The following is a 54599-nucleotide window of genomic DNA, read 5'->3' as shown; positions in this document are numbered from 1 at the left end:
CGCTGTACCTGCTTGATCCCGAAGGCATCGTCTGCAGCTGGAACCCGGGCGCGGAGCGCATCAAGGGCTATTCAGCCGATGAAGTGGTGGGTACGCACTTCGGTCGTTTCTACCTGGCCACCGACCGCGAGGCCGGCGAACCGCAACGCTTGCTCCGCCTCGCGGCGCAGCAGGGCCACGTTGCCAGCGAAGGCTGGCGGGTACGCCGTGATGGCTCGTCGTTCCGTGCCAGCGTGGTCATCGAGCCGGTCGTCGAAGCCGGCGAGCTGCTTGGCTTCGTCAAGATCACCCGCGACATCACCGAGCAATGGCAGGCACAGCGACTGCTGCGGGATGCCCAGCGCGCGCTGCGCAACACCCAGCAGTTCGAGACGGTTGGCCGGCTCAGCCGCGGCCTGTCGCACGAGTTCAACAACCTGCTGACCACCATCGGCAACGCACTGGACCTGCTGTCGCTGCGCGTCAGCGGTGACGATGTCCGCGCCGCCGAGCTGCTGGACGCTGCGCAGGCGGCCACCGACCGCGGCGCCCTGCTCACCCGCCAGCTGCTGGCCTTCAGCACGGGCCAGACCTTGATCCGCGAACCGCTGGACATCAACACGCTGGTACGGCAATGGCTGCCGGGCCTGCAGCGCGCCTGCCCGCCGACGGTGACGCTGGACGCCTGCCTCACGCCGGGCCTGCCGCAGGTGTGCACCGACGCGATGCAGCTGCAGGCTGCCCTGGCCAACCTGGTGGCAAATGCCGTGGAGGCCACCATCGATGGCGGGCGCATCCTGATCGGCACCGCGCTGGAACATCGGCTCGACCCGGATGCGGACACGACGCTGCAACGCGGCTATGTCACCCTCAGCGTCTGTGACGAGGGCCATGGCATGGCCGCTGACATCGCCGAGCGCGCCAGCGAGCCCTTCTTCACCACCAAGGACATCGGCAAGGGCAGCGGCCTGGGCCTGAGCCAGGTGTTCGGATTCACTACCCAGAGCGGCGGCTTCGTCGATGTGTCCACCACGCCCGGTGTCGGCACCACGGTCAGCCTGCTGCTACCCGCAACGGAGGACCCAGCCCATGACCGATGAACCGATCCGCGTACTGATGGTGGAGGACCAGAACGATCTGCGCGAGATGATCGGCTTGGCCCTGCGCGATTTCGGCATCGAGGTGGCCACCACCGCCGATGGCCACGAGGCGGCGGAACTGCTCAAGGGCGAAGCGCGCTTCGATGTGGTGTTCAGCGATATCAGCATGCCCAACGGCATGTCCGGCATCGAACTGAGCGAGCACGTCGCCCGCGAACAGCCGCAGGCACGCATGATCCTGTCCTCCGGCTATGCACGCTCACAGCTGCCACCGCTGCCGGAGCAGGTGGAGTTCCTGCCCAAGCCCTATCGCCTGCGCCAGCTGGTCGAGCTGTTGAAGCAGGACTGACGGCCTGCAGGACCAGACCGCTATTTCGCCGAGGCCTTCATCGCCCCATGACGGAACGACGCCAGCAACGTTGATGCCGCCATCGCCGGTGCCAGCCGACCGCGCGCCAGTGACCAGGTGATGCCGTAGAAACAGGTCCAGTAGAAGTCCGCCAACCACACTGCACTGAATCCGACGCTGAACACGCCGGCGTGCTGGCCGCGCAGGAAAAACGCCTCGAAACGCTCGCCGATCGGCGCCCAGCGCTCGGGCAGCAGGTGCAGGTCGCCCTGCCGCTGCTGCTCTTCCATCATGCGCGCGAACAGCAGCGTCACCAGTTCCCAGTCCGCCAGCAGGGCGTGGGTGACCTGCTCCAGCACCTGCATGGCATCGGCATCCCCGTCGAACCACGTGGCTGCGGCTTCCAGGCGCTCGAAGCCCGCAGCAAACAACGCCTCGTCGATCGCTTCGCGGGTGGGTGCGAAGCGGTACAGCGTGGCCCGGCTGATACCGGCGCCACTGGCCAGCTCGCTGAGTGTGCAGCGCGGATGGCTGACCAGAGTGGCAGCAAGGGCATGGTGCAGGTCGCGGCGTGTACGTGCTGCGGCAGGTCGCATGGAGGGGCCTGGAGGCGGGGTCCACTCACGCTAGCATGAATCATCAATTAATAGACTGAATCACAAATGATTCATCCGAATCATGGATGCGCTACAACGAAGGCGCGTCCGGTGCACCCGGGTCGGTGCATGGCAGGGAACGCGTCACAGGCATCGAAGGAGACAACGCCATGCTGCATCCGCTACGCGACATCGCTGTGCTGTTCGATGCCAGCGACACCGGGGACCGCGTATTGAACATCGCCGCCCATCTGGCGCAGGCCCAGCAGGCGCACCTGGTTGCGGTATCCACCGCCCAGCACCCCACCGACATCGCCAACGGTTTCGCCCGTGGCGCAGGCATCGCCGCCGCACTCGACCACGAAGCACGCACCGACGCCGCCTGCACCGCGCAGCTCATGCAGAACCTGCGCGCGGCCTGCGAGCCACTGCAGATCAGCACCGAACTGCGCATCGTTTCGGACTATCTCGGTGGCGCCGATCTGGCCCTGCAATCGCTGTACTGCGACCTGATCATCGCCGGCTATCCGCACACGCCCGGCGCGCCCTCCGGCTGGCGTCCGCTGGGCACGCTGCGCCAGACCGGCGTGCCGATGCTGCTGGTGCCGCCGCACTGGCAAGGCGAACAGGTCGGCCGGCGCATCGTGGTGGCCTGGAATGCCAGCAAACAGGCCCGTCGCGCCGTAGCCGATGCACTGCCGTTGCTGGCCCGCGCGCAGGCGGTGCACCTGCTGATGGTCGACACGCCCAAGGCCGAGGCCACACCCGGTGCCGAGATGGCCCAGCACCTGGCCCGGCACGGTGTCGAGGTCGAGATCCAGGCGATCAGTTCAACACAGGGCGGTGTTGCCGCAACCATCCGCCAGCATGTCCTCGATGCCGAGGCCGACCTGCTGGTGCTGGGCCCTTACAGCCGCAGCCGGGTGGTCGAGCGCGTGCTCGGTGGGGTTACCGAGGATCTGCTGTCCGAAGTTCCGGCACCGCTGTTCGTATCCCACTAGCACCGCCCTGCCCCGCACGGCGGTAGCCGGTCAGCGACTGCCCGGTGTGCCGCCGGAAGTAGCGGCACAGGTAGGACGCATCTTCGAAGCACAACCGCTCGGCGATGCGCCCGATCGGCAGCTCGCTGTAGCTCAGCAACGCCTTGATCTCCAATACCACCTGGCGGTCGATCAACGCCTTGGGCGTTTCATCGAAGCACTCGCGGGTGAGCTGGGAAAGATAGAACGGCGTGATGCACAATGCGTCGGCGTAGGACTGCACGTCGCGCTGGCGGGTACTGCGCTGGCCGACCAGCTCCCAGAAATTCCAGGCCAGGCGCTCGCGCCGGCTGACCGGCGCTGCCGCCACTTTCTGCACTGGCAGCAGCGTGGCGCACTTCAGGAAAAACGTCTGCAACAGGTTGCGCAGCATCACGTGCCGATAGCGGCCACCCGTGTGCTGCGCGTCCATCAGCTGCTGCAGCCAGCCCTGCAGCAGCGGCACCTCCAGCGGCGACGGCACGCAATGCGGATGCTCGTGCAGGAACTTGAACAGTGCGTTGGGCAGCACATAGGCCACCTCCGACGCCAGCGCCTTCGGCATCAGGCAGACCACCGCCAGGAAGCCGCGCGATCGCTGCCGCAGCAGCGCCAGCGTGTCCCCGGCCAGCACCAGCACATCGTGCCGCTGCACCGCCACCTCACGGAAGTTCAACGCGAAACGCGCACGCCCGGACACGCACACCAGAACCGCCAGATACGCGTGCCCGAATGACAGCGGAACGCCCTGCCCCTCGGCCAGCGTGCTGACCTCCAGGCGCATCGATTCGTCCTGATCCAGAAGCTGGGGTATGCGGTCCATGGGCCGATCCGGCTGGATTCCGGGACGCAGCATACCCGCGCCAACGAGGCAGTTGTGAAAAGTACCGAAACCATCAATGTCCCGCCCTGTGCCCTTCGCCCGGCGCGGCCTAGCCTGTGCGCTCTCTTCCTGCCCCTGAACGGCCATGCCCCTGCACACCGAACGCCTGATCCTGTGCCCCTGGCGCGACACCGATGCCGCCGACCTGTACGAATATGCCCGCGACCCACGCGTGGGCCCCATCGCCGGCTGGCCGGTACACACCAGCGTGGAGGAAAGTACCGACATCATCCGCACCGTCTTCAACCGGCCCGAAGTCTACGCACTGCAGAGCCGCGAGGACGGCCACGCCATCGGCTGCGTCGGCATCCTGATCGGTGCCGACAGCAACTTCGAGATCGGCGAGCGCGAAGGCGAGATCGCCTACTGGATCGGCGTGCCGTACTGGGGCCGCGGCCTGGTACCCGAAGCGGTGCGCGAAGTGATGCGGCATGCCTTCCTCGACCTGCACCTGGACGCACTGTGGTGCGGCTACTTCGCCGACAACCTGCAATCACTGAGCGCACAGAGCAAATGCGGTTTCCAGCATCACCATACCGAAGTGAACAAGTTCAACAGCTTCCTCGGCGACTACCGCACCGAACACATCAGCCGCATCACCCGCGAGCAATGGCAGGCGCAACAGGCTGCCGTGCTGCGCGCGTGATCAAGACTCAGCCGGCACGGTGCTGCATGAACAGAAGTTCCGGTGTCGAAGCATCTTCCATCGGCTGGAAGCCCAGGTGGCGGTACAGGGTCACCGCCGCGACGTTGTCACGATAGACACGCAGGGTCAGCCGCTCCACCCCGGCCGACTGCAACGCCTGCGCCATCAGCGCCTGCATCAGTACACGTCCCAGTCCACGCCCGCGTGCCTGTGGCGAAACGATGATGCGGCCCAGGTGCAGCGTGCCGGAGGTCGTTGGCCAGTACTGGCCGAAACCAAGGCAGTGGCCATGCGCATCCAGCAGCACCCACCCCGGGCGCTGCTGCAGTTGCAGTGCCTGCGCGAATGCGTCCGGCGCGAGCGGATACGCCACGCCGGGACCGGCCCAGCGCTGGGTTGCGCTGGCCGAATCCAGCCACGCGCCGATGGCGGCGTAGTCCGGAGGCTGCACGGGGCGAAGGTACTCAGTCATGGCGTGCGCGCAAGGAGGGATGGCCGCCATGGTGCGCGATCTTCGCGGCCGAATCACGTTGCAGGGCAGCGCTTGAATTTTGTCCTAGGACAATAAACAATGCCGATCGTGCACGGCCGCCACACCTGGCGACCTCTCCTTTCCTTCTGCCCCCGGGGTTCGCCATGATCCACGGCCTCAGCGCCTTTCCTCTTACGCCGATGACCGAATCGAGCATCGACCTGCGCGCCTTCGCCGGGCTGGTCGAGCGCCTCGCAGCGGCCGGCGTGGACTCCATGGGCGTGCTCGGCTCCACCGGCAGCTACGCCTACCTGGAAAAAGCCGAGCGCATGCGCGTGCTGCGCGAAGCCCTGTCCCATTCGGGCGCCGTCCCGGTCATCGTTGGCATCGGTGCGCTGCGCACCCGCGATGTGCTGGCTCTGGCAAAGGATGCTGAGGATGCCGGTGCGGCCGGACTGCTGCTGGCTCCCGTGTCCTACCAGCCATTGAAGGAACACGAGGTCTACACGCTCTTCGAATCGGTGTGCACGGCAGTGCGCACCCCGATCTGCGTCTACGACAATCCCGGCACCACCCACTTCCGGTTCAGCGATGAACTGCATGGGCGGATTGCCGCCCTGCCCAACATCGCCTCGATCAAGCTTCCACGCCTGTCCGACGATCCTGCCGAAGCCGCAGCGCGCGTCACCGCACTACGCGCCCAACTTCCGGCGCACGTCACGCTGGGCATCAGCGGCGACGCGGCCGCCGTACACGGGCTGGCCGCCGGCTGCGATGGCTGGTATTCGGTAACCGGCGGGCTGTTCCCCGGGGCGGTGCAGCAGATCACCCGCGCGGCCGGCAAAGGCGACATGGCGACGGCCCAGGCCATGTCGGCGAGGCTGGCGCCACTCTGGGCGCTGTACGACCGCTTCGGCGGCATCCGCGTGATGGCGTGCGCAGCGGCGCTGATGGGCATGTGTGCGGAGGACTGCCTGCCACGGCCGCTGCTTGGGCTGCACGGTGAAGAGCGGGCGCGTGTGGCGGAAGTGCTGCGCGGCTTGGAGCTGCTGTAGCCGTCCTGGAGCGGGCAGCCTTTCACGTGGGAAACCCGCGAATGTCCCGGTGTCTTCTGGAACCCACCGGGCCTGAACCCTTCTGGTTCTACCTCGCTCTCCAGTTCAGTAGAGTGGATCCCGGCCAACCGGGCCCAAGTCTGGATGAGCGCAAGATCGCCAAGCAAAGTGTGACCCGGAATGTCCCCACTTTGCGGCGCATTTGAACACGGCCCTTGATCACTGGTCCAAAGGAGGACGCATGGTGTCAATCCTGGGTGTTCTTGCACTTGGCGTGATGGTGCTATGCATCTGCCTCCCCTTCGCCGCGACGGCGATACAGCTCTTCCGCCTCGTCTGGTTCCTGACGGGCGAGAAAAAAGAACGCGACAAGCGGCCGCGCTTTACCGGCCTGGTCCTGGCGATGCTCTTCAGCTCACTCGCTGCGACTGAAATCCTGCACGTCGAGCCATTCCTGTCGTTGCGCTACCTAAATCCAGTGCCGCCCGAGCACAGGGACGCGTTCGTGATTGGCATGCTTGTGCTTGCGCTGGTGGCTTGGATATCGGGCGGATTGCTATGGAAGATTGCGCGCCGTCGGCCTGAAGGCTGAGCTGATCGTGCTTCCAAGCGCAGGCCATCTCCAGTTGTGCAGGCGCTTGTGCGCGAAAGTTGGAGACTGTGCTTGCCTGAGCGGCGCCCCCGCAGGTCACCCTCTCGGTGACGCAACTACTTTCCTGCGGTGCGTCCTCAATGTGCGGACAGCGGTAGGTGGCGGAAATCATGGCCGGGAGCGGGCGGCCAGCCGTCTCAACAACTGCAAACCACCCGAACACCAGCCTTAGCTGCTCAGAATCGGCCACGTGACACACCTTGCGTCACGCCATAGGGCTTCTCCTACAGCCATCTTGGTGGTTTTCCGATTGCATCACTGCAGGACTGTTGCGACCGTGCGCGGGCAGTGCAGCACTACCCTACTCATGGAGAGACGGAAGTGAACTCAATGCAGAACGATTGCAGAACTGCCCGCTCAACCCCTCGCCGCCTGATGTTGGGCATGTCACTTGCTCTGTTGTCAGTCGGCTTCGCCCAGAGCGCGTTCGCCGGCCAATGGGTGCCGACGGGCCGCGTGCTATGGGTGGATTCGGAAACCATCCAGCCTTACCCAGTGGCCTATACCAACTTCTGCCAGGGCGGCGTGGATGGGCCAAGCGGTGTCTACCTGTACGGCGACTGGGGTTCGGAAGGGCTGGGCTCGTGCCCCACCGACGCATACACCGGTTTTCAAGAGATGAAGGGCTCTGGCGGTAACTGCAGACCGGATCCCCAAGGCGTTGGTGGCGGCTATTCCTGCGAGGAGAACCACCACACTTTCAGCGGTCAGACCTACCAGGGCCCAATGCCGGCGACCTGCAGCTCACCAGGCGTGTATGGCGTCAGCCACCTCTACCGTAGAGAGCTGGTGTACTTCGGCTCCGGCCACATGCCCGATGACTTCTACGACCGATTCTACGAAAGCTCTGCTGAGTACGTTTGCCAGTAATCGGCAACCGAATACCAAGTTCTCATGCGCTGGACTTGAAGCGCTTTTGATCCGCACCTCATGACGAGCACGAACGTCCCCGCGCGAGCGGGGACACTACTTCATGTCGCCCCCGGATTCTTTCTGCTCATTGAGGTAGCGGGCCTGGAGCCGTAGCCATGGCGGCGGCGATCTCTTCGCCGCTGCCTTTCAGCAATTTCCATCAGTTCTGACCGAGCAGATCGGCGAAGTCCAGGGACGCCAGACCACTTTGCAGAACCGGCGCGTCGCTGCTCACGCGCCCAGGGTTGAGCTGCCTGCGATCCCGTATCCCGAACGCCACGACGCGCACGGAGACCGAGTAGCGAGCAGGCCGCCCTGCCCGACCTGCTGGTGCAGGCGACTGGTTCAAGGACGATGCAACGTCGGCAGGGCTGGGTGGAAGTCTTCACCGCCTGGGGCGCATGTTCTGCGCCCATCCATGTCATGGCCGGAGTGCTGTTGCGTCAAGTACAGATCCTGGCCGGGCACGCGATTTACGCCACCGCAGAGAAGTTCTACGTCCATCTGACGCCCAAGCGCGACGACGGCGCCCAGGGGGCGGGCTAACTTATTGATTCGCCATTGTGACCACTGTGACCAAAGCATTGAGAAATGCTGAGAAATACAGAAAACCAGTGTGTCGCGATTCGGCGTAAGTATCTGATTTATGGTGACCCCGGCCCGATTCGAACGGGCGACCTTCCCCTTAGGAGGGGGACGCTCTATCCAGCTGAGCTACGGGGCCATGCAGCCGGGAAGTTTACAGGCAACGTGCCCTGCCCTCCAAGCATTCATGTCCGGCCCGGCTCCACTGGCATGTCCGGCCCGGCTCCGCTGGCGCGTTGCACCATGGCCGGACAGGGCGCTCTGCTACCATCGGCGATTCAGTTCATCGCGTCCCCCACCTGCCCGCGATGGCGCCAAACAACGTAACGAAACACAGGAGTCTGCATGTCTTCCGAGCTGCTCAAGTCCCTTGGCCTGGACGCGATCAACGCTGGCACGTACCTGGGCAACGGGGAGTGGTCGAGCGCGACCAGCGGTGAGCTGATCACCCCGGTCAACCCGACCACCGGCGAGCCGATCGCGCAGGTCCGCGCGACCACCGAGGCCGAGTACGAGACCGTCGTCGCCCGCGCCCAGGAAGCCTTCAAGGCCTGGCGCACCACGCCGGCCCCGCGCCGCGGTGAAGCCGTGCGCCTGTGCGGCGAAGCGCTGCGCAAGCACAAGGACGCCTTGGGTTCGCTGGTTGCCCTGGAAATGGGCAAGAGCAAGCCGGAAGGCGATGGCGAAGTGCAGGAGATGATCGACATCGCCGATTTCGCCGTGGGCCAGAGCCGCATGCTGTACGGCTACACCATGCACTCCGAGCGCCCCGGCCACCGCATGTACGAGCAGTACCACCCGCTGGGCCTGGTCGGCATCATCTCGGCCTTCAACTTCCCGGTTGCGGTGTGGAGCTGGAACTCGTTCCTGGCCGCCATCTGCGGCGACGTGTGCATCTGGAAGCCGTCCAACAAGACGCCGCTGACCGCCATCGCCTCGCTGAAGATCTGCAACGACGCGCTGCGCGAGGCCGGCTTCCCGGACATCTTCTTCCTGATCAACGATGCCGGCACCGCGCTGTCGGAGAAGATGGTCGATGACCGTCGCGTGCCGCTGATCAGCTTCACCGGCTCGACCCAGGTCGGCCGCACCGTCAACGAGAAGGTCGCGCGCCGCCTCGGCCGCTGCCTGCTGGAACTCGGCGGCAACAACGCCATCATCCTGGACGAAACCGCCGACCTGAAGCTGGCCGTGCCGGGCATCGTGTTCGGCGCCGTCGGCACCGCCGGCCAGCGCTGCACCACCACCCGCCGCCTGATCGTGCACCGCTCGATCTACGCCGACGTGCTGGCCACCCTGGTCAAGGCCTACAAGCAGGTGGAAGGCAAGATCGGCGACCCGACCGATGCCGCCAACCTGATGGGCCCGCTCAACAGCGACGGCGCCGTGCAGCAGTTCCTCGATGCGATCGCCCAGGCCAAGGCCGCCGGCGGCACCATCGAAACCGGTGGCACCCGCATCGACCGCGCCGGCAACTTCGTGCTGCCGGCGATCGTCTCCGGCCTGAAGAACAGCGACGCCGTGGTCCAGCACGAAACCTTCGCGCCGATCCTGTACGTGATGCCGTACGACAGCATCGACGAAGCCATCGACATGCAGAACGGCGTGCCGCAGGGCCTGTCGTCCTCGATCTTCACCCAGAACCTGAAGACCGCCGAGAAGTTCCTGTCGGCCGCCGGCAGCGACTGCGGCATCGCCAACATCAACATCGGCACGTCCGGTGCGGAGATCGGTGGTGCCTTCGGTGGCGAGAAGGACACCGGCGGTGGCCGCGAGTCCGGCTCGGATGCATGGAAGGTCTACATGCGCCGCCAGACCAACACCATCAACTATTCGGATTCGCTGCCGCTGGCCCAGGGCATCAAGTTCGACCTGTGATGGCAAGCGACGCGGACACGTCCGTGGGTCAGAGCCCCTCCGGGGATCTGACCCCAGCGAAGGGTCGGATCCCCGCAGGGGCTCCGACCCTCGATTTCAGCGGCCGCCGCGTGCTGATCGCCGGCGGCAGCAAGGGCATTGGCCGTGAAATGGCGCTGGCGTTTGCCGGCGCCGGTGCGCAGGTCTCGGTCTGCGCGCGCGGCCAGGCCGGTCTGGATGCCCTGCGCGCCGATGCACGGGCGCAGGGCTTCGAACTCCACGCGTTTTCCGCCGATCTGGCCGACCCCGGCCAGATCCAGGCCTGGCTGCAGGCCGCTGCCGACGCGCTCGGTGGCATCGACGTGCTGGTCAACAACGCCACCGGCTATGGCATGGCCGACGACGAGGACGGCTGGGCCGCCAGCCTGCAGGTCGACCTGATGGCCGCCGTGCGTGCATCGCGTCTGGCACTGCCGTGGCTGCGCGCCTCCAGCGATGCCTGCATCCTCAACCTGTCCTCGATTGCCGCGCAGCAACCGCGTCCCGGTGGCGCGCCCTATGCCGCCGCCAAGGCCGCCCTTTCGCACTACACCACCTCGCAGGCGCTGGCGCTGGCCAAGGACCGGATCCGGGTCAATGCCATCGCGCCGGGCTCGATCGAGTTCGATGACGGCCTCTGGGACCGCCGCCGCACCGAAGACCCCACGCTGTACCACGGCACGCTGGCGAAGATTCCGTTCGGCCGCTTTGGCCACCCGCGCGAGATCGCCGACGCCGCCCTGTTCCTGTGCTCGCCGCTGGCGCGCTGGGTCACCGGCAGCGTGCTCAACGTGGATGGCGGCCAGGTGTTGATGGGCTGACACCGGCACTCCGGTAGCTGCCAACCTTGGTTGGCATGCCTTTCGTCGACCAAGGTCGACGCCTAGCGTGGCTGAAATGCCTTTCGTCGACCCAGGTCGACGCCTGCCATCATGTCCGCCGGGCATGGGATTGCCGGGGCAGACGCACTATCATGTGCACACTGCCAAGGAGGACCCCGATGAGCGTGGCACCCCGACAGACAAGCGCCCTGGCCGTGGTCAGCCTGGTCATGGGCATCGCCAGCTGGACCGTCCTGCCCTTCGTGGCCAGCATCGTCGCCATCATCACCGGCCACATGGCCCGCGCCGAAATCCGCCGCCGCCCGCACGAACTGGAAGGCGATGGCCTGGCCGTCACCGGTCTGGTGCTGGGCTGGGTGATGGTCGGCGCCGTGATCGCAGCCATCCTGGTCTTCATCCTGTTCTTCGGCGGCCTGGCCTGGCTCGCTGCGATGTCGAACTGACTGCCATGACCGCCTCCGACAGCACTGAACGCTTCAGCAGCCGCGTCGCCGACTACGTCCGCTACCGGCCCGATTACCCACCCGCGCTGCTGGAGTGGCTGCACGGCCCGATGGGCGTCAGCCGCAAGGCACTGGTCGCCGACATCGGCGCCGGTACCGGCATTTCCAGCCGCCTGTTTCTGGCCAGCGGCCATCCCGTTGTCGCGGTTGAGCCCAACGCCGCCATGCGGGGCGCGGCCGAGCAATGGCTGGCACCGCAGTACCCGCAGTTCCGTGCGGTGGACGGCCGCGCCGAGGCCACCACACTGGACGATGCCAGCGTCGATCTGGTCAGCGTCGCGCAGGCCTTCCACTGGTTCGACACCGTGGCGGTGCGCGCCGAGTGGCAGCGCATCCTGCGTCCCGGCGGCCAGGCATTGATCTACTGGAATTCGCGCCTGCTCGATGCCAGCCCGTTCCTGATCGGCTACGAACAGCTGCTGCTGGACTACGGTACCGACTACTCCGCCGTGGCCGAGCGCTACCAGGACGACGCCACCATGCAGGCCTGGTTCGGCCCCGGCCTGCGCGGCATGGTGGAGTTGCCCAACGTGCAGCACCTGGACTTCGATGCCCTGCGCGGGCGCCTGCTGTCCTCCTCCTATGCCCCTCAATCCGGTCATCCGCGCCACGCGCCGATGATCGACGCTCTGCAGCACCTGTTCGCCGCCCACGCGGTCGACGGCCAGGTTGCTTTTGAATATCGAACCCGAGCCTTCCTCGGCACGCTGGACTGAACCGACGCATGTATTCGCTTGCCCGCCCCTTCCTGTTCTCGCTCGACGCCGAGCGCGCCCACGGCCTCGGCCTGTCCGCACTGGACCTGGCCTATCGCACCGGTACCACGCCGCTGCTGGCCGCACGCATCGCGCCGATGCCCAGCACGGTGTTCGGGCTGACGTTCCCCAACCCGGTCGGCCTGGCCGCCGGCCTGGACAAGAACGGCGAGCACATCGATGCATTGTTCGCGCTGGGCTTCGGCTTCGTTGAGATCGGCACCATCACCCCGCGCCCGCAGGCCGGCAATCCGCAGCCGCGCCTGTTCCGCCTGCCGGAACACAACGCGATCATCAACCGCATGGGCTTCAACAATGCCGGCGTGGACGCACTGGTGCGCAACGTCGAGCGCGCGCGCAATCGCCGCGGCCTGCTCGGCATCAACATCGGCAAGAACAAGGACACCCCGAACGAACAGGCCGTAGACGATTACATCGCCTGCCTGGACAAGGTGTACCCGCTGGCCGACTACATCACTGTCAACATTTCCTCGCCCAACACCGCCGGCCTGCGTGAACTGCAGGAAGAAACCGCGCTGCGCCAGCTGGTCAGCCAGCTGCGCGACCGTCAGGAAGACCTCGCGGCCCAGCACGGCCGCCGCGTGCCGATGCTGGTGAAGGTGGCGCCGGACCTCAGCGAACGCGACATCGATGCCGCCGCCCGCGTGCTGGGCGAACTGCAGGTGGACGGCGTGATCGCCACCAACACCACCATCGACCACAGCAAGGTGGCCGGCGACCCGCTGGCCAACGAGGCCGGTGGCCTGTCCGGTGCGCCGGTGCTGGAGCAGTCCACGCTGGTGCTGCGCCGCCTGCGTTCGCGACTGCCCGAAGCGGTGCCGCTGATCGGCGTCGGCGGCATCCTGTCCGGCGCCGATGCGGTGGCCAAGATGGCGGCCGGTGCCGCGCTGGTGCAGTGCTACAGCGGCCTGATCTTCCGCGGCCCGGCGCTGGTTTCCGAATGCGTGGAGGCGATCCGTCGCCGCCGCGAAGCGCCCAGCCGCGGCGCGGTGGCCCCGCTGTGAGCGCGCCCATGGATACCGTCGACGGCAACGCCCCGCTGCGCTGGACGCTCACCCGTAATGCGCCGCTGCAGGCACTGAATACCTTCCACGTGCAGGCCAGCGCCGCGCAGCTGCTGGAACTGCACGATCCCGCGCTGCTGCCGGAAGTGCTGGCATTGCCCGAGGTGGCCAACGGCCCGCTGCTGGTACTGGGTGCCGGCAGCAACGTGCTGATCGCCGAGGACCTGCCGGGCACCGTGCTGGTGTTCGGCAACCGTGACATCAGTTTCCTTGAACACCGCGCCGACCACGCGGTGGTCCGCGCCGGTGCCGGCGTGCCGTGGCACGGCCTGGTGATGTGGTCGCTGCAGGAAGGCCTGTCCGGCCTGGAAAACCTGGCCCTGATTCCCGGCACGGCCGGTGCCGCGCCGATCCAGAACATCGGTGCCTATGGCGCGCAGGTCGGCGAGTTCATCCAGGCCGTCGAAGCCTGGGACTGCCAGGAACAGGCCTGGGTGCGGCTGGACAACGAACAGTGTGGCTTCGCCTACCGCGACAGCGTATTCAAGCAACAGCCCGATCGCTACCTGATCACCGCCATCGAACTGAAGCTGCCGCTGCTGCATGACCTGCGCATGGACTACGCCGGCATCCGCGACGAACTTCAAGCGCAGGGCGTGGAGCTGCCCGGTGCGGTGGACGTGGCCAATGCGGTGATCGCAATCCGCCGCCGCAAGCTGCCCGACCCGGATGTACTGGGCAACGCCGGCAGTTTCTTCAAGAATCCGGTGCTGCCGCTGGAACAGGTCGACGTGCTGCTGCAGCACTTCCCCGACCTGCCGGTGTTCCCGGCCGAGCAGGACGACAAGCGCAAGGTCTCGGCGGCCTGGATGATCGAATCCTGTGGCTGGAAGGGCTTCCGCGATGGCGATGCCGGCGTGGCCCCCAGCCATGCACTGGTGCTGGTCAACCATGGCCACGCCACCGGCGCTGAGCTGCTGGCGCTGGCGCGTCGCATCTCGGCCTCAGTGCTGGAGAAGTTCGGCGTGCCGATCGAACCGGAGCCCCGCCTGCTCGGCGCACAGTGGTGAACAGCCCCGCCCTTTCCCCCAGCGCCACCCCGATGCGGGCGGCGCTGCTGATGCTCGGCAGCACGATGGCGTTCGGCCTGATGGCGGTGGCGATCCGCTATGCCACGCGCTACGTGCCAACCCAGGAAGTGGCGTTCTTCCGCAATGCCTTCGGCCTGCTGGCGCTGCTGCCGATGCTGCTGCGGCCCGGTCGTGCGCCCTTGAAGACGCAGCAGCTGCCACGCTATTTCGTGCGCAGTGCGATCGGCCTGGGCTCGATGCTGTGCGCGTTCTGGGCGCTGGGTCATCTACCGTTGGCGCAGGCGGTTTCGCTCTCGTACTCCACGCCGCTGTTCGTCACCATTGCCGCCGTGCTGTGGCTGGGCGAAACCGTGCGCGTGCGCCGCTGGGCCGCGGTCGTGGTCGGCTTCATCGGCGTGCTGGTGATCGTGCGCCCCGGCACGGCCGGCTTCACCGCCGGCAGCCTGGTGGCCGTGGGCGCGGCCGTGCTCAGCTCGTTGGTGGCGATACAGATCAAGCAGCTCACCCGCGTCGACAGTGCCGATACCGTGGTGCTCTATACCTACGTGTTCTGGGTGCCGCTGTCGCTGGTCCCAGCGTTGTTCGTCTGGGTCTGGCCGACCGGATCAGCCTGGCTGTGGCTGCTGGCCACCGGCGTGCTCGGCACCATCGGCCAACTGCTGTGGACCCGCGCGCTACGGCTGGGGGAAGTCTCCGCCCTGACTCCGATCAGCTTCCTGCAGCTGCCGCTGGTGACGCTGTTCGGCTGGCTGCTGTTCAACGAAAGCGTGGACCGCTGGACGATCATGGGTGCCGGCATCATCCTCGCCGCCAACGCCTACATCGCCCACCGCGAAGCCGTGCTGTCGCGCCGCGCCGCGAGCGCGGCCGCCTCTGCAGCGGCCAAGCCCGCCGAGTAGAGCCACGCCCTGCGTGGATGATCCCTGCACCTGATCAACGATGGCGGCCCGAAGAGCCGCCGAGCGCAACTGTAGAGTCGAGCCATGCTCGACTCATCGCGCGCAGCGCGACGCTTCATCGATGGAAGGTGACGAGCATTTACAGCGCGCGATACACCCGCTCTGCCGCGTCGAACACGTTACCCGGTGCGAACTGTTCGCTGAGGAAATGCAGCGACTGCCGGCGCAGCTGCGGCGAACGATCCTCGCCATCGCTGCCCAGCAGGACCTGCTGGAACTCGATCAGGTCCTGCAGGATGCGCCAGTGCCGGTACCAGGCGATCCAGCGCGGGTCGCCATGGTCGCTGCCATAGCCCTCCTCGAAACCCAGCGGATTCTCGCGCCCCCAGCGCCCGCCCACCGCGGCACCGATGAACATCAGGTCGCGCTCGCGCGGTGCCAGCGACAGGCCATCCCAGTCGATCAGGTGCAGGCCGCCGTCGTTGCCCATCAGCAGATTGCCGGCATGCAGGTCGGTATGGCACAGGCGCAACGCCACCGGGACATCCTGCAACGCCGCGTGCAGCTGCACTGCCTGCGCATGCAGCGCCGCGATGCGCGCGTGCTGCTGGTCCCAGACGGAAACGAAGGCACGGCCCAGCCCATCCCTGGCGGCGGCCAGGCCCTCACCGGCCAACCATTGCCCGACCGTATCAAGCGCTGAGGTTTCCAACCGCAGGCTCGGCAGTGCCTCCTGCAGCGCCGGCGGCGGGCGCGCCTCGTGCAGGCGCCGCAGCACCTCGCCCATCCGTTGCCACTGCGCGCGACTCAACGCGGCCTCGAAGCCGGATTGGCCTTCCACGTACGGGAACAGGGTGAACTGCAGGCCCCAGCGCTGCACCGACGCTCCACCGGTCAGGGCCGGCCAGGGCGCGACGATTTCCTCGATGCCCAGCGTGCCGCGCAGCCAATGCAGGGTGTCCCAGACGGCAGGGGCAACCTGGTAACTGCGGCATTTCAACCACCATTGCCCGCGCCGTGCATCGATGCGATACACGCTGGCGTTGGCATCGGCGCCAACCGGGCGTGGCACCACGGCGTTGGCGGTGATGCCATAGGACTGCTGAAGGACTTCGCCGAGATGCTGCGCCGAAGCGGATGACATGGATGCAAGCGGAAAGTATTACCTGCCACCACTATCGCAGATGCGCGGGCCGCGACACAGACATGTCCGTCACAACATCGTGCCTGCGCGACCAATGTGCTAGCCGGCAATGCGCCGCATCACCGCTTCCAGCGGCCCCCGCGCGAACCGCCAGGACCACAGCCACGCTGCGCCCGTGGCCAGCATCAGGAACAACAACGCCCACAACAGCACGGCCGGCAGCGAAGCACTGCCATCGAGCAGGCCCAGCCATTCCAGCGTCCCCATGCCCAGCAGGATGTGGCCGACGTACAGGGTCAGGGTCATGCGCCCTGCCGCAGTGAGCGGCTGCAGCCAGTCCCCCGGATACCGGCGGCTGACCCACAGGCACATGGCAATCGCGCTGCAGGCCGCGCCTGCGCCGGTCAGTACGTAGGCCGGTCCCGGCGGCATCGGCTGCGTTCCCAGCCACCCCTGCCAGGGTGTTCCCTGCGCAACGTGCTGCACACCCTGGCCCGCGCCGAGCAGCAGCACGCCCAGCAGCAACAACGCATGCTGCACCCGCGGCTGCGACAGCTGCAGGCGTGCCAGCAGCATGCCCAGCAGGAAGAAGCACATCCAGGGCAGCAGGGGATGGAAGCCGTTGAACAGCAGGTTGCGCACGGCACCCGGCCAGTGCCAGAGACCGGCGTATTCCAGCGTCTGCCAGTTCCAGCCCTGGCTGTAGTCCCACTGCAGCAGTGCCCAGAACGAACCGGCCGCGAGGCCGGCGATGCTGGCCAGCAACACCTGTGGCGACGCGCGCAACCACAGCACCGCCAGCGCGAAATACACCGCGTAGTAATGCAGGATGTCGGCCGGGAACAGGGTCAGGTTGAGCAGGCCCAGCACAAGCAGGAACAGCGCGCGCCGCCAGGTCTGCAGGCTGGCCTGCATCCAGCCCGAGCGCTGCGTCGCCAGTACCAGGCCAAGTCCGGCCAGGGTGACGAAGGTCGCCGAGGCCTTGCCTTCCAGAAGATGGAAGAAGCCTGCCAACCCACCCGTGCGCTCGGCAGGCACGGCCATCGCCAGGCGGAAATTGACCAGCACCATGCCGGCCAGCGCCAGATACCGCGCCAGATCCAGGCCGTGCAGCCGCCGGTCATCGGCGCTCATGCACGTGATCCCAGCAGCCGTGCCAGCAGCTCGAGGTCCAGTGCGGCGTCCTCTACGCTGCCACCTTCACCCAGGCCCTGGCGCAGCGCATCGCTTTCGATGGCATCCAGCAACACCTGCGCCTGCAGTGCCGGGGCCAGCGCAGGGCGCCGCCGCTCGCGCCGCGCAATGCCCCGCAGCGCATCGCCCAGCACCTGTTGAAGCTGCCTGCGGTTGGCCGCGAAGGCCTCGGCCACGGCGCGGTTGCGTGCACTCTCGGCCAGCACCTCGACCGCGAGCGTTGCCCACTCCGGTTGCCGGCACAACGCGTGGAAGTCCTGCAGGAATGCCAGCACCTGCGCGCGCTCGCCGTCGGCCGCCGCCAGCCGCTGCAGCATCGGGGCCAGTTCCTCGCTTTCGGCCACGGCCACCGCAAGGATGATCGCCTCCTTGCCCGGGAAGTGGTTGTAGAGATTGCCCAGACTGACACCGGCCGCCTGCGCGATGTCGCGCATGCTGGTCTGGTGGAAGCCCTTGGCGAGGAAGCACTGCAGGGCCGCCTGCAGGATCAGGGTCACGCGCTGCTCATTGCGGTCGATTCGGCTCATGGCGCAGATAGTGAACGAACGTTCGTCCATTTTAAAGAATGAAGAGGTCCGCCGGCAGGGCAGCGTTCAGCCCCGCCCTACGCCGCCCTGCGCGGCTTCAGAAGAACTCGTCGAGCAGACGGTAGAACGCCAGCCGTCGTTCGTCGGCCACAACGCCATAGCGGCGGAACAGCGGTGCAACCCAGCGGGTGTCGCCGAAGTTGTCGACCAGGCTGCGCGCGGCCAACGCCAGATCCTGGTAGCGATCGGCCACGCCCAGCCGGCCACAATCGATGAAACCGCTGAAGCGGCCCTCGGCTGCGAGCAGGTTCGGCAGGCAGGCGTCGCCATGGCTGACCACCAGATCCTCGTGATCGGGCCGGGTGGCGCGCAGTTCGGCGAACACCTGCTGCACGCTCTGCCCCAGGCGTTCGTCATCGAAGTCATCGGCGTCGACCAGGTCCGCCTGGACACGTGCCTGTGCGGCCTGCAGGCGCGAGGCCAGCCGCTGGTCGAACGGACAGCTCGCCACTGGCAGGGCATGCAGGCCCCGCAGCGCGTCGGCCAGCAGTTCCACCAGGTGGTGGGGCGCGAGCGTCGGCGACGAGGCCAGGTCGTGGCCGGGCAACGCACTCATCAGCAGCCAGCGGCGCCCCGCCTCCTCGGCGGTAGCGATCACCGTCGGCGCTGGCTGGCCCTGCGCCTGCAGCCAGCGCAGGCGTGCGATCTCGTCGCCCAGCTCACTGAAGGCGTCGATCACTTCCGACTTCAGGAAGGCATCGGCCTGCCCAGGACGATGCACGCGGGCAACGTCCGCACGCGATACACCGATCGACTGCCGTTCAATGCGCGCGTCGGCCAGCGCTTCCTGCCAGGCGTGAGGCAGGGGCATGCCATCCATGCGCGCGTGGGTTGCTTCCATGCCGGGGAACGCCTGTTGCCGATGACTGCACGGATTCTCGCTCATCCGGCATGCCCCCCGTCAACAGCACCAATGATGGAGCTGTGCCTGGCGCGCTGAACATTCCCGTTACGGAACGGCATGCATGGATGGACGAACGGCCACGCGCCGTCCACATTGTCGCCGACTGCCACGGGCCCTGCTGCGTGCTGTCCAACGATGCGCTGGCGATGCTGGACGAGGCCGGACTGGCGGCGCAGCAGCTCCCCGCCGGCTACCCCGAATGGAAGGCGTCCGGCCTGCAGGTGGATCTGCCCCGGCACTGAGCGAGACCACTGTCATGGATGATGCGTTTGCCCCGATGATCGATGCCAGCTGGCGGCGCATCTGCGCGGGTGAGCGCATGCTGCAGGACGATCCCCTGTTGTACCTGGCCTGCAGCGATGATTTCGACGAGGGTGAGGACGGCATGCTGCTGCAACCGCTTGCTGGTCCTGCGCGCGCGGTGCTGCGCCCAGTCCTGGTCGAACGCCTGCAACTGCACGCACGCGCGCATTGGACACTCGCACAGCTGCGGCAGCGGCTGATCGACGTCGGCCAGCGCACGCATGGCGCCGACCGCCTCTTCTATTTCCCTGCTGCAGAACTTGCGGCACTGGCCGAGCACCCTGCACCGCCCCACATCCGCCACCTCGCTCCAGCCGATGCTGCTGTGTTCAGTGCGTTCCAGGCCAGCGCCAGCAAGGAGGATCTCGATGCCGCCTGGGTCGAGCTCGACCACTGGCAGGTGTTCGGTGTCTTCGACGGCGAGCAGCTGGTCGCGGCCGGCAGCCTGTATCCGTGGAGCCTGGATCCGGCACTCGCCGACATGGGCGTGCTGACACTGCCCGAAGCCCGTGGCCGTGGTCATGCACGCCGGCTCGTGCAGACGATGGCCATATCCGCCCAGGCCTCCGGGTTGCAGCCGCTGTACCGATGCCAGCTCGACAACACGGCCTCCATCACCACTGCCGAACGCAGCGGCCTGCGCGCGTTCGGCGACTGGGACCTCATCCTGGCGACACACTGATGCCGCCACTGCACAACCAAGGAAGCAACATGAAATTGATGATCATCGGCGCCAGCAGGGGCCTGGGACGCGCGTTCGTGGAAGGCCTCTGTGCCTCGGGTGACACTGTGATTGGTGTCTCGCGCACCCGCCCGCGCGGCATCGCTTGCCCTGACGGCGTCACCCTGCAATGGATCGAAGCAGACCTGTCCCGGCCCACCGCAGCGGCCGACCACATCGCAGCACAGGCACCGGCCGATATCGATGTGCTGATCCACAACCTGGGTATCTGGGAAGACAAGGCCTTCAGCGACGAGTACGCCTTCCTCGATGAAAGCGATGCGGCACTCACGCAACTGGTCGACGTCAACATCACCGCGACCCTGGTCCTGCTGCAGCGCCTGCTGCCCCGCGTACTGGGCGCAGCACGCCCGCAGCTGGTGCTGACCGGTTCGACCTCGACCCTGCCGCGCAGCGGCCGCCCGGAAGTGGCGTTCGGCGCCTCGAAGTTCGCCCTCAACGGCATCGCCGATGCGCTGCGCGAGGGCTTCCGCGATCACCGGCTGGCGGTGACCAGCCTGCAGCTGGGCTACCTCAACACCGACGACGCCTTGTCGGTGCCGGTGGCCGAGGCCGCAGCGCGCGGCGACGGTGAGCTGGTGCCGGTACATGATGCCGTGGCGATGGTGCGCGCACTGCTGCAGCTGTCGCCGTCCGGCTTCGTGCGCGAACTGGTACTGCCGGCCATTGCCGACCCGCGCTACTGACCCAGGTGGGCGACGCCGGGTAGCATCAGTGGCCGCGCGCGCGGCCGTGGTTTACCCTGCTCGTCACTGGCCGTCGGTCACAGGCGGGAACCTGCTATGGATGCGCTTTCACGGGTCTCGGCCCAGGTCCTGGACAGCGCCCTGCCCAGCCTGCCGCTGTACCTGCTGCAGGCCACGGCGGTGATCGGCATGATCGGCGTGCTGCTGATCGCCACCCGTCGCGCCGGGCACGCCATTGAAGGCCGTCGCCTGTATGTCGGCGTGGCGCTGGGCCTGATCTACCTGTTCAATTCCTGGTTCGTGGCCCGTTACACCCAGGGCGTGGTCAAGCTGCACCTCGGCTTCGACATCCTGCTGGTCAGTGGCCTGCTCGGCGGATGGCGTGGCGGCCTGGCCTGCCTGGCCGCCGCCCTGCTGGCCCGCTACCAGTTCGTCGGCACCCAGTTCTTCCTGCCTGCCAGCCTTGAGGCCGCGTTGCAGATGATGGCCGGCGTCTGGCTGCGCAGGCGCCTGCACCCACGCATGCTCAACGAGCTCTCGCCGCGCATGATCCTGCAGGCGTGGTCCGTGCGCATCGGGATGACCGCTCTGGGCCTGGCACTGGGTGTGGCGATCATTGGCGCCGACCAGCTGCCGGTGGCCGAACTGGCGATCCAGCGCCTGTTGGCACTGCCGGTCTCACTGCTGATGCTCGGCGCAGTGTTCGCGCTGGTCTACAACGATGCCCAGATCGATGCGCAGCGCCAGCGCGAACAGGCCTGGCTGCGCGTCGACCCGATCAGCGGCCTGCCCAACATGCGGGCGCTGGGCGAACGGCTGCAGCATTTCTGGCGCGACAACGACGGCCTCGGCAAGGCCTGCCTGGTGGTGGTCGAAATGGGCAACCAGCGCGACCTGCGCCTGCGCTACGGCCCGCTGCAGGACAACGGACTATGGCACCGCGATACGCCGGCGGAGGTCCACCGGTTGCTGCCATCGCTTCCAGTGGACGATGTGGAGGTCTACCAGTTCGGCGACGCCGCGCTGGCGATCCTGGTACGCGGCATGTCCTTGACCGAGCTGCGCATCCAGGCCCATATCACCGAGCTGGCCTGCAATCTTGCCGACCGCGTCGGCCGCGACTGGCCGGGCTTCCGACCACTGTTCCGCTGCGCGGTGGTCGAGCTGAAACCACCGACCGCCACCGATGAAGGTCACCTGCCGTTCCGGGCGATCACCCTCGCACTGAGCGCGATCGAGTCGGGCGTGGTGTTCTTCGATGACCCGATCCAGCGCGACAGCGAGATCGATGCGCTGATCGAGGTCGCGCTCGAGCGCTGGCTGCAGCAGGGTGACGCCCCGCTGTGCTACCAGCCCAAGCATCGCCTGCACGATCGCCAGCTGGTTGGCGCCGAAGCACTGCTGCGCATGCGCGATGGCGAAGGCCGGCCGATTGCACCCATGCGGGTGATCTCGCTGCTGCGCCGGCAGGGCCGGCTGGCAGACCTGGAATGGGCCACGCTGCAGTCGGCGGTGCACTTCCTGCAGCACTGCCGGCAGGACGGCGCGGCGCTGACCATCGCAGTCAATGTGTCAGCCGAATCCCTGCGCCTGCCCGACTTCGGCCTGCGCCTGCAGGAGCTGCTGCAGCTGCACGACATCCCCGGTGCGATGCTGCGGCTGGAAATCGTCGAATGGACCGAGATCGTCGAGCGCGACGTGGTCGATGCCAACATCGCACAGCTGCTGGCGGCCGGGGTCACCCTGTCACTGGATGATTTCGGCGCGGGTTATTCGACCCTGATCCTGCTTTCGCAGCTGGCCATCGCCGAGGTCAAGATCGAGCAGGCGTTGATCGCCACGCTGTCCGACGCCAAGTCGCAGTCGATCGTGCGCTTCATCGTCGAAGTCGCGCACCGCTGCGGCGCGATCGTGGTGGCCGAGGGCACTGAAACCCTGGCCCAGGAGCAGCAACTACGCGCACTCGGGGTGGATGTCGGCCAAGGTTATCTGTATTCGGCGGCGTTGCCGGCCGACGAGTTCCGCCGCTTCGCCGCCAACTAGACGGCGTAGAAACCCAGGAACATCGCCACCGCCGATTCGGCCACGCGCGTGCGCTCCTGTTCGTTCAGCGGTGGCTGCCCCATCGTCACCTGTGGCCAGAACGCGAAGCTCTTCACCAGCCCATGCAACTGGTGGCCGGCGAATTCCGGATCGACCTTGCGCAGCCGGCCGTCGGCGATCGCTGCGCGAATCCAGGCGCTCTCGCCACTTTCCTTCTCGCCCATGCGGCAGACGATGGCCTGCGCCCGTTCCGGTGAGTGGATGATCTCGGCCATCGCGACCCGCGCCAGGTCGATGAAATTCCCGTCGCTGAGCAGGTCCAGCTTCTGGCCCAGCAACTGCAGCAGCTGCGCCTGCAACGGCTGGTCCGCGCGGTACGGCAGTGCGTCGCTGGCCACGCTGCGCTCCCACAGCTCCTCCAGGATCATCGAGAACAGCGCTTCCTTGCTCGGGAAGTGGTTGTAGACGGTGCGCTTGGAGACCCCCGCCACTTCGGCGATGCGGTCCATGCTGGTCGCCTCGTAGCCCGATGCACGGAACTCCTCCACCGCCGCGCGCACGATGGCTTCGCGTTTGCGGTCGGTCAGGCGTTGCGGGGCACGGGACATGGCGGGAACCGGGTAGCTGAACGGATACCTCGATTTTACACCCGATAGTGTACTTTTGAAAAACACGAAACTACACTGTGCAGTGTACCCAGCGGACGTCACCCATGAAGCGCCTGCTCCTTGTCCTCCTGCTCGGAATCCTCGCCGTGACCGCCTACACCTTCTGCAAGTCCTGGTCCCTCCCCGACTTCCCCGATTCGCCGCAGTACCGCGACGGCAAGTTCCGCAATGCCCTGCCCCGTCCGGCGATGGGCCTGCGCGACGGCGCGGAGATCTGGTGGACGTTCCTGTTCAACAAGCCCAAGGGCACCGTGCCCGCGCACCCGATTCCGGTGAAGCCGCTGGACCGCGCCACCCTCGATGCCGCACCGGATCGCAGCCTGTTCCGGCTGGGGCACTCCACGATCCTGCTGAAGCTGCGCGGCCAATACTGGCTGACCGACCCGGTGTTCTCCGAACGCGCCTCGCCGGTGCAGTGGATGGGCCCGGCGCGCTTCCACGCACCGCCGATCAGCATCGACGAACTGCCGCCGATCGCCGGCGTGATCCTCTCGCACAACCACTACGATCATCTCGACCATGCCGCGGTGATGCAGCTGGCCGGCAAGACCGCGCGCTTCATCGCACCGCTGGGTGTGGGCGATCAGTTGATTGCGTGGGGCGTGGACGCCCGCAAGGTGGAACAGCTGGACTGGTGGCAGTCCACCGAAGCCAGCGGCCTGCGCCTGACCGCCACCCCGGGCCAGCATTTCTCCGGCCGCGGGTTGGGCGACAGTGACCGCAGCCTGTGGGCGTCGTGGGTGATCCAGGACGGCGACTTCCGCATCTTCTTCAGCGGCGACACCGGCTACTTCGATGGCTTCAAGGCCATCGGCGAGAAGTACGGCCCGTTCGACCTGACCATGATCGAAACCGGTGCCTACGATCCACGCTGGGCATTCGTGCACATGCAGCCCGAGCAGACCCTGCAGGCGCACCTGGACCTGCGCGGCAGGTGGCTGCTGCCGATCCACAACGGCACCTTCGACCTGGCCCTGCACGAATGGCAGCAGCCGTTCGAGCGCATCACCGCCCTGGCGGCCGCGAAGAATGTTCCGGTGGCCACGCCGATGATGGGCGAAGCGCTGGACATGCAGGCGCCGCAGGCGGGCACGCGCTGGTGGGAGATGGTGGAGCTGTAACAGCGGGTGCGCGTGACCTGCCGGAAACCATGTAGAGCCGAGCCATGCTCGGCTGCTTCCGAAGAATGTGCCGTGGACGTCAAACAGGCTCAGCTCTTGAGCCACCGCAAGTGGAGGCGCTGGCAGGATTGCTGACATCGACATGCACGGTTATCAATTTGGCTTCCGGTACCGCACTCTGAACCTGCACGCATGCGGCACGCGCGACATCGTCTGCGGCCGTGCCCTCTCGCTGGAATCGCAACGCCAACACGCCCGGCAAACCACTGCCCAGCAGCACATCGTCGCATCCCGCCTCTGCAAGACCTCGCTCAAATGCACTGAGATCTTTTCCGGTATCAGGCACTCGGTACATCAGCGTGAAACTGAATTCCATCATCAATCCATTTCGGATCGGTGGTCGTTGCCAGTCAGGATAGGGGCCAACCGGCAGCCGTCCAGAGCCACATCCGTCAGCCAACCATCGATGGTGATCGCGCCTTGAACCGGTGAACGAGGCTGCCGGCCCAGTATCCGCGACCTATTGCAGTGCGTCATGTAACCGGTTACATCCCTTGCTAGCGTAGCGCTCGCCCGATTCCGGTCGAACCTGCGAGGCTGTCCGTAATGACGTTGCGCGCCGAACGCTCCAAGGTCTCCCGCCCACCAGCCCCATGGCAAACTGCCGCCACCCTGGTGTTCGCCGTCCTGGCCTTCAGCGCACAGGCACAGACGCTCCCCCCGCGCAGCCAATGGCAGGCCAGCGCCTCATCGCAGCAGGTACCGGCGATGGCGATCAGCCACCTGATCGACGGCGACCCCAGGACCGTCACCGGCGGTGCCTTCAGTCCGGGCCACTGGTTCCAGATCGATCTGGGCGCACCGACGATGCTGGCGGGCGCACGGCTTACCTGGGATGTCTCCAATCCAGAGGGCTATTCACTGCAGACCTCGCTGGACGGCACGCAGTGGCAGACCGCCTACACCATGGCCGATTCGCTGGGCGACGTGGAAACGCTGTACTTCGCGCCACGCCAGGCGCGCTACCTGCGGCTGGCCAGCCCGCAGCGCACGTCCGACTGGGGCGTGTCGATCTTCGAGATGGAGCCGCTGGACAGCACGCTCAGCGCACGCATCAGCGGTGTCGATGCAACGCAGGCAGTGGCGCTCTGGCAAGGCGGTGGCACCGTCGCGGTTCCAGCCGGAAAAGGTGGATCCCATACGCTCGAGATCATGCTGCCTCGCGTCCAGTCCACAGCCGGTCTCGCGGTCGACTGGGCCGACGGCGGGCGCGGCGCCGCCCGCTTGCAGGCGCAGGACGCACAGGGCCGCTGGCAGGATCTCGCACACGATGCACAGGCGGCCAGCCATCGGCAGAGTTGGCTGGCCGCTGACACGGCAAAACCTCTACGTGCATTCCGCCTGAGCGTGGACGGCGCAGCCCCGCAGATCGCGCGTCTGCGCCTGCTTGGCCCGAAAGCCGTGATGACACCGATGAAGCGCTACCAGATCGCCGCCAGCGGCGCGCAGCGTACGCTGTTTCCGGCGTCGCTGCAGATGCAGCAGACCTACTGGACCGCCGTTGGCGTGCACGCAGGGCGGCAGAAATCCATCTTCGACGAATACGGCAACCTGGAAGCGTTCAAGGGTGCGCCGCTGGTACAGCCGCTCTGGCGAAGCGCCGACGGGCGTGCTGCAGGTGCCGCCGGTCAGCCCGTACAGCACGCCCTGCGCGATGGCTGGAAGCCTATGCCTTCGGCCACCTGGTCGCCGCAGCCCGGGCTGGAGCTGCGCAGTGAGGTGTTCGCCATCGAGCGCGATGGCCAGCCGGTGACCTTCCTCCGCCATCGACTGCACAACACCGGCAGCACCCGGATCGACGGCACGCTCAGTCTGGTCGTGCGCCCGATGCAGATGAATCCGCCGTGGCAGAACGGCGGACTGTCGCCGATCCGCGAGGTGCGCGTCGACGGACAGGCGGTGCGCATCAATGGCCGTACGCTGCTGCACTCGCTCACGCCTGTGGCTGCGTCCGGCGTGGCGCCGTTCGGCAAGGATGGCACCACGGAAATCACCGCGGACATCGCTGCCGGCGAACTGCCTTCCTCGCAGCAGGCACGTGATGACCAGGGTCTTGCCGCCGCCGCGCTCAACTACCGCGTGTCGCTGGCGCCGGGATCCCGCGATGCCATCGTGGTCGCGTTCCCGCTGGGCACCGCCGCCGCCGATGCCAATGGCCTGCTGCCCGAAGCGCCTGCGCTGGATCTGGCCACGCTGCCCCGTGATGCCAATGCGGCGTTCGAGACGCTGGCCACGCAGGCGTCCGCAGATTGGCAGGCGCGGCTGGGCCAGGTCGGCCTGCGCCTGCCCGATCCCTCGCTGGTCGACATGCTGCGCGCGCAGGCTGCCTACATGCTGATCAACCAGACCGGCCCCGCGATGCAACCCGGCCCACGCAACTACAACCGCTCCTTCATCCGCGATGGCATGGCCACGTCGGCGGTGCTGCTGCGCATGGGTGAAGCGCGCGTCGCGCGTGACTACCTGGCCTGGTACAGCGCGCACGGCGTGCATGCCAATGGCCTGGTTTCGCCGATCCTCAACGACGATGGCAGCGTCAACACCGGCTTCGGTTCGGACATCGAGTACGACAGCCAGGGCCAGTACGTGGCGCTGGTGGCCGATGTCGCCCGCCTCGATGGCGGGCCCGAGTCGGTGCGCGCATACCTGCCGAAAGTGAAAGCCGCACTGCGCTTCCTGCAAGAACTGCGCGAGCGCACGCTGGTGCCCGGTTACAAGGCCGACCAGCCGGCGCCGGAGCGATTCGCGGGCATTCTTGCGCCGTCGATCAGCCATGAAGGCTATCCGTCGCCCACCCACAGCTACTGGGATGACTACTGGGGCCTGAAGGGATGGCACGACGGAGCGTGGCTGGCCGAGTCGCTGGGTGACCACGAGACCGCCGCCTGGGCACGTCAGCAGTACAAAGCGCTGTACGACGCATTGCACGCCTCGATCCGCGCCACGATGGCGTGGAAGGGCATCGACTTCATCCCGTCCTCGGCGGATCTGGGCGATGGCGATCCCACGGGCGTGTCGATCGCACTGGATCCGACCGGCGCGCAGAGCGTGTTGCCGGCAGATGCGTTGCGGACCACCTTCGCCCGCTATCTGGAAGACGTGCGCAAGCGCAGCCAGCCCGGTGCGCTGTACGCCTACACGCCGTACGAGATCCGCAACGTGCTGAGCTATGTGCATCTTGGCCAGCCGGACGTGGCTGACGAGCTGTTGCAGGGCCTGCTTCACGACCGGCGCCCGCTTGAATGGCAGGTGCTGGCCGAAGTAGTGCATTCACGGCTGCGCTTCCCGCGCTACCTCGGCGACATGCCGCATACCTGGATCGGTGCCGAGTACGGCCGCACGCTGTTCGGCATGCTGATGCGCGAGGACGATGACGCACTGTCGCTGCTGCCGGGCACACCGCCCTCTTGGGTGGCGGGGGAAGGGTTGGCGGTGGAGCGCCTGCCGACCGCGTATGGCACGTTGCAGATGCAGGCGCGGCAGCGCGACGGGCTGCTGACGGTGGCGCTTGGCGAGGGGCTGCGCAGTGGAACGGCGGTGAAGGTCTGGTGGCCTGCGCGCACGATGCCGAAGACGGTGCGTGTGGATGGACGTAGCGTTTCCGACTTCGATGCCGAGGGCGTGCGCCTGGCGAAGCCGTTCCGGACCTTGGAGGCGGTCTGGTAATGCAGCCGAGCATGGCTCGGCTCTACAGAAATCAGACTCTGCGAGTAGATCCACGCCATGCGTGGATGCTCTTGTAGAGTCGAGCCATGCTCGACGCATCGCACACCGTGCGAACTGCAGCCGAGCATGGCGCGGCTCTACAAAAGCAGCGGTAGCGCCGGGCCATGCCCGGCGTCAGAGCCTCGGTAACCCTGGCGGGTTGGTCTGCGACTGCGGCACGGCTTCCTCGGCCACGTTCCAGCGCTTCAGCGCCTGCGCATAGGTGCCGCTGCCGATCTGGGTGTTCAGCGCCTGCGTCACCGCATCAGCCAGGCCGCTGCCCTTGCGCGTGGTCACCGAGATCGCTGCGGCGTTCGGCCAGCCTCCGGGGAACAGGCCCACACGCCGCACCTTGCCATCCCGCGCCGAATAGGCACCAGTGGCATTGGGCTCGAACGAGACATCGGCGCGGCCGGTGATCACCGCCAGCCGCCCAACCACGGCGTCATCAAAGTACTGATACTCCACCGGCTTCAAGCCAGCGGCAATGTTCTGCTGGTCCCACTGCCGCAGGATCTGGTCCTGGTTGGTGCTGGCACCGACCACCACCTTCAGTCCGGCCACGTCGGCCGGCGTTTCGATCTTCTGGATCGGCCCATCAGTGCGCGTGTAGATTCCCAGCAGATCGTAACGGTAGCTGGAGAAATCGAACTTCTTCTTGCGCTCCTCGGTAACCGTCACGTTCGACAGCACGGCATCGTACTTGCCTGATTCCAGCCCCAACGGCCAGTCCGCCCACGCCACCGGCACGATCACCAGCTTCAGGCCCAACCCATCGGCAATCAGTCGCGCGATGTCCGGCTCGATGCCGATCACGTCCTTGCTGTCGGCGCCGTAGTCGGCCAGCGGCAGCTGCCCCGGATGGGTGGCTACGGTGAACGTGCCGGGCGTGACGAAGCTGTAGCCGGCGGGAATCAACGCCTGCGCCTTCGGATCGAGCGTGCCCTTCAGGATGGCGGTGTTCGCACCGGCCAGGCTGGTCGCGGCCACGGTGCTCGTGTCCGGTGCCTGCCGCACGCGCGAGTAGACGATGCCGGCGATGCCGATGACCAGCACACCCACGACCAACAGGGTGCTGCGCGAGGGGCGACGCGGTGCTGCAGGGCTCATGGTGTTCCTTTCGCAGTTACAGGGTCTTGGCCAGGAAATCGGCGGTGCGTTGCTGGCGCGGACGTTCGAACAGGGCCTCGGGCGTGCCCTGCTCGATCACCCGCCCCTGGTCCATCATCACCACGTGGTCGGCCACGCGGCGGGCGAAGCTCAGTTCGTGGGTGACGATCACCAGGGTGGTACCGGAGCTGGCCAGCTCCTCGATCACGCTGAGCACCTCGGCCACCAGTTCCGGGTCCAGCGCCGACGTGGGTTCGTCGAACAGCAGTACCTTCGGTTGCAGGGCCAGCGCGCGGGCAATCGCGATGCGCTGCTGCTGGCCGCCGGACAGCTGGCGCGGGAAGGCATCGGCCTTGTCGGCCAGGCCGACCCGTTCCAGCAGCGTGCGCGCCTGCTGCTCGGCCTGCGCGCGCGGCACGCCACGCACTGCGATCGGTGCCTCGATGATGTTCTCCAGCGCGGTCAGGTGCGGGAACAGATTGAAGCCCTGGAACACCATGCCCACCTCGGAACGACGGCGGCGGATCTCGCGTTCGGGCAGCTCGTACAGGGTGTCGCCATCGCGGCGGTAGCCGATCAGCTGGCCGCCGACGGTCACGTAGCCGCTGTCGGCACGTTCCAGGTGGTTGATCAGCCGTAGCAGCGTGGACTTGCCGGCACCGGACGGGCCGATCAGCACCGTCACGCTGCCAGCGCGCAGGTCCAGGTTCACGTCTTCCAGTACAGGCTGGTCGCCGAACACCTTGCCTACGCCATGCAGCGACACCGATGCCCCCTCGCCCGCTTCAACCTGCGCGGCGATGCGCGGGCGATTGACCACGCGCGGTGCAGCCTCACCTGTGGCGCGCGTCGGTGACGAGACACGCGATACCGAGCGCTCGCGCTGTAGCTGGCCGCGCGCGAAGCGCTGCTCCACCCGTCGCTGCAGCAGCGACAGCACGGTCAGGATCACCAGGTACCAGACCGTGGCCACCATCAGCAGCGGCACCACTTCCAGGTTGCGCCGGTAGATCACCTGCACCGTGTAGAACAGCTCCGGCAGCGCCAGCACGTAGACCACCGAGGTGCTCTTGGCCAGGCCGATCACATCGTTGAACGCGGCCGGCAGGATCGAGCGCATCGCCTGCGGCAGGATGATGCGGCGCACCTGGCGGCCACGTGGCAGGCCAAGTGCCGCTGCGGCTTCGTACTGGCCATGGTCCACCGAGAGAATGCCACCGCGGATCACCTCGGCCGAGAACGCGGCCTGGTTCAAGGTGAGGCCCAGCACTGCGGCGGTGAACACGCCGATCAGCTGCGTGGTCGGGTACGAGAACAGGCTGATGCCGGTGAACGGCACGCCCAGCTCGATGGTGCTGTACAGGTAGCCCAGGTTGTTCAGCAGCAGCAACAACACCAACAGCGGGATCGAACGGAACAGCCACACATAGCCCCACGACACCGCCGACAGCAGTGGCGAGCCGGAGACGCGGGCCAACGCCAGCAGGGTACCCAGCGCGAAACCGAGGCCGGTACCGAGTGCGGTCAGCAGCAGCGTACGGCCCAGGCCTTCCAGCACCGGGCGTGCGAAGAACCACTCGGCGAACGTGCCCCAACCCCAGCGCGGGTTGCCCAGCACCGATTGCAGCCCGATCAGGATCAGCGCCAACGCCAGAAGGGTTCCGACCACCTGCAGTGGATGCCGGGCCGGCACGATCTTCAACGCCGGAGCTGGCGCCGGGCGTGCGGCAATGCCATCCAGCGCGGTCGAAGGCGTGCTCATGCGTGGGCTCCGTGCAACACGGCCTGCGATGGCACAACGACCGGCGCCGATACGCCCAGGTGCTTCTCGAACGGCAGATGCGCGATGGTTTCCGGGTCGGCCTGCAGGTCGAACAGCGCGGTGTAGCCGTGGCTGAGGTACAGGCCGACCGCTTCAGGCTGGCGGAAGCCGGTCGTCAGGAACACCCGCCGATACCCTTGCCGCGCCGCCTGGTCTTCCAGCTCCTGCAGCACGCGCCGCGCAATGCCCTGGCGGCGCAGCCCGGGCAGCGTCCAGATGCGCTTGAATTCGGCGGTATCCGGATCGCGGTGCGGCATGAAGGCACCGCCGGAGATCGCCACACCCTCGCGCAGCAGCAACACGAACGCCCCTACCGGCGCCGCGAACGCCTGCGCCGGGTAGCGCTGCAGCTCCTCGCGGGCACTGCCGCCGATGCGGCGGCGCACGTCGGCGTAACGGCTGTCGTACTCCTGTTCCAGGCCGTCGAACAGAGGCCGCGCCAGCGGATCATCCACCGAGGTATAGAGGAAGCGTTCGTTGCTGCTCATGTCGCGTCCTTCACCAGATAGTCTTCGGCCAGCCGCGCCCATAGGCTGGCGGCGGGTGCGATGGCGGCGTCGTTGAACACATAGCGCGGGCTGTGCAACGGTGCGCTGTCGCCGTTGCCGACGAACACGAAACTCCCGGGCCGCGCCTGCAGCAGGAAGGCGAAATCCTCGCTGGCGGTGCGTGGCGCGAACTCCGGCACTACCTGTTCGCTGCCGAAGCCCTGTATGGCCACGTCGCGGATGTAGGCGGTCTGCTGCGGATGGTTGATCACGCTGGGGAAGCCACGCGGAAACTCGATTTCGGCGCGTGCGCCGAACGCGGCAGCAGTCTGCTCGGCAATCTCGGTGACCCGGCGGCGCAGCGTGTCGCGCACTTCCGGCAGGTAGGCGCGCACGGTCAGCTTCAGCTCGACCACGTCCGGAATCACATTGGCGGCCTGCCCGCCGTGGATCGAACCGACGGTGACCACGCCCATCTGCCGCGGATCGACGTTGCGCGACACCACGCTCTGCAGCGCGGTGACGATGTGCGCCGCCGCCAGGATCGGGTCGACGCTGCCCTGTGGCTCGGCACCGTGGCCGCCCTTGCCGATCACCTTCAGCCGCGCCCAGTCCACCGATGCCATCGCCGGACCGTCGACGAAGCCGAAGTGCCCCACCGGCACACCCGGCCAGTTGTGCAGCCCATAGATCGCATCCACCGGGAAGCGCTCGAACAGGCCATCGGCGATCATCTTCGAAGCACCCGAACCGGTTTCCTCAGCGGGCTGGAACACCAGCTGCAGGGTGCCGTCGATGCGGCCGTGATGGGCGAGGTAGTGCGCCGCAGACAGCAGGATGGCGGTGTGTCCATCGTGGCCGCAGGCATGCATCAACCCTTCGGTCTGGCTGGCGTACGCCAATCCGGAATCCTCGTGGATCGGCAGTGCATCGATGTCGGCGCGCAGGCCGAGGCGACGGCTGCCCTGCCCGCGTTGCAGCGTGCCGACCACGCCGGTGCCGCCGAGGCCGGTGGTGACCTCATAGCCCCACTGCTGCAACAGCTCGGCCACGCGTGCGCTGGTGCGGTGTTCCTCGAAGGCCAGCTCCGGGTGCCGGTGCAGGTCATGGCGGATCGCGATGGCCGCCTCTGCGCGTGCCGCGATGTCGGGCAATATGCCCGTCGTCTGGGAATTCCGCTGGGCATGGCCCGGTGCTGTCGCGCTTTCTCCGCTCATCGCCTTACCCTGCCTTCCGCGCCGGCTCGGCGTCGGTCGAGTGGCGGCTGGCCTTGTACGGCAGGCCCAGATGCGCGCGCAGCGTCTGCCCTTCCAGCTCACGCTGGTGGTAGCCGCGCGCCTGCAGGATCGGCAGCACCTGGGTCACGAAATCGTCCAGGCCTTCGCGCTGTGCCGCGAAACCGAGGATGAAGCCGTCGCTGGCACCGGCATCGAACCACCGGATCAACTCGTCGGCCACATGTTCCGGCGTGCCGATGAAATTCGGTCGCGGGCTCACCGCTTCCAGTGCCACCTGGCGCAGGCTCAGGCCCTTCTCGCGCGCGTCCTGCTTGATGCGGTCGGTGGTGGAACGGAACGAGTTGCTGCCGATGTCACCCAGCTCCGGGAACGGTGCGTCCGGATCGTACTGGCTGAAATCGTGGTGGTCGAAGAAGCGCCCCAGGTACGCCAGCGCATCCTCCAGCGTGGCCAGCGCGGCGATCGCCTGGTACTTGGCTTCAGCCTCCTCGGCGGTGCGGCCGACGATGGGGCCGATGCCCGGGAAGATCTTCACGTCGTTGCCGCTGCGGCCATGCGCGATCGCCGAGTTCTTCACCTTCTGGGTGAACGCGCGGGTTTCTTCCAGCGACGGCGAATGGGTGAACACCGCATCGGCATACTTGCCGGCCAGCGCGATGCCATCGTCGGACGAACCGGCCTGGAAGATCACCGGCTGGCCCTGCGGCGAACGCTGGATGTTGAGCGGCCCTTCCACCTGGAAGAAGCGTCCCTTGTGGTCGAGGCGACGAAATTTTTCCGGCGCGAAGAACGTGCCACTGTCGCGCTCGCGCACGAAGGCATCGTCATCCCAGGAATCCCACAGCCCCTGCACCACCTCCAGGTACTCGTCGGCGATCTGGTAGCGCAGCGCATGCTCGGGGTGGGGGCGGCCGTAATTGCGCCCCGACCCCTCCAACGGCGACGTCACCACGTTCCAGCCGGCGCGACCGCCACTGAGCAGGTCCAGCGAAGCGAACTGGCGGGCTACGGTGAACGGGTCGCTGTAGGAGGTCGACAGGGTGCCGGCCAGACCGATCTTCTTCGTCGCGGTGGCCAGCGCCGACAGCAGCGAGATCGGCTCGAAGCGGTTGAGGAAGTGCGGGATCGACTTCTCGTTGATGTACAGGCCGTCGGCCACGAAACCAAAGGCGATGCCGTTGTCCTCGGCGGTACGCGCGATGTCGATGTAGAACTGCAGGTTGACGCTGGCGTCGGCCGGATTGGATGGGTGCTTCCACGCGTGCATGTGGCTGCCGGGGCCCTGCAGCATGATGCCGAACGGAATGTGGCGCGGGGTCGTGCTCATGGGAATCGCTCCTGCAGGTCAGGCCACCGCCGCGCGTGGCGCGGGCGACAGCAGTTCAAGGGATGTCAGGCGTGCGTCCAGGTCGGCCACCGGCGCATCGAGAATGAACTCGCCCACGCCGAAGCGCCGGTGCAGCGCATCCAGTTCGTCACGCACGTGCTGCGCATCACCGGACAGCACGCTCGGGCGGGTTTCCTCGATCCGGAAGTCGGCCACGCCCACCTGGCGCGCGTACTCGGCAGCCGCGTCTGGGCTGGGCAGATTCACCGTCTGGCCAGGGCCGAGGTGCAGCTTGTAAACGCGCAGCGCACCGATATGACGCGCTGCGGCTTCGGCAGTCGGGGCGGCGAAGGCCACCGTGGCCAGCAGCGGTGGCTGCGAGGAGACGCTGCGGTAGGCATCGAACGCGGCCTCGATGTGCTTCGGGTCACCATCGAAGTGCGCGGCGTAGACGAAGCGCCAACCGAGCTCGGCCGCCTGCTTTGCGCTCTGTGGGCTGGCCCCGAGCAGGAAACGTTCCGGTGCCTGCTGTGGAACCGGCCGTGCCTGTGCCTCGGTTTCGGCGCCGGACAGATAGCCTTCCAGGTCGCGCAGTTGCTGGTCGAAATCGGCGAACGCCGGGCGCCCGGCTGCCAGCGCGGCAGTCGAGGCCGGCAGGCCACCCGGGGCCTTGCCAACGCCAAGATCCACACGCCCCGGCGCCAGCGCCGACAGCAGGTTGAAGTTCTCCGCCACTTTATAGGGCGCGTAGTGGCGCAGCATCACCCCACCACTACCGATGCGGATGCGCCGGGTCTGTGCCAGTACCCACGCAGCCAGTACTTCCGGCGCCGGGCTGGCCAGCGTTGGTGCAGCATGGTGTTCGGCAAACCAGTAGCGGTGGTAGCCCAGCTGCTCGGCGCGCTGCGCCAGCTGCAGGCTGTTGCGCAGCGCCTGCTCTGGCGAGGCACCCTCGGCCACTGGGCTCTTGTCCAGCACGCTGATCTGATAGCTCATGGTCACGTCCTCGCTCAGGGGTGGGCCACGGGAATGCCGAGCAAGCCGTTCAACGCGGCCAGGATCGGCTCGGCACCGGAGATGTACTGGCGATCCTGGTGCGCGCCACTGGCCAGTTCGCTGCGCACGCCCTGCGGCAGCACCAGCTTCGGCAGCGACTGGTCCTGCTCGCCGATCTCGGCGATCACCTCCCGTCGCGGCCGTGCGAAGCCGATGCGGCGCACGTCCAGCTGCGCGTCCAGGCCATCGATGCTCGACAGCGCGCCCTCCAGCAGCAGGCTGTGCCGGCAGAAGAAGCGCTGGCCGGGAATCTGGCCGTCCTCGAACTCACGGTCGAGCAGGAACAGGATGGGTTTGCTTGCTGCGTCGAAAGTCACTGGAGTCGTCCTCATCGGGGCCGGCAATGCGATGCCGCTTCGATATCGATGCTAGAGATGTCGGCGGCCGCGGCAGCGATGCCTGGCGACAATCGGCGGTCAGATCCGGCCATGCAGATGCGGCGTGGCCATAAGCAAAGCGCTGCCGGTTATGGCGTCAGGCGATGCGTCGCAGCGGCGCCGCCACGGCCAGCGCCTGCGTAGCCAGATGGCCGGCTGCGCGCTCGGTCGCCAGCGCGATGCGTGCCTGCAAGGCTGCACTGTTGATGTGCTCGCCCTCGAAGTCGGCGGGCGTGGCATACACCCCGATCGGCAGCGTGTGCGCCTGCAGGAAACTGAACAACGGTCGCAGCTGGTGGTCGATCACCAGCGCATGACGCTCGCTGCCACCGGTCGCTGCCAGCAGCACCGGCGTATCCACCAGCGCCTCCAGCCCGATGAAGTCGACCAGGTGCTTGAACAACCCAGGATACGAGCCACGATAGACCGGCGCGGCCACCACCAGCAGCTTCGCGGCCTCGATGGCCTGCAGTGCCTGCTCCACTGCCGGCCCCGCTTCGTCACGCGACAACGACTGGCCCAGTGAACGCGCGATCGGCGCCAGCTCCACCAGCTCCACGCTGGCGTGCACCCGCTGCTGCAGCGACGCCAGCAGATGCCGCACCAGCAACAACGTGCGCGACGTCGCCGAGCTGGTCGGTGACCCCACCAACGCAACCACCTTCAATGCAGAAGACATGAACTGCTCCTCGATGATGCCGAAGTACGTCCGGCCGCCCTTCGCCTTTTGTAGAGTCGAGCCATGCTCGACTGCTCCAGATCAGAACCGGTAACTGACCCGCCCATACCAGTACGCACCCACATTGCTCAGCACATCGCCGCTGTCCCAGGTGGTCTCGATACTCGCCACATCGGTCGCACTGCGCGCGTACTCCGGCACCTTGCGGGTGCGCTTGTCGAACACGTTGTTGATGCCCAGCGCCGCGCTCCAGCCCGCACCCAGCTCCACGCCACCGGACAGGTTGGTCACCAGCACCGGCGGCTGCTTGTATTCCACGCCGTTGTTCAGGCGCTTGATCGGGCCGTAGTAGGTGAAGTCCAGGTTCGAGCGCCAGCGCCCGTTCTGCCAGCCCAGTCCCGCCACCTGCGTATAGCTGGGCGTGCGGAAGCGCAGCGCGTACTCGCTGGATTTGGTCAGCAGGTTGATGTTCGGCAGGCCCTGCAGTGCCACCGGAATGTCGCTGACCTTCTGGATCGTGGTACGGCCGACATTGGCCGCGTAGCTCCAGCGCAGCTTGCCCCACGCGGTTTCCTGGTTCGCTTCCAGGGTCAGCTCCACACCGCGTGTACGGGTATTGCCCACGTTGGTGAAATAGCTGGCGTAGAACGCATCGCCCGGCAGGATGCTGATGCCCGCCGAACCCAGCAGCGCGTCGATCGTATTCTTCTGCGCCGTACTCAGCACCGTGCCGCTGTTGTCGGTGACACGCGCCGGATCCTGCGCGTTGTAGCCGATCTGGCTGGACTGCCCCAGCTGGCCGCGAATGTCGATCTGATAGGCATCCACTGCCAGGTGGAAGGCCGGGCTCGGGTCCCAGGTCACGCCCAGGCTGTAGTTGGTGGCCTTCTCCGGCTTCAGCGGAGTTGCCCCCAGCGCGAGAGCTGCCGGCGAAGACACCTGCGCCACCAGCGTGGTGCCGCACGGGCAGCTGCCGGTGGCCTGGTAGTACTGGGCGCCCAGGCTTGGCGCATGGAAACCGTTGCTCACCGTGGCGCGCACACCCAGCGCGTCGGTGAAATCGAAGCGCGTGGTCAGGCGGCCGGTGGAAACGCTGCCGGAATCGGAATGGTCTTCCCAGCGCGCGGCAGCATCCAGGTACCAGCGCGAGGTGATGTTGGTGGCGGCACCCACGTACACCGCCTTGCTGTTGCGGCTCGCCTTCACCGCATCGGCGGTGGAATAGCCGACGAAGGCTGCAGCGCCGAAGCCGGTATACGACTCCCACTGCCCTGCACCGCGCTCGTACTGCTCGTGCTGATACTCGGCGCCCGCGCTCACTTCCAGCGGCGAAGCAAACGCCGCCACCTCGAAGCCACGCCGCAGGTCCAGGTTGGCGATGCCCTGCTGGTAGTCCAGCTTGCCGTCATAGAAATCAGTGGGTGAACCGGGATACGGCAGCGAGTAGTTCACCGAATTGCGGGTATAGGTGCGCACCGTGCTGCGGTTGCCGGTCAGGCTGGCGTCGTAGTCCCAACCCGCGATCTGGCCTTTTACCCCGGCCGTACCGGTGTACTGCTTCTCCTTGGTTTCCAGCACCGGCAGGAAGCCATCGGGAAACACGCTCAGTACGCCGGGGGCCCGGTAAGTGGTAAAGATCGTCGCGGGCAGGCGGAAATTCTGGATCGCCTGCGCGGTGCGGTCACTGGCCGTGGCGTTGGCGTAGAACTGCGCGCTCTCGCCCAGGCCATGGCCCACGTTCACCGCGAAGGCCTTCAACGCATACGACGGCGAGCTGAGGATGGTGTTGGCCTCGGCATTGCGGTTGGCCTCGGCCGGGTTCGGCGTGGCACCTGCAGGCAGTCGATTGTTCGGCCGCAGCGCCACCAGATTGCCGTTGCCGTCCACGGCCGGGTAGCTCAGGTAGCCATCGATGTAGCGGCGGGTGCGGATCGCATGGTGCTGGCGGGTGGTCTCACCGGACAGGTTGACGAAGCCATCCTCGCCCCACGGCAGGCCGACGTTGGCGCGCACGCTGGTACGCGAACCATCACCATCGATGCTCTGCCCGCTCTCCACCGACACATCACCACCGTGTGCCTGTGATTTCAGGATCACGTTGACCACGCCGGTGATCGCATCCGAACCGTAGATGGCCGAAGCGCCATCGCGCAGCACTTCCACATGGTCGATGGCCGAGACCGGAATCAACGCCAGGTCCGCCCACGCATGGCCGGGGAAGCCGCCCCCATTGGCCCCGCTCACATAGGCGCTGGCATTACGGCGCTTGCCGTTGACCAGCACCAGCGTGTAGCCCGGCGACAGGTTGCGCAGCTGATAGCCGCGAATGAGGCTTTCCTGATCGCTCTGGTAACCGCCGATCTGGCTCAGCGACGGCAGGCTGCGCTGCAGCGCTTCCAGCAGGTTGCCCTGCCCGGTTGCAGCGAGGTCCTCGGCGGAGATCACGTCGATCGGTGTGGAACTGTTCTTCACCGTGCGCGTGCTGGTACGTGAACCGGTCACCACCACCGCATCCAGCGTGGATGCAGCAACGTTGGCCGTCGCCGCGGTGGTGGCAGGATCCGCATCGGCTTCCGCGGCATGGCTGGGCGTCGCAGCGAGGGCGGCAGCGATCAGGACAGCGAGAGTACTCAGGGCTGGGGCGTAGGCGGCAGGCATGGGGGCTCGTGGGGGTGGGCCGGAAACACGCTTCCATTCAAGGGCCTGTTCACCCGCGACGACAGGCGCGATCGCGTCACCCAGCCGTAACATCCGGCCACCCACATGACCGCTGGTAATGACGTTAGGCAGACCACACGCACGGGGTCGGATCCCTTTCCAAAGGAAAGGGCTCTGACCCCAGGCACGCATCCCTCCACGGGGTCAGAGCCCTTCCTGCGGAAGGGATCCGACCCCAGCCTCCATATGCCCGCCCAGCATCACCTCATGCCCGCGCACCACTCTGCGGCGCGCACCACCACCCGTAGCATCAGGCCATGCCCAGCCCTCCCGCCGATCCCGCCGCGCCGCTCGTCGCCATCGTTGCCTGCCACGGCCAGGGGCTGTTCGAGTTCGGCTGTGCGGTGGGCCTGTTCGCGCCGATAAGGCCCGAGCTGGGCGTGGCCTGGTACCGCACCCAGCTGTGCGCAGGCGAGCCCGGCGCACTGCGCATGCTCGGCAACACCCAGGTGCAGCTGCCCTACGATCTCGGCAGCGTCGATGACGCCGACGTCATCGTCATCCCCGGTTGGCGCGAACCCAGCGAACGTCCTCCGCAGGCCCTGCTCGATGCACTCATCCGTGCCCACGCACGTGGCGCACGCATCGCCTCGATCTGCTCCGGTGCCTTCGTGCTGGCCTGGGCCGGGCTGCTCGATGGCCGCCAGGCCACCACCCACTGGCGCCTCACCGAAGCGCTCGCGCGCGAGTTCCCGCGCATCGACGTGCGCGAGGACGTGCTGTATGTGGACACCGGCAGCATCATCACCTCGGCCGGCTCGGCCACCGGCATGGACATGATGCTGCACATGGTGCGCAAGGATTACGGTGCCCGCGTGGCCAACCTGGTGGCCGAGCGGCTGGTGCTGGCTCCGTGGCGTGATGCCGGGCGCAGCCAGCGTGTCAGCCGGGCCATTCCCCATGGCGAGCCCACGCGCCTTGCGAAGCTGATGGAATGGATGCGCCGCAACCTGCGCGAGCCACATTCGCTAGGCAGCCTCGCCGAGCAGGCCGCACTCAGCCAACGCACCCTGCAGCGGCAGTTCCTGGAAGCCACCGGCCTGTCGCCCATCGACTGGCTGATCCGCGAGCGCGTGGCCTTCGCCCGTGAGCTGCTGGAAACCACCGACCGGCCCTTGCAGTGGATTGCCGAGCAGGCCGGTTTTGGTTCGCAGGAATCATTCCGTCGACATTTCCGCGGGCAGGTCGAGGCCAGCCCCACCGAATACCGCAGCCAGCATCGCAATGGCATCGGTGTCGACCGCCTGGTTGGCTGCTGAGCGCCCTCGTTCCCGGCTTTCCACGCCATCACCACCGCTGCACTATAGGGGCATGCCCCACACTGCCGATGGAACGGTGATGACCAACAGCTCGTACCGGAATTACCGCGTTGGCATCGGCGTGTCGCTGCTGCTGGCCGCGCTGATCGCCACGCTCTCGCTGATCGCGGTGGCTACCCCCAACCTGGGCTGGGGCGTCGTGGCGCTGGCCACCGTCGCGATCTGGGTCGGCCTCCCGCTGCTGCTGGTCCTGCTGCTGGTGTGGCTGCGCTACATGGTGCGGCAGCGCGGGCGCATGCCCGGCCGTGTACACGCGTTGATGTTCGCGCCGACCACCGCGGCCCTGCTCATCGTCCCCCTGTGGCTCTCCCTGCAACGCAGTTGGGACAGCGTTGCCGGTGGCTCGCGTGCGCCCATCGCGGAGATGCATATCAACCTCAGCGGGCAGCCCCTGTGGCTGGACACCTCACCGTATGCGTCCACCGGCTCCGGCGCTGGTCCGGATCTACCCATGCAGGGCGACACGCCCGAGCGCTTCATGGCCTTCCACCGCTACCCCAACACGCAGTCCGACGCAGACCGCGCGTTCCCGTACGAAGACGCACGCCTGAAGCGCTCCGTTGACCACTACCGCTACGCCACGCCGTCCGGAGATCGCGCCGTCACCGATGTGCCACTGGTCCGCCAGGCGTATCCGGACACCACGCCGTTCAACGCCGGATGGCGCCGCACGGGCACACCAGAGCTCGTGCACCTCTATTACCACTACAACGATCATGTGGAGGTCGCGCCCACGCTGGCACGCCTCAGCGGTCTCACCGCCGACGAGCTGGAGCGCAGCCGCTTCGAAGGCCTGGTGCTGTTCAAGATCCACAACTACGGCAGCGCGCCGATCGTGCGGATGGAAGTCAATGGCACCGCACTGGATATCGGCGACAGGGCCATTGCGAGCATCCCGGTCGCGCCCGTCGATTGCACCGCCTACGGCTTTCCTGCCGGTGTTGCACTGATGTCGCTCGACCTGCCGCTGCAGGTGCGCTGGCAGACCGTCGCTGCGCCCACGCAATGGCACAGCGCGCGCGTGCAGGTGCCCACCTTCCGGCAACCGCAGCCACTGCAGGGTCAATCAACCTTGCAGCGCGTCCTGCTGTATGTGCTGCCCGATGATGCGATGGCCGCAGAGCGCTACGCCGAGGTGTTTGACGGCGATTCGCGGCGCGGCATCAAAGCCACCGGCCTGCCGGCCAGTGCTGCGGCCCACGCGCGATGTGGCAGCGCCCGCACCACCTACGGCGAAGGCGCCGACACCGTGCTGGCTGACTGATGCCCGGCGGCGGCGCTGTCAACCACGCGCGCGTACGCTGCGCTCATGAATCATCCAGCACTGCGCCAGAAAGCCGATCGCAAACACCACCGCACACCCCAGCAGCGTCTGCTGTATCACGGGCGCCAGCGGTGCGGCGGCAACAGGGTGGCCCACCGGCAAGCGGGTCAGCGTTTCGTTCACACCCGGCACCAGCGACAGCAGGAAACTGAAGGACAACGCGAACGTCGACAGATAGCGCGCCGAGCGTCCCAGCCAGCGTAGGCGTGCCGCCAGAACTCCGCCGAACGCCACCAGCAGCACGATCACGCCGAAGGCATGGCCTGGATTGAGCCCGCCTGTGCTGGAGACGGTGAACGAGGTCGCCACCGACAGCACCAGGCCAATCAGATAAACCTTGCCCGAGCGCGTGCCGGGATCGATTGCCCGGTGGCGGATGAAGCCATGCAGGCCGGCCAGGATCGGCACCAGGCTGATGGCGGTATGGATCGCTCCGAGAAGGGAAAGGGGATGTGCCATGGGAATCTCCACTGGTGAAATAGACCTACTAGTAGGTAGGTTTTAAGGACAAAAAGAAGGCCCGCAGTGCCGCAGGCCAGTACACATCACCTCAGGCGGTCGCACTCACCCGCGCGATGGCCAGCCGGGCCAGCGTCGCGAACGTGGCCGCATCACCGAATCCGCGCGCAGCCAGCATGGCGCCGTGCACCGATGACATGAACGCCTTGGCCTCATCGGCCGCCGAACCCTGCAACTGCAGCTGGCCCGTGGCAGCGCCCTTCTCCAGGGTCACCGCCAGCCAGCCGCTCAAGTCCTCGAAATGGCCGCGCACTTCCTCGGCGATCTCTGCCGGAATCATCGGCGCCTCTGCCGCCAACATCGCGCAGATGCAGAACGAGGACGTGCCACCTGCGATGCAGCTGGACCAGTAATCCACATAGGCGTTGAGCTCCTGCAGCGGGTCATCCAGCTGCCGGTCCAGCAGCGCCAGGCCTTCGCGTGCCTCGGCTCGGTAAATTTCCACTACCGTGCGCACCAGGTCCGCCTTGCTGGGGAAATGGTGGTGGATGCTGGCCTTGCTGATGTTCACCCGTGCCGACACGTCGGCATAGCTGAAACCGTTGTAACCACCGGCTTCCAGCAGCGAACGGGCGTGGGCCAGGATTTCCTGGGCCTTGGGCGAGAGCGACTCTTTCATGAGTCTTAACCTACTAGTAGGTAGACATCCTGTCAACCACTCAGATTCCCTGGTAGTGCCGGCCGCTGGCCGGCATGTCGAGAACGCCGGGGAAACCCCGGCGGCCACTCAATGCGAAGACACGTACAGCGCATCCGCTGGCGGCGGTGGCAGCGCGAAACTGCGCCGCATCCGCGCCACCTCGGCCGCCGGTGGCAGGGCGAACAGGCGCTTGAACTCGCGGTTGAACTGGGACGGGCTGGCATACCCCACCGCCAGCGATGCAGCCTCTGCGGTCATCGCCTCCCGCAGCATCAGCAGCCGTGCCTGGTGCAGGCGAGTGGACTTCACGTACCGCATCGGCGACGTACCGGTAATCGCGCGGAAGTGGTCGTGGAAGGTCGCCACGCTCATGCCCGCCTCGGCCGCCAGCCGGCCCACGTCCAACGCAGTGGCAAACGAGGCGTGGATCGTACGCAGCACCCTGCCGATGCTGCCGAAGCGGCCGCGCATGGCCAGCGCCTCGCGCATCGCGCCACCCTGTGTCCCGGTCAGCACGCGGAAGTACACCTCACGCACCAGCGCCGGCCCGAGCACGGCAGCCTCCAACGGGTCAGCCAGTGCCTCCAGCAGGCGTAGCACCGTGGCCTGCATCGGCGCCTGCATCGGGCTGGACATCATGCTCTGTGCCGGGGCCTCCGATGTGTCCACCTGTTCCCCCAGTTCAATCAGCAGGTCTGCCGCCAACTGCAGATCCAGATGCAGGTAGATCGCCAGCAGCGGCGCCTCTGCAGAGGCCTCGGTTTCCATCGTGAAAGGCACCGGCACCGACACCGCCAGATAGTGCTGCGCATCGTACTGATAGACCTGCCCGCCCAGGTAGCCGCGCTTCACGCCCTGGCAGACGATCACGATGCCGGGGTCATACAGCACCGGCGTGCGTGCCAGAGGCCGGTCGGATCGCAGCAGGCGTACTCCGGGCAACGGCGTGAGCGTATAGCCCTCCTCCACCGCCAGCGTCTTCAGCAGGCCGACCATGCGTGCCTGCACCTGTCGTTGCAGGGAATCGACCACTGGCACTCCAGAGGAATAGGCAAGAATGGTCGAATCCTAGGCCTGGGGTGATCGCCGTTCAAGCACTAACGTGCAAGCCCTGTCCACCATGAGCGCCTCCCCATGCCCCCGTCCCGCCTTCTCCTCATCACCGGCGTCAGCAGCGGCTTCGGCCGTGCCCTCGCCCAGCAGGCACTGCTGGCCGGCCATCGCGTAGTCGGCACCGTGCGCAACGAATCCGACCGCCAGGCGTTCGAAACGCTGGCGCCCGGCCGCGCATTCGGCCGCCTGCTGGACGTCACCGATGCCGATGCCATCAATGCGCTCGTCACCGATATCGAAACCAACGTTGGCAGCATCGACGTGCTCGTCAACAACGCCGGCTACGGACACGAAGGCATCCTCGAAGAATCGACGCTGGCCGAGCTGCGGCAGCAGTTCGAGGTGAACGTGTTCGGCCCGGCCGCGCTGATCAAGGCCGTGCTGCCGCACATGCGCGCACGCCGCCGCGGCCATATCCTCAACATCACCTCCATGGGCGGCTTCATCACGATGCCCGGCATCGCCTGGTACTGCGGCAGCAAGTTCGCACTCGAAGGCATCAGCGAAGTGCTTGGCAAGGAGGTTGCGCCGTTCGGTATCCATGTCACCGCCGTCGCGCCGGGCTCCTTCCGCACCGACTGGGCGGGACGTTCGATGGCGCGGGCACCGCGCAGCATTGAAGACTACGACGCGCTGTTCGACCCCATCCGCAGCGCGCGTGAGGCAAAGAGTGGCCACCAGCTGGGTGATCCGGTGAAGGCTGCGCAGGCCATGCTGCAGGTCATCGACAGCGACGCGCCGCCCAGCCACCTGCTGCTGGGCAGTGATGCACTGCAGCTGGTACGGGCGAAGCTGGCGTCGATGGCCGGCAGCATCGATACCTGGGAACATCTGAGCCGTTCGACCGACGGCGCGGTTTGAGGCCCGGAGGCAGCTGATGTCTTCATCAACTGCCTTCATTCCACCCGCTCAGTCCTCCTGCACCAGCTTGAACTCGCGAAGCAAACCACCGATCTGGGTCTTGTCCAGCTTGTTCATCAGCAGGTTGCGCAGGAACGCCGGGCCAGGAATATCCAGCTCCTTGCCATCGCGCAGGCGACCGGTCGCCGCCAGCAACGAGCGCACGTCATAGGTGGAATTGAACACCTCGGGCACACCGCGCTCGATCCCCAGCAGGGTGTACACCGCTTCCATCGGTGTGCGCACCGAATACTCGGTGGTGAAGATGCAGTCGCGCTGCTTCGATTCGGCAAACTGACCTATGAAGGCGAAGTTCACCGCACCCTCCGGCACCACGTCCGGGCGATCACCGGCCTGGCGCGGCATGAAGAACGCGGTGATGTACGGCATCATCACCGGCACCGTCTTTGCGCCCGTGGCAGCCAGTTCGTCGATCTCCTCCACCGGCACGCCCAGGTGATACAGCCACTCGCGGGTGATCTCCTCGCCGGTGCAGTCCTGCATCGGCTTCTTTACGTAATCGCCGGGCGTATCGACGAACAGTGAGTACACCCAGACCACGATCTGCTCCTTGGGCTGGTTCTTGAAATGCGGCTGGCGGTTCACTGTCCAGCTCATCAACCAGCGCGAATCGCGCACGCTGACGATGCCGCCGGTCACCACCCTGCCACTGAACGGGTCACGCTTGGCAATCTTCTGGATGTAGGCCGGGATGCGCGCATCCAGCGTGGTCACCGTCGCCGACTCCCACTTGGTCTGCGGAATGTGCGCACCGAACACATCCGGGCGCCCGAACGCAGGATCCCTGGCAGCAATGCGTCGCCACAGATCCCAGGCGGGCGCCGGTCCCACATTCAAACGCGCCGCCGTGTGGTGATCGCCGTTGTCCGAGTTCTCGGTCAACGAACCGATCGTCATGAACACAAGGTCATCCGCGCCCAGATCCACGTCACCGGCTACACCGTCACGCGTCCAGTGGATGCGCGTGGCCTGCTTGCGGCCGGCCGCCAGATCGAAGTCAACGTCGGTCACCTCGGTCCCGTACTGGAACACCACGCCCTGGTCCTGCAACCACTTCACCAGCGGCAGCACCAGCGATTCGTACTGGTTGTACTTGGTGAACTTCAGCGCCGAGAAATCCGGCAGGCCACCGATGTGGTGGATGAAGCGATGCAGGTACAGCTTCATCTCCAACGCCGAATGCCACTCCTCGAACGCGAACATGGTGCGCCAGTACAGCCAGAAGTTGCTGTCCAGGAAATCACGGCCCAGCACCTCGTCGATGCGCTTGTTCTCCATCTCCTGCCGGGTGGCCAGGAACAGCGCGATGATGTCCTTCTGCGCCTGCTCGGTCAGGGTGAACAGGCCGTCGGTGTGCGCATCCTCGCCGCGATTGATCGTGGCGCGCTGCAGGGAGTAGTTCGGGTCGTCCTTGTTCAACCAGTAGAACTCGTCCAGCACGCTGGCATCTTCAATCTCCAGCGACGGAATCGAGCGGAACAGATCCCACAGGCACTCGAAGTGGTCTTCCATCTCGCGGCCGCCGCGGATCACGAAGCCCTTTTCCGGCACCTTCAGGCCATCCAGCGCGCCGCCGGGAATCTGCTGCTGCTCAAGGAGGGTGATGCGCTCACCGGCCATGCGGCCATCGCGCACCAGGAACGCGGCGCCGGCCAGCGAGGCCAGGCCCGAACCGACGAACCATGCGCGCTTGCCATCGACACCGGCAGGCTTGCGCGGGCGCGCGAAGGCTTCGTAGTTACCACTGCTGTAGTACATGCGCTGCTCCTTCCTGGAGGGGGTCATCCCACTCTAGCGCCGAACCCGTGTCCCTCATGCTTCAGCCCGCCTGCGACCCAGTGACGCAGTAGTGCCAGGCCATGCCTGGCAAACCCTTCCAAACGACCACATTTGACATGCAGGCATTTACCTGCATATATTCCACTCAAGGGCGGCGCCTGCCGGCCCATCGCGAGGAACCTGCAATGGTGGATATCGCACATCGGGTCGGCATCAAGGCCCCCGCAAGCCAGGTGTACCAGGCCCTGGCCACGCCCGAAGGCGTCGCCGCCTGGTGGGCCGAAGACACCCAGGGCGACCGCGAGGTCGGCGGCACGGTCAAGGCACGCTTCACGAACAACGGCCAGGAGATCGGCGCGATGGAAATGAAGCTGGAACAGCTCATTCCAGGCGAGCTCGTGCTCTGGCGGTTTCTCGCCGGCCCTGCCGAGTGGATCGGCACCCACGCGCGCTTCGTGCTGAAGCAGGAAGGCGACTACTGCATCGTCCTGTTCACCCACGAGGGCTGGAAAGAGCGCGTCGAGTTCACCTCCCACTGCAGCACCAAATGGGCGGTATTCCTGATGAGCCTGAAGGCCCTGCTGGAGACCGGCAAGGGCCAGCCCAACCCACACGACGTCAGGATCGACAACTGGAATTGAAGACATCCCCATGGCGGTAGACAACGTGCGCGACGCAGACAAGGTCTTCAAGGCACTGGCCGATCCCACGCGCCGGACGCTGCTGGACCTGCTCTGCGAGCACAACGGCCAGACCCTGGGCCAGCTGTGCGACCACCTGGACATGGCCCGGCAATCGGTCACCCAGCACCTCGGCCTGCTGGAAGACGCCAACCTGATCAGCACCGTGCGCCGTGGCCGCGAGAAGCTGCACTTCATCAACCCGGTGCCGCTGCATGAAGTCTACGAACGCTGGGTACGCAAGTTCGAGCAGCAGCGCCTGAGCCTGCTGCATGACCTGAAACGAGAACTGGAAGGAGAATGACGATGTCCACAGCGTCCACCCGCTTCATCCACGTGATCTACATCGCGTCCACCCCGCAGAAGGTGTTCGAGGCCATCACCCGCCCCGAGATCGCCAGCCGTTACTGGGGCCACGAAAACGTCTCGGACTGGAAACCCGGCTCGCGCTGGCAGCATGTACGTGCCAACGAAACACGCTCGGTCGAACTGGTGGGAGAAGTGGTGGAAAGCACTCCACCCTCGCGGCTGGTCATCACCTGGGCCGCCGCCTCGCAGGCCGAGAACCCGGACGCCTACAGCCGCGTCACCTTCGATATCGTGCCCTACCAGGACATGGTGCGCCTGACCGTCACCCACGACGAACTGGAACCGGGCAGCGGCATGGATACCGGCATCCGCCAGGGCTGGCCGATCGTGCTTTCCAGCCTGAAGTCGCTGCTGGAGACGGGCAAGGGCTTGGATGTGTTTGCGAAGCCAGCGTAGTCGTCGGGATGGTTGGCCCGCGCGAGCGGCACCGGGCAGATGGCCCCCCGGTCGCCGCCGACGCACAATACCAAATCGCTCCCACAAATTGCATTTCATGGAACAATAGGGAGCACATGGTTCTCGAGTTCCGATATGTCCCCCGCGTTGCTAACTGTCGAACAGGCTGCCCAGCAGCTCAGCCTGCACCCCAAAACCGTCCTGCGGCATATCCGTAGCGGCCAACTGCGCGCGACCCGCATCGGTAAGTCCTATCGCATCACCGCTGAAGACCTCGACGTGTTCACCGGCACCGTGCGTGAGCCCTCCGCTGCGCGCCCACAGCTGACCACGGTAGTGGATATTCCCGGATGCGGTGCGGCACGTGCCGCCGACTTGGTCCGTGCCCTGCATGCGCGCGTCACCGGCCGCGAGGCCGACGATGAGCCGCTGCGCATGGAGACGATCTATTCGCCTGAGCACGATGTGCTCAAGCTGATCGTGATCGGTGGCCTGGCAGGTTCCACGGCGCTGCTGGTCAGCCTGCAGCGTCTGCTGCAGGACCACAGCGCATGAAGCGGCAGCGCCCCGGCATTCCCACGCAGCGCGTACTTGCCGCCTACCGCCAGGTGCTTTCGGACTGGCCGGTACCACACGAATCGCACCATCTCGCCACCCGCGCCGGTTCGACATTTGTGGTCAGCTGCGGCTCCGAACACGGCCCTGCCCTGGTGCTGCTGCATGGCACCCTCAGCAATGCCGCCAGCTGGATGTTCGATGCCGCACGTTGGAGCGAGTACTACCGCGTGCATGCCGTCGACATCATTGGCGAACCAGGTCTCAGCGAAGGCACGCAACCAGCGCTGGACAGCGATGCGCATGCGCAATGGCTGGATGATGTCCTCGACGCACTCGGCGTGCAAAGCGCTGCATTCGTGGGCCTGTCGTTCGGCGGTTTCCTGGCAATGGATTACGCGTTGCGAAGGCCTGCCCGGGTCAACGCACTGGTCCTGGTCAGCCCCTCGGGTATCGGGCGCCAGCGTGCATTCCTGCTCAAGGCGCTCCCATTGTTGCTGCTTGGCCGATGGGGGCGCGAGCGCCTGCGCCGTGCGGTCATGGGCCCCGCGCCACTGCATGCACCTGCACGTGCGCAGCCGCTGCTCGACCTGCTGGCATTGATCCGTGCCGAGGTCCGGCCACGTCCGCTGCGCATTCCCCGCATCAGCGACGAGCGCTTGGCTACGTTGCATCCACCGGCAGCCCTTGTCATGGGCGCGCGTGATGCCCTCATCGACACCCCTGCCGCCGCCGAACGCATGAAACGGCTCGTCCCGACGGCGGACGTCACCCTGCTGGCAGACGCCTACCACTACATCCCCGGCCTGCGCGAAGACATCCTCGCCCGGCTGCGTCGACTGCAGAGCCTCCAGCATGAATGATTCCATTGAGTACATCGGCACCACCCGTATCCTGCGCACCGAGACGCAGGGCCCCGCACTGGACGGCAACGGCCTGCGTGATCTGGTCGGCGACGCCCTCGGGCACCAGGCCGAGTGGATTGCCGTGCCGGTGCAGCGCCTATCGCCGGACTTCTTCGAACTGCGCTCCGGCATGGCCGGTCAGTGGCTGCAGATGCTGGTGAACTACCGCCTGTGCTTCGCCGTGCTGGGCGATGTCAGTGCCTACCGCGCGCAGAGCGAGTCGCTGGACGCATGGATCACCGAGTGCAACCGCGGCCACAACGGCTGCTTCGTTGCCCACTGGGATGCCCTGCTGGCTCGCCTTTCGGCCCCCGCCAGCGCGGGCTGAATGTCAGCCCCACACTCACCCTCACCGAACCCGGTTCCGACCGCACTCCGACGCCGCTCGCCACAGCATCACCCGCAGGCTCCCCAGGCGACGTTCGATGAGTGCTTCAGACGCAGATTCCCTGCACAGCAAAGTGGCGGCAGTCACCCTCGGCTTCTGGGTGATGAAGATCGCCGCCACCACCCTCGGCGAGACCGCCGGCGACCTGCTGTCAATGACGCTCAACCTCGGCTACGTGGCCAGCTCGGCCATCCTGCTGGCGATCTTTGCCGGCCTGCTGGGCATGCAACTGTCGGCGCGGCGCTTCCACCCGGTGCTGTTCTGGTCGGTGGTGCTGGCGACCAGCACCGCCGGCACCACCATGTCCGACCTGATCGACCGCACGCTCGGCCTGGGCTACGCCACCGGTGCCAGCCTGCTCGCCGGTTGCCTGGCGCTGGTGCTGTTGGCCTGGCGCCTGTCTGAAAAGTCGATCTCGGTCAGCAACATCGCATCGCGCCGCGCTGAAGGCTTCTACTGGACCGCCGTGCTGTTCTCCAACACGCTCGGCACCGCATTGGGCGACTTCCTCGCCGACGACTCCGGGCTGGGCTTCACCGGCGGCGCGCTACTGATCGGCAGCCTCATCGCGCTCACCGCGCTGGCCACCCGCATCAAGGGCATCAACCGGGTCCTCCTGTTCTGGATCGCCTTCGTGCTCACCCGGCCGTTCGGTGCCACCTTCGGCGACCTGCTCACCAAGCCGCTGGAAAAGGGCGGCCTGGGCTTCGGCACAGTAGGCTCGTCGCTGGTGCTGTTCACCCTCCTCGCCACGCTGGTGGCACTGCCGATGCTGCAGCGCAAGGCGCAGCCAGCCAGCTAGCGCGCCGTCCAGCCCCCATCCACCGGCAGCGCCGTTCCGGTGATCTGCGCCGCAGCGTCCGAGGCCAGGAACACCACCGTCTCACCCAGCTGATCGGGCGTCACGAACTGCAACGACGGCTGCTTCTCAGCCAGCAGCGCACGCGCGGCGGTCTCCTGATCCGTGCCTTCGCGCTCGGCCAACGCGGTGATCTGCTGCTCGACCAGCGCCGTCCGCACCCAGCCCGGGCAGATCGCATTGGCGGTGATGCCGGTGCCCGCATTCTCCAGCGCGGTCACCTTGGTGAACCCCACCACGCCATGCTTGGCCGCCACGTAGGCCGACTTGTTCACCGAGCCCACCAGCCCGTGCACCGACGCAATGTTGATGATGCGGCCGGCGCCCTGCTGCTTCATGTGGGGCAAGGCCGCCGCCGTTGCATGGAACACCGCCGAGAGATTCAGAGCCAGAATCGCATCCCACTTTTCGACCGGGAATTCCTCGATCGACGCGGTGTGCTGGATGCCCGCGTTGTTTACCAGGATGTCGATGCGGCCCATCGTCGCGACGGCGTGGGCGATCATTTCGCGCACTGCCTCACCACGGGACAGGTCGGCGCCATCATGCGCCACCCGCACGCCGAACTCGGCTTCCAACCGGGAACGGAGGCGCTCGATTTCCGCTGCATCGCCGAAGCCATTCAGCACGATGTCGGCACCCTGCCGCGCCAGCGCCGTGGCAATGCCAAGACCGATACCGCTGGTGGAGCCGGTGACCACCGCAACCTTTCCACTGAACATGGGCAAGCTTCCATCGGGCGTAGGCAGCCAGTGTAACGTCACCGGCCGCCGCACCCACCTCCTACGCGTCCACGCCCAATGAATACGCCAACAGGAACTCCCTGGCGTACTCATTCCCACCCTGCGCCGAAGCGCGGATCAGGTACACCGCACGTGGTACGTCCCTGGCCACACCCTTGCCATGGAACAGCGCCAGGCCAAACTCGTACATGGCCGACGGATAGCCGGCCTCCGATGCCCGCTCAAAATGCGCGGCCGCCCGCGTGACATCCTGCTCAACGCCGTCACCCGTCAGCAGGCACAGCCCCATCGAGTAGATGGCCGGGATGTAACCCTTCTCTGCGGCCTGAGTGAGGGTCGCGAAGCTCTCAGCCTCGGCATGTGCGTCGTCCTCGCCAGCAGGTATCGAAGAAGAAAGGAACAACGCTTCGGCACAGCCTCGCGCAAGAGGCGGAGCGAGCAGCCGCCGCGCCGCCGCGATGTCACCACGGTCGAGCACCTCATCGAAGTCAGCCGTGAGCTGGGTGGGCATGTTCGTCATGGCGCAGGTGTCCTTCCTGTTCACGGGCATCCGTTCGCCCCGCTGGCATTATGCCTGCACCATGCCGGGGCATTCCGCCAGCCCCACAAGACCGGGTGACCAGAAGACTCTCCGCGTCCATCGATGTTGGCCCTATAGTCAACGCCATCCACCCAAGGATGGCCCGATGAACCCCTGCACCGCCCTGCTGCCCGCCGCCCTGATCGCGCTGCTCGCCCCCGCCACCAGCATGGCCGCACCGACCGCACAACCAGCCACGCCACTCACCACCGGCAGCGTGCGGCTGGATATTGCCAGCGGCCGTGTCGAGGGCGATGTCTGCATGTCCAACCTCCCAGCCGCATCAAGTGGCTCGTTCGTGCTCAATGCCGGCCTGAACGTCGCGCGGGTCACCGACGGTGACGGCAAGCCGCTAGGGTTTGATGGCTGGTACGACCCGGGCGTAGACGGCGAGGCGCGCGTCTACACCCTGGCCGAGCCCACCGCCACGCTCTGCGTGCAGTACGTGGGCGCGTTTCCGCTGTACCCGAAGCACGACGCCCTGGGCGACTTCAAAGGCATGATGGCCTTCAACGGCGACAGCGCCCGCTTCACCGAGCAGTCCGCCTGGCTGCCGCAGGCGTTCGACCCCAAGGCGCGCGTTCGCAGCAGCGAAAGCCGCTACGACCTGCAGGTGGATTGCGCCGGCTGCCGCTTCCTGTATCTCAACGGCAGCCCGGCCATCGAAGGCGCGCGGGGCCGCTTCCGCAGCGACAATGCAAGGCCGATCCTTCTGTTCGGCGGCAGCGGCCCGATCACCCGCACCGCGCAGGTTACGATCCTCAATGAGACCCTGCCCCCGGCCAAAGTCGATGCACTGTCCAACACGGTGCAGAAGGTCGCCGACGTGCACAGCCGCTACATGGGCGTGCCGCTGGCCGACCGCCCCACCTTCCTGCGCATGGTCACACTCAACCAGATCGAGCGCGACCGCGAGGGCAGCGAGTGGGGCTTTGCCACCTGGCCCACCGTCGCCATGAGCGGCAGCATCGGCAACGTGGCCGATTCACTACTGGCCGGTGGCGAGAACGCCGAGCGACGCGTGCAGTACATCGCACACGAAATGGGCCACTACTACTTCGGCACGCTGAACCGTCCGCAGGGCCCCTACTTCTGGGTGCTTCTGGAATCCAGCGCCGAGTTCCTGTCGATCAAGGCGCTGCGCGAGATCAGTGGCGATGCCGCGGCGGAACGCTACATCGCGCGACTGCAGTCGGCCATCGAGAAGCAGGAGAAGCCGCTGCCCGCATTCGATGCCATTGACGGCAGCTCGGATCTGGGCGAGATGTATCGCTACGTCTATGCCCCCTTGCTGCTGCTCTCGCTGGAGAAGCAGGTGGGCGAAGCGAAGATGCAGGCCTTCATGCGCGGACTGCTGGCCGCGCCTTCGCCGAGGAACTGGGAGGAGCTGCAGGCCATCGCACTGAAGGCCGGCATCGATGCCAACGCCTGGGAGCATTGGCGGGCAAGCTGTGTGGCAGGTGGCAAACCGAGGTGCCGGGGCTGATGCCTCCACGGGCATCCACCGCCTGATCGCTTCACCAACAAGGGCGCCCATTGGCGCCCTTGTTGCTTCCAAGCGAATCAAGGCCGAAATGTCGCTTACGCCCCGTCAGCATGGGTAGAATTGGCCAAATTCTGTCGTACAAGGCCATGCCATGGATCACCCTCTTGTTGAGGTTCGGGGCGCTGCCCAAGCGCTCAGGGAGTTCGCCGAAGCCCGTGACTGGGCCCAGTTCCACTCCCCCAAGAACCTTGTCATGGCCCTTTCCGGCGAAGTTGGAGAGCTGAACGAGATTTTCCAGTGGATGACCGAGGCCGACTCCTTCAAGGCAGCGACTTCAGAAGCCACTGCAAGCGCCGTACGCGATGAGATCGCCGACGTAGCGCTGTACCTCATCCGGCTGTCGGACGTGCTCGGCATCGATCTGAACGAAGCCGCCAGCAGCAAGCTGGCCACCAATGCCGCCAAGTACCCGGTGGACCTCTCGCGGGGCGTCAGCACCAAGTACAACAAGCTGTCGCAGCCATGATCGTCTACCAGGCAGACAAGGCATCCTTCCTTCGTCAATGCAACGACGAAGAGATCGAGGAGGTCATCCGCGCCAGTTTCAAGGCCGCGACGAAGGGTGACGTGGGCGAGTCCGAGATCCGGTCCTGGCGCGAGTCGCTTCGGTACGTTGCGCGTGCACTCACCCATCACTCCATTCCCGATGACATCGGCGTGGCGGTGGAGTTCATTCTTCCCCAGTCGAAGAAGCGCATCGACGTCGTCCTGACCGGTCACGCCGAGGATGGC

The 54599-nt window shown here is 66.5% G+C and carries 58 protein-coding genes and 1 tRNA gene (2 of these 59 cut by a window edge); 34 read left to right on the top strand and 25 right to left on the bottom strand.

The window, feature by feature from the left end; translation table 11 throughout:
- Positions 1–1079, top strand: the 3' portion of a protein-coding gene (locus tag AB1281_RS07805; protein WP_430345508.1) for a two-component system sensor histidine kinase NtrB. Its footprint begins 85 nt before the window's first position; only the last 1079 of its 1164 coding nucleotides appear in the window; the start codon falls outside the window, past its left edge; it ends in the stop codon at positions 1077–1079.
- Positions 1069–1428 carry a response regulator gene (locus AB1281_RS07800; RefSeq protein ID WP_014036985.1) on the top strand — a complete coding sequence of 120 codons (360 nt, stop codon included), beginning with the start codon at positions 1069–1071 and terminating at the stop codon, positions 1426–1428. Before AB1281_RS07805 ends, AB1281_RS07800 begins: the two co-directional genes overlap by 11 nt.
- Before the next feature lie 20 nt (positions 1429–1448).
- Here AB1281_RS07800 and AB1281_RS07795 read toward each other — a convergent pair whose 3' ends face one another.
- Positions 1449–2024: a TetR/AcrR family transcriptional regulator gene (locus AB1281_RS07795; protein ID WP_430345507.1), complete on the bottom strand. Its 576-nt coding sequence runs from the start codon at positions 2022–2024 to the stop codon at positions 1449–1451.
- Between the two features lie 170 nt (positions 2025–2194).
- Between AB1281_RS07795 and AB1281_RS07790 the strand changes: the two genes are divergently transcribed.
- On the top strand, positions 2195–3025 hold the full coding sequence (locus AB1281_RS07790) for a universal stress protein (protein WP_014036981.1): 831 nt from the start codon (positions 2195–2197) through the stop codon (positions 3023–3025).
- On the opposite strand, the gene AB1281_RS07785 is transcribed toward AB1281_RS07790, so the two are convergent.
- Positions 2973–3866, bottom strand: coding sequence for a helix-turn-helix domain-containing protein (locus AB1281_RS07785; protein ID WP_430345506.1), 894 nt, complete (start codon positions 3864–3866; stop codon positions 2973–2975). The two genes, AB1281_RS07790 and AB1281_RS07785, sit on opposite strands and share 53 nt — an antisense overlap.
- 145 nt (positions 3867–4011) lie before the next feature.
- Here AB1281_RS07785 and AB1281_RS07780 point away from each other — a divergent pair, with 145 nt between their 5' ends.
- Positions 4012–4572 carry a GNAT family N-acetyltransferase gene (locus AB1281_RS07780; protein WP_430345505.1) on the top strand — a complete coding sequence of 187 codons (561 nt, stop codon included), beginning with the start codon at positions 4012–4014 and terminating at the stop codon, positions 4570–4572.
- Positions 4573–4579: 7 nt separating this feature from the next.
- Here AB1281_RS07780 and AB1281_RS07775 read toward each other — a convergent pair whose 3' ends face one another.
- Positions 4580–5044 (bottom strand): GNAT family N-acetyltransferase, encoded by a 465-nt coding sequence (locus AB1281_RS07775; RefSeq protein ID WP_430345504.1) that lies wholly within the window; start codon positions 5042–5044, stop codon positions 4580–4582.
- A gap of 164 nt (positions 5045–5208) precedes the next feature.
- Between AB1281_RS07775 and AB1281_RS07770 the strand changes: the two genes are divergently transcribed.
- The 4 genes from AB1281_RS07770 (at position 5209) to AB1281_RS07755 (ending at position 8209) form a co-directional block, all read left to right on the top strand.
- Complete coding sequence (locus AB1281_RS07770) at positions 5209–6099, top strand: dihydrodipicolinate synthase family protein (RefSeq protein ID WP_430345503.1); 891 nt, start codon at positions 5209–5211, stop codon at positions 6097–6099.
- Between the two features lie 241 nt (positions 6100–6340).
- Positions 6341–6691, top strand: coding sequence for a hypothetical protein (locus tag AB1281_RS07765; protein ID WP_430345502.1), 351 nt, complete (start codon positions 6341–6343; stop codon positions 6689–6691).
- Between the two features lie 444 nt (positions 6692–7135).
- A complete protein-coding gene (locus AB1281_RS07760) occupies positions 7136–7621 on the top strand; it encodes a hypothetical protein (RefSeq protein WP_430345501.1) in 486 nt (161 codons plus the stop codon).
- A gap of 417 nt (positions 7622–8038) precedes the next feature.
- Positions 8039–8209, top strand: coding sequence for a hypothetical protein (locus AB1281_RS07755; RefSeq protein ID WP_235434938.1), 171 nt, complete (start codon positions 8039–8041; stop codon positions 8207–8209).
- A gap of 101 nt (positions 8210–8310) precedes the next feature.
- On the opposite strand, the gene AB1281_RS07750 is transcribed toward AB1281_RS07755, so the two are convergent.
- Positions 8311–8387 (bottom strand) — tRNA-Arg (locus tag AB1281_RS07750).
- Positions 8388–8593: 206 nt separating this feature from the next.
- Here AB1281_RS07750 and amaB point away from each other — a divergent pair.
- The 7 genes from amaB (at position 8594) to AB1281_RS07715 (ending at position 15259) form a co-directional block, all read left to right on the top strand.
- On the top strand, positions 8594–10126 hold the full coding sequence (amaB, locus tag AB1281_RS07745; protein ID WP_075674640.1) for an L-piperidine-6-carboxylate dehydrogenase: 1533 nt from the start codon (positions 8594–8596) through the stop codon (positions 10124–10126).
- Positions 10126–10965 carry an SDR family NAD(P)-dependent oxidoreductase gene (locus AB1281_RS07740; protein WP_430345500.1) on the top strand — a complete coding sequence of 280 codons (840 nt, stop codon included), beginning with the start codon at positions 10126–10128 and terminating at the stop codon, positions 10963–10965. The genes amaB and AB1281_RS07740 overlap by 1 nt, the downstream gene beginning before the upstream one ends.
- A gap of 179 nt (positions 10966–11144) precedes the next feature.
- Positions 11145–11429 carry a DUF4190 domain-containing protein gene (locus AB1281_RS07735; protein WP_010484694.1) on the top strand — a complete coding sequence of 95 codons (285 nt, stop codon included), beginning with the start codon at positions 11145–11147 and terminating at the stop codon, positions 11427–11429.
- Between the two features lie 5 nt (positions 11430–11434).
- Positions 11435–12205 carry a class I SAM-dependent methyltransferase gene (locus AB1281_RS07730; protein ID WP_430345499.1) on the top strand — a complete coding sequence of 257 codons (771 nt, stop codon included), beginning with the start codon at positions 11435–11437 and terminating at the stop codon, positions 12203–12205.
- A gap of 8 nt (positions 12206–12213) precedes the next feature.
- Positions 12214–13269, top strand: coding sequence for a quinone-dependent dihydroorotate dehydrogenase (locus AB1281_RS07725; protein WP_430345498.1), 1056 nt, complete (start codon positions 12214–12216; stop codon positions 13267–13269).
- Between the two features lie 8 nt (positions 13270–13277).
- Positions 13278–14339 (top strand): UDP-N-acetylmuramate dehydrogenase, encoded by a 1062-nt coding sequence (murB, locus tag AB1281_RS07720; RefSeq protein WP_430345497.1) that lies wholly within the window; start codon positions 13278–13280, stop codon positions 14337–14339.
- Between the two features lie 32 nt (positions 14340–14371).
- On the top strand, positions 14372–15259 hold the full coding sequence (locus tag AB1281_RS07715; RefSeq protein ID WP_430346983.1) for a DMT family transporter: 888 nt from the start codon (positions 14372–14374) through the stop codon (positions 15257–15259).
- 139 nt (positions 15260–15398) lie between these two features.
- On the opposite strand, the gene AB1281_RS07710 is transcribed toward AB1281_RS07715, so the two are convergent.
- The 4 genes from AB1281_RS07710 to AB1281_RS07695 form a co-directional block, all read right to left on the bottom strand.
- Positions 15399–16403, bottom strand: a complete 1005-nt coding sequence (locus AB1281_RS07710; protein WP_430345496.1) for a phosphotransferase — start codon at positions 16401–16403, stop codon at positions 15399–15401.
- Between the two features lie 99 nt (positions 16404–16502).
- Positions 16503–17537 carry a DUF418 domain-containing protein gene (locus AB1281_RS07705; RefSeq protein ID WP_430345495.1) on the bottom strand — a complete coding sequence of 345 codons (1035 nt, stop codon included), beginning with the start codon at positions 17535–17537 and terminating at the stop codon, positions 16503–16505.
- Positions 17534–18124 (bottom strand): TetR/AcrR family transcriptional regulator, encoded by a 591-nt coding sequence (locus tag AB1281_RS07700; protein ID WP_430345494.1) that lies wholly within the window; start codon positions 18122–18124, stop codon positions 17534–17536. The genes AB1281_RS07705 and AB1281_RS07700 overlap by 4 nt, the downstream gene beginning before the upstream one ends.
- Before the next feature lie 97 nt (positions 18125–18221).
- On the bottom strand, positions 18222–19025 hold the full coding sequence (locus AB1281_RS07695) for an APH(3')-II family aminoglycoside O-phosphotransferase (protein WP_430345493.1): 804 nt from the start codon (positions 19023–19025) through the stop codon (positions 18222–18224).
- Positions 19026–19108: 83 nt separating this feature from the next.
- Between AB1281_RS07695 and AB1281_RS07690 the strand changes: the two genes are divergently transcribed.
- The 4 genes from AB1281_RS07690 to AB1281_RS07675 all read left to right on the top strand — a co-directional run bounded on the left by AB1281_RS07690 (position 19109) and on the right by AB1281_RS07675 (position 22862).
- Entirely contained in the window at positions 19109–19330 is a 222-nt protein-coding gene (locus AB1281_RS07690; protein WP_312645240.1) for a rhodanese-like domain-containing protein, read from the top strand.
- 14 nt (positions 19331–19344) lie between these two features.
- Positions 19345–20073: a GNAT family N-acetyltransferase gene (locus tag AB1281_RS07685; RefSeq protein ID WP_430345492.1), complete on the top strand. Its 729-nt coding sequence runs from the start codon at positions 19345–19347 to the stop codon at positions 20071–20073.
- Between the two features lie 29 nt (positions 20074–20102).
- Entirely contained in the window at positions 20103–20819 is a 717-nt protein-coding gene (locus AB1281_RS07680; RefSeq protein WP_430345491.1) for an SDR family NAD(P)-dependent oxidoreductase, read from the top strand.
- 96 nt (positions 20820–20915) lie between these two features.
- Positions 20916–22862, top strand: coding sequence for an EAL domain-containing protein (locus AB1281_RS07675; RefSeq protein ID WP_430345490.1), 1947 nt, complete (start codon positions 20916–20918; stop codon positions 22860–22862).
- Here the strand turns inward: AB1281_RS07675 and AB1281_RS07670 are convergent.
- Positions 22859–23470: a TetR/AcrR family transcriptional regulator gene (locus AB1281_RS07670; RefSeq protein ID WP_430345489.1), complete on the bottom strand. Its 612-nt coding sequence runs from the start codon at positions 23468–23470 to the stop codon at positions 22859–22861. The genes AB1281_RS07675 and AB1281_RS07670 overlap by 4 nt on opposite strands.
- Positions 23471–23574: 104 nt before the next feature.
- Here AB1281_RS07670 and AB1281_RS07665 point away from each other — a divergent pair, with 104 nt between their 5' ends.
- Positions 23575–24651 carry an MBL fold metallo-hydrolase gene (locus AB1281_RS07665; RefSeq protein WP_197588600.1) on the top strand — a complete coding sequence of 359 codons (1077 nt, stop codon included), beginning with the start codon at positions 23575–23577 and terminating at the stop codon, positions 24649–24651.
- A 79-nt stretch (positions 24652–24730) separates the two neighbouring features.
- Here AB1281_RS07665 and AB1281_RS07660 read toward each other — a convergent pair whose 3' ends face one another.
- Positions 24731–25027, bottom strand: a complete 297-nt coding sequence (locus AB1281_RS07660) for a hypothetical protein (protein WP_430345488.1) — start codon at positions 25025–25027, stop codon at positions 24731–24733.
- A 230-nt stretch (positions 25028–25257) separates the two neighbouring features.
- Here AB1281_RS07660 and AB1281_RS07655 point away from each other — a divergent pair, with 230 nt between their 5' ends.
- A complete protein-coding gene (locus AB1281_RS07655) occupies positions 25258–28377 on the top strand; it encodes a discoidin domain-containing protein (protein ID WP_430345487.1) in 3120 nt (1039 codons plus the stop codon).
- A gap of 174 nt (positions 28378–28551) precedes the next feature.
- Here the strand turns inward: AB1281_RS07655 and AB1281_RS07650 are convergent, their stop codons facing one another.
- The 9 genes from AB1281_RS07650 to AB1281_RS07610 all read right to left on the bottom strand — a co-directional run bounded on the left by AB1281_RS07650 (position 28552) and on the right by AB1281_RS07610 (position 39171).
- Entirely contained in the window at positions 28552–29526 is a 975-nt protein-coding gene (locus AB1281_RS07650; RefSeq protein WP_430345486.1) for an ABC transporter substrate-binding protein, read from the bottom strand.
- A 16-nt stretch (positions 29527–29542) separates the two neighbouring features.
- Positions 29543–31288 (bottom strand): amino acid ABC transporter permease/ATP-binding protein, encoded by a 1746-nt coding sequence (locus AB1281_RS07645; RefSeq protein WP_430345485.1) that lies wholly within the window; start codon positions 31286–31288, stop codon positions 29543–29545.
- Complete coding sequence (locus AB1281_RS07640) at positions 31285–31836, bottom strand: GNAT family N-acetyltransferase (protein WP_430345484.1); 552 nt, start codon at positions 31834–31836, stop codon at positions 31285–31287. Before AB1281_RS07640 ends, AB1281_RS07645 begins: the two co-directional genes overlap by 4 nt.
- Positions 31833–33053, bottom strand: coding sequence for a M20 aminoacylase family protein (locus AB1281_RS07635; protein ID WP_430345483.1), 1221 nt, complete (start codon positions 33051–33053; stop codon positions 31833–31835). The genes AB1281_RS07640 and AB1281_RS07635 overlap by 4 nt, the downstream gene beginning before the upstream one ends.
- 4 nt (positions 33054–33057) lie before the next feature.
- Complete coding sequence (locus AB1281_RS07630; protein WP_153854982.1) at positions 33058–34401, bottom strand: LLM class flavin-dependent oxidoreductase; 1344 nt, start codon at positions 34399–34401, stop codon at positions 33058–33060.
- A gap of 18 nt (positions 34402–34419) precedes the next feature.
- Positions 34420–35397 carry an MsnO8 family LLM class oxidoreductase gene (locus AB1281_RS07625; RefSeq protein ID WP_430345482.1) on the bottom strand — a complete coding sequence of 326 codons (978 nt, stop codon included), beginning with the start codon at positions 35395–35397 and terminating at the stop codon, positions 34420–34422.
- A gap of 14 nt (positions 35398–35411) precedes the next feature.
- Complete coding sequence (locus AB1281_RS07620) at positions 35412–35789, bottom strand: DUF3088 family protein (RefSeq protein WP_219626372.1); 378 nt, start codon at positions 35787–35789, stop codon at positions 35412–35414.
- Between the two features lie 142 nt (positions 35790–35931).
- Entirely contained in the window at positions 35932–36513 is a 582-nt protein-coding gene (gene msuE / locus AB1281_RS07615) for an FMN reductase (RefSeq protein WP_197588609.1), read from the bottom strand.
- A gap of 81 nt (positions 36514–36594) precedes the next feature.
- Positions 36595–39171 carry a TonB-dependent receptor plug domain-containing protein gene (locus tag AB1281_RS07610; protein ID WP_430345481.1) on the bottom strand — a complete coding sequence of 859 codons (2577 nt, stop codon included), beginning with the start codon at positions 39169–39171 and terminating at the stop codon, positions 36595–36597.
- 317 nt (positions 39172–39488) lie between these two features.
- Between AB1281_RS07610 and ftrA the strand changes: the two genes are divergently transcribed.
- Together ftrA and AB1281_RS07600 are read left to right on the top strand one after the other, a co-directional pair.
- Positions 39489–40490: a transcriptional regulator FtrA gene (gene ftrA / locus AB1281_RS07605; protein ID WP_430345480.1), complete on the top strand. Its 1002-nt coding sequence runs from the start codon at positions 39489–39491 to the stop codon at positions 40488–40490.
- A gap of 79 nt (positions 40491–40569) precedes the next feature.
- Complete coding sequence (locus tag AB1281_RS07600; RefSeq protein WP_430345479.1) at positions 40570–41814, top strand: hypothetical protein; 1245 nt, start codon at positions 40570–40572, stop codon at positions 41812–41814.
- A gap of 18 nt (positions 41815–41832) precedes the next feature.
- On the opposite strand, the gene AB1281_RS07595 is transcribed toward AB1281_RS07600, so the two are convergent.
- From AB1281_RS07595 to AB1281_RS07585, 3 genes are all read right to left on the bottom strand, one after another.
- Complete coding sequence (locus AB1281_RS07595) at positions 41833–42333, bottom strand: hypothetical protein (RefSeq protein WP_430346982.1); 501 nt, start codon at positions 42331–42333, stop codon at positions 41833–41835.
- A gap of 91 nt (positions 42334–42424) precedes the next feature.
- Entirely contained in the window at positions 42425–43012 is a 588-nt protein-coding gene (locus AB1281_RS07590; RefSeq protein ID WP_430345478.1) for a TetR/AcrR family transcriptional regulator, read from the bottom strand.
- Between the two features lie 108 nt (positions 43013–43120).
- Positions 43121–44065 (bottom strand): AraC family transcriptional regulator, encoded by a 945-nt coding sequence (locus tag AB1281_RS07585; protein WP_430345477.1) that lies wholly within the window; start codon positions 44063–44065, stop codon positions 43121–43123.
- Positions 44066–44167: 102 nt separating this feature from the next.
- Here AB1281_RS07585 and AB1281_RS07580 point away from each other — a divergent pair, with 102 nt between their 5' ends.
- Entirely contained in the window at positions 44168–45007 is an 840-nt protein-coding gene (locus tag AB1281_RS07580; protein WP_430345476.1) for an oxidoreductase, read from the top strand.
- Positions 45008–45055: 48 nt separating this feature from the next.
- Here AB1281_RS07580 and AB1281_RS07575 read toward each other — a convergent pair whose 3' ends face one another.
- Positions 45056–46825, bottom strand: coding sequence for an oleate hydratase (locus AB1281_RS07575; RefSeq protein WP_430345475.1), 1770 nt, complete (start codon positions 46823–46825; stop codon positions 45056–45058).
- Between the two features lie 206 nt (positions 46826–47031).
- On the opposite strand from AB1281_RS07575, the gene AB1281_RS07570 reads away from it, so the two are divergent.
- The 7 genes from AB1281_RS07570 to AB1281_RS07540 all read left to right on the top strand — a co-directional run bounded on the left by AB1281_RS07570 (position 47032) and on the right by AB1281_RS07540 (position 50941).
- Positions 47032–47487 carry an SRPBCC family protein gene (locus AB1281_RS07570; RefSeq protein WP_049445797.1) on the top strand — a complete coding sequence of 152 codons (456 nt, stop codon included), beginning with the start codon at positions 47032–47034 and terminating at the stop codon, positions 47485–47487.
- A 10-nt stretch (positions 47488–47497) separates the two neighbouring features.
- Positions 47498–47830, top strand: coding sequence for an ArsR/SmtB family transcription factor (locus AB1281_RS07565; protein WP_049445795.1), 333 nt, complete (start codon positions 47498–47500; stop codon positions 47828–47830).
- Positions 47831–47832: 2 nt separating this feature from the next.
- Positions 47833–48291 carry an SRPBCC family protein gene (locus AB1281_RS07560; protein WP_430345474.1) on the top strand — a complete coding sequence of 153 codons (459 nt, stop codon included), beginning with the start codon at positions 47833–47835 and terminating at the stop codon, positions 48289–48291.
- A 135-nt stretch (positions 48292–48426) separates the two neighbouring features.
- Positions 48427–48846 (top strand): helix-turn-helix domain-containing protein, encoded by a 420-nt coding sequence (locus AB1281_RS07555; protein WP_049445792.1) that lies wholly within the window; start codon positions 48427–48429, stop codon positions 48844–48846.
- Positions 48843–49709, top strand: a complete 867-nt coding sequence (locus AB1281_RS07550) for an alpha/beta fold hydrolase (protein WP_049445790.1) — start codon at positions 48843–48845, stop codon at positions 49707–49709. Before AB1281_RS07555 ends, AB1281_RS07550 begins: the two co-directional genes overlap by 4 nt.
- Entirely contained in the window at positions 49702–50079 is a 378-nt protein-coding gene (locus AB1281_RS07545; RefSeq protein WP_119007846.1) for a DUF4180 domain-containing protein, read from the top strand. The genes AB1281_RS07550 and AB1281_RS07545 overlap by 8 nt, the downstream gene beginning before the upstream one ends.
- A gap of 97 nt (positions 50080–50176) precedes the next feature.
- On the top strand, positions 50177–50941 hold the full coding sequence (locus AB1281_RS07540; RefSeq protein ID WP_430345473.1) for a COG4705 family protein: 765 nt from the start codon (positions 50177–50179) through the stop codon (positions 50939–50941).
- Here AB1281_RS07540 and AB1281_RS07535 read toward each other — a convergent pair.
- Together AB1281_RS07535 and AB1281_RS07530 are read right to left on the bottom strand one after the other, a co-directional pair.
- Positions 50938–51720, bottom strand: a complete 783-nt coding sequence (locus tag AB1281_RS07535; RefSeq protein WP_430346981.1) for a 3-hydroxybutyrate dehydrogenase — start codon at positions 51718–51720, stop codon at positions 50938–50940. The genes AB1281_RS07540 and AB1281_RS07535 overlap by 4 nt on opposite strands.
- Before the next feature lie 61 nt (positions 51721–51781).
- Positions 51782–52261 carry a tetratricopeptide repeat protein gene (locus tag AB1281_RS07530; protein WP_430345472.1) on the bottom strand — a complete coding sequence of 160 codons (480 nt, stop codon included), beginning with the start codon at positions 52259–52261 and terminating at the stop codon, positions 51782–51784.
- 166 nt (positions 52262–52427) lie between these two features.
- Here AB1281_RS07530 and AB1281_RS07525 point away from each other — a divergent pair, with 166 nt between their 5' ends.
- The 3 genes from AB1281_RS07525 to AB1281_RS07515 all read left to right on the top strand — a co-directional run.
- Positions 52428–53807: a hypothetical protein gene (locus AB1281_RS07525; RefSeq protein WP_430345471.1), complete on the top strand. Its 1380-nt coding sequence runs from the start codon at positions 52428–52430 to the stop codon at positions 53805–53807.
- 151 nt (positions 53808–53958) lie between these two features.
- Complete coding sequence (locus AB1281_RS07520) at positions 53959–54333, top strand: nucleotide pyrophosphohydrolase (RefSeq protein WP_430345470.1); 375 nt, start codon at positions 53959–53961, stop codon at positions 54331–54333.
- A protein-coding gene (locus tag AB1281_RS07515; RefSeq protein WP_430345469.1) for a DNA/RNA helicase domain-containing protein crosses the window boundary here: on the top strand, positions 54330–54599 show its 5' end (the start). It continues 1614 nt past the right edge of the window; the window shows 270 of its 1884 coding nt (coding positions 1–270); its start codon is at positions 54330–54332; its stop codon lies off the right edge, out of view. The genes AB1281_RS07520 and AB1281_RS07515 overlap by 4 nt, the downstream gene beginning before the upstream one ends.

It is taken from the genome of Stenotrophomonas sp. NRRL B-14846 (assembly GCF_050473585.1).
In the GTDB taxonomy this organism is placed as follows: Bacteria; Pseudomonadota; Gammaproteobacteria; order Xanthomonadales; family Xanthomonadaceae; genus Stenotrophomonas.
Note: the sequence above shows the minus strand (reverse complement) of the source record. Positions and strands in the feature narration are given on the sequence as shown.

Coding starts and splice junctions, on each gene's coding strand:
- AB1281_RS07800 (WP_014036985.1), top strand. CDS start 1,069: ATGACCGATGAACCGATCCGCGTACTGATGGTGGAGGACCAGAACGAT.
- AB1281_RS07795 (WP_430345507.1), bottom strand. CDS start 2,024: ATGCGACCTGCCGCAGCACGTACACGCCGCGACCTGCACCATGCCCTT.
- AB1281_RS07790 (WP_014036981.1), top strand. CDS start 2,195: ATGCTGCATCCGCTACGCGACATCGCTGTGCTGTTCGATGCCAGCGAC.
- AB1281_RS07785 (WP_430345506.1), bottom strand. CDS start 3,866: ATGGACCGCATACCCCAGCTTCTGGATCAGGACGAATCGATGCGCCTG.
- AB1281_RS07780 (WP_430345505.1), top strand. CDS start 4,012: ATGCCCCTGCACACCGAACGCCTGATCCTGTGCCCCTGGCGCGACACC.
- AB1281_RS07775 (WP_430345504.1), bottom strand. CDS start 5,044: ATGACTGAGTACCTTCGCCCCGTGCAGCCTCCGGACTACGCCGCCATC.
- AB1281_RS07770 (WP_430345503.1), top strand. CDS start 5,209: ATGATCCACGGCCTCAGCGCCTTTCCTCTTACGCCGATGACCGAATCG.
- AB1281_RS07765 (WP_430345502.1), top strand. CDS start 6,341: ATGGTGTCAATCCTGGGTGTTCTTGCACTTGGCGTGATGGTGCTATGC.
- AB1281_RS07760 (WP_430345501.1), top strand. CDS start 7,136: ATGTCACTTGCTCTGTTGTCAGTCGGCTTCGCCCAGAGCGCGTTCGCC.
- amaB (WP_075674640.1), top strand. CDS start 8,594: ATGTCTTCCGAGCTGCTCAAGTCCCTTGGCCTGGACGCGATCAACGCT.
- AB1281_RS07740 (WP_430345500.1), top strand. CDS start 10,126: ATGGCAAGCGACGCGGACACGTCCGTGGGTCAGAGCCCCTCCGGGGAT.
- AB1281_RS07735 (WP_010484694.1), top strand. CDS start 11,145: ATGAGCGTGGCACCCCGACAGACAAGCGCCCTGGCCGTGGTCAGCCTG.
- AB1281_RS07730 (WP_430345499.1), top strand. CDS start 11,435: ATGACCGCCTCCGACAGCACTGAACGCTTCAGCAGCCGCGTCGCCGAC.
- AB1281_RS07725 (WP_430345498.1), top strand. CDS start 12,214: ATGTATTCGCTTGCCCGCCCCTTCCTGTTCTCGCTCGACGCCGAGCGC.
- murB (WP_430345497.1), top strand. CDS start 13,278: ATGGATACCGTCGACGGCAACGCCCCGCTGCGCTGGACGCTCACCCGT.
- AB1281_RS07715 (WP_430346983.1), top strand. CDS start 14,372: ATGCGGGCGGCGCTGCTGATGCTCGGCAGCACGATGGCGTTCGGCCTG.
- AB1281_RS07710 (WP_430345496.1), bottom strand. CDS start 16,403: ATGTCATCCGCTTCGGCGCAGCATCTCGGCGAAGTCCTTCAGCAGTCC.
- AB1281_RS07705 (WP_430345495.1), bottom strand. CDS start 17,537: ATGAGCGCCGATGACCGGCGGCTGCACGGCCTGGATCTGGCGCGGTAT.
- AB1281_RS07700 (WP_430345494.1), bottom strand. CDS start 18,124: ATGAGCCGAATCGACCGCAATGAGCAGCGCGTGACCCTGATCCTGCAG.
- AB1281_RS07695 (WP_430345493.1), bottom strand. CDS start 19,025: ATGGAAGCAACCCACGCGCGCATGGATGGCATGCCCCTGCCTCACGCC.
- AB1281_RS07685 (WP_430345492.1), top strand. CDS start 19,345: ATGGATGATGCGTTTGCCCCGATGATCGATGCCAGCTGGCGGCGCATC.
- AB1281_RS07680 (WP_430345491.1), top strand. CDS start 20,103: ATGAAATTGATGATCATCGGCGCCAGCAGGGGCCTGGGACGCGCGTTC.
- AB1281_RS07675 (WP_430345490.1), top strand. CDS start 20,916: ATGGATGCGCTTTCACGGGTCTCGGCCCAGGTCCTGGACAGCGCCCTG.
- AB1281_RS07670 (WP_430345489.1), bottom strand. CDS start 23,470: ATGTCCCGTGCCCCGCAACGCCTGACCGACCGCAAACGCGAAGCCATC.
- AB1281_RS07665 (WP_197588600.1), top strand. CDS start 23,575: ATGAAGCGCCTGCTCCTTGTCCTCCTGCTCGGAATCCTCGCCGTGACC.
- AB1281_RS07660 (WP_430345488.1), bottom strand. CDS start 25,027: ATGGAATTCAGTTTCACGCTGATGTACCGAGTGCCTGATACCGGAAAA.
- AB1281_RS07655 (WP_430345487.1), top strand. CDS start 25,258: ATGACGTTGCGCGCCGAACGCTCCAAGGTCTCCCGCCCACCAGCCCCA.
- AB1281_RS07650 (WP_430345486.1), bottom strand. CDS start 29,526: ATGAGCCCTGCAGCACCGCGTCGCCCCTCGCGCAGCACCCTGTTGGTC.
- AB1281_RS07645 (WP_430345485.1), bottom strand. CDS start 31,288: ATGAGCACGCCTTCGACCGCGCTGGATGGCATTGCCGCACGCCCGGCG.
- AB1281_RS07640 (WP_430345484.1), bottom strand. CDS start 31,836: ATGAGCAGCAACGAACGCTTCCTCTATACCTCGGTGGATGATCCGCTG.
- AB1281_RS07635 (WP_430345483.1), bottom strand. CDS start 33,053: ATGAGCGGAGAAAGCGCGACAGCACCGGGCCATGCCCAGCGGAATTCC.
- AB1281_RS07630 (WP_153854982.1), bottom strand. CDS start 34,401: ATGAGCACGACCCCGCGCCACATTCCGTTCGGCATCATGCTGCAGGGC.
- AB1281_RS07625 (WP_430345482.1), bottom strand. CDS start 35,397: ATGAGCTATCAGATCAGCGTGCTGGACAAGAGCCCAGTGGCCGAGGGT.
- AB1281_RS07620 (WP_219626372.1), bottom strand. CDS start 35,789: ATGAGGACGACTCCAGTGACTTTCGACGCAGCAAGCAAACCCATCCTG.
- msuE (WP_197588609.1), bottom strand. CDS start 36,513: ATGTCTTCTGCATTGAAGGTGGTTGCGTTGGTGGGGTCACCGACCAGC.
- AB1281_RS07610 (WP_430345481.1), bottom strand. CDS start 39,171: ATGCCTGCCGCCTACGCCCCAGCCCTGAGTACTCTCGCTGTCCTGATC.
- ftrA (WP_430345480.1), top strand. CDS start 39,489: ATGCCCAGCCCTCCCGCCGATCCCGCCGCGCCGCTCGTCGCCATCGTT.
- AB1281_RS07600 (WP_430345479.1), top strand. CDS start 40,570: ATGACCAACAGCTCGTACCGGAATTACCGCGTTGGCATCGGCGTGTCG.
- AB1281_RS07595 (WP_430346982.1), bottom strand. CDS start 42,333: ATGGCACATCCCCTTTCCCTTCTCGGAGCGATCCATACCGCCATCAGC.
- AB1281_RS07590 (WP_430345478.1), bottom strand. CDS start 43,012: ATGAAAGAGTCGCTCTCGCCCAAGGCCCAGGAAATCCTGGCCCACGCC.
- AB1281_RS07580 (WP_430345476.1), top strand. CDS start 44,168: ATGCCCCCGTCCCGCCTTCTCCTCATCACCGGCGTCAGCAGCGGCTTC.
- AB1281_RS07575 (WP_430345475.1), bottom strand. CDS start 46,825: ATGTACTACAGCAGTGGTAACTACGAAGCCTTCGCGCGCCCGCGCAAG.
- AB1281_RS07570 (WP_049445797.1), top strand. CDS start 47,032: ATGGTGGATATCGCACATCGGGTCGGCATCAAGGCCCCCGCAAGCCAG.
- AB1281_RS07565 (WP_049445795.1), top strand. CDS start 47,498: ATGGCGGTAGACAACGTGCGCGACGCAGACAAGGTCTTCAAGGCACTG.
- AB1281_RS07560 (WP_430345474.1), top strand. CDS start 47,833: ATGTCCACAGCGTCCACCCGCTTCATCCACGTGATCTACATCGCGTCC.
- AB1281_RS07555 (WP_049445792.1), top strand. CDS start 48,427: ATGTCCCCCGCGTTGCTAACTGTCGAACAGGCTGCCCAGCAGCTCAGC.
- AB1281_RS07550 (WP_049445790.1), top strand. CDS start 48,843: ATGAAGCGGCAGCGCCCCGGCATTCCCACGCAGCGCGTACTTGCCGCC.
- AB1281_RS07545 (WP_119007846.1), top strand. CDS start 49,702: ATGAATGATTCCATTGAGTACATCGGCACCACCCGTATCCTGCGCACC.
- AB1281_RS07540 (WP_430345473.1), top strand. CDS start 50,177: ATGAGTGCTTCAGACGCAGATTCCCTGCACAGCAAAGTGGCGGCAGTC.
- AB1281_RS07535 (WP_430346981.1), bottom strand. CDS start 51,720: ATGTTCAGTGGAAAGGTTGCGGTGGTCACCGGCTCCACCAGCGGTATC.
- AB1281_RS07530 (WP_430345472.1), bottom strand. CDS start 52,261: ATGACGAACATGCCCACCCAGCTCACGGCTGACTTCGATGAGGTGCTC.
- AB1281_RS07525 (WP_430345471.1), top strand. CDS start 52,428: ATGAACCCCTGCACCGCCCTGCTGCCCGCCGCCCTGATCGCGCTGCTC.
- AB1281_RS07520 (WP_430345470.1), top strand. CDS start 53,959: ATGGATCACCCTCTTGTTGAGGTTCGGGGCGCTGCCCAAGCGCTCAGG.